Annotated in this window: 55 protein-coding genes and 1 other RNA gene (2 of these 56 running past the window's edge); 25 read left to right on the top strand and 31 right to left on the bottom strand. The window is 62.0% G+C overall.

All coding sequences use genetic code 11. The annotated features are described in order from the left end of the window. A protein-coding gene (gene dnaE / locus B8991_RS10890; RefSeq protein WP_084353046.1) for a DNA polymerase III subunit alpha crosses the window boundary here: on the bottom strand, positions 1 to 883 show its 5' portion. Its footprint begins 2708 nt before the window's first position; the window shows 883 of its 3591 coding nt (coding positions 1-883); it begins with the start codon at positions 881 to 883; its stop codon lies beyond the left edge, outside the window. 373 nt (positions 884 to 1256) lie between these two features. Here dnaE and xdhA point away from each other — a divergent pair, with 373 nt between their 5' ends. From xdhA to B8991_RS10830, 12 genes are all read left to right on the top strand, one after another. After that, on the top strand, positions 1257 to 2678 hold the full coding sequence (gene xdhA / locus B8991_RS10885) for a xanthine dehydrogenase small subunit (RefSeq protein ID WP_084353011.1): 1422 nt from the start codon (positions 1257 to 1259) through the stop codon (positions 2676 to 2678). Continuing rightward, positions 2675 to 5101, top strand: a complete 2427-nt coding sequence (gene xdhB, locus B8991_RS10880) for a xanthine dehydrogenase molybdopterin binding subunit (protein ID WP_084353010.1) — start codon at positions 2675 to 2677, stop codon at positions 5099 to 5101. Before xdhA ends, xdhB begins: the two co-directional genes overlap by 4 nt. Then, positions 5091 to 6035, top strand: coding sequence for a xanthine dehydrogenase accessory protein XdhC (gene xdhC / locus B8991_RS10875; RefSeq protein WP_084353009.1), 945 nt, complete (start codon positions 5091 to 5093; stop codon positions 6033 to 6035). The genes xdhB and xdhC overlap by 11 nt, the downstream gene beginning before the upstream one ends. Then, on the top strand, positions 6032 to 7555 hold the full coding sequence (locus B8991_RS10870; RefSeq protein WP_084353008.1) for an ABC transporter ATP-binding protein: 1524 nt from the start codon (positions 6032 to 6034) through the stop codon (positions 7553 to 7555). The genes xdhC and B8991_RS10870 overlap by 4 nt, the downstream gene beginning before the upstream one ends. Positions 7556 to 7606: 51 nt before the next feature. Next, the gene (locus B8991_RS10865; protein WP_084353007.1) at positions 7607 to 8692 is read left to right on the top strand and encodes an ABC transporter permease; all 1086 of its coding nucleotides are present in this window, start codon (positions 7607 to 7609) and stop codon (positions 8690 to 8692) included. Further along, a complete protein-coding gene (locus B8991_RS10860; protein WP_179141468.1) occupies positions 8692 to 9615 on the top strand; it encodes an ABC transporter permease in 924 nt (307 codons plus the stop codon). Before B8991_RS10865 ends, B8991_RS10860 begins: the two co-directional genes overlap by 1 nt. Before the next feature lie 33 nt (positions 9616 to 9648). Beyond that, a complete protein-coding gene (locus tag B8991_RS10855) occupies positions 9649 to 10725 on the top strand; it encodes a BMP family ABC transporter substrate-binding protein (protein ID WP_084353006.1) in 1077 nt (358 codons plus the stop codon). Positions 10726 to 10884: 159 nt separating this feature from the next. After that, positions 10885 to 11820 carry an aldo/keto reductase gene (locus B8991_RS10850; protein ID WP_084353005.1) on the top strand — a complete coding sequence of 312 codons (936 nt, stop codon included), beginning with the start codon at positions 10885 to 10887 and terminating at the stop codon, positions 11818 to 11820. Next, complete coding sequence (locus B8991_RS10845) at positions 11817 to 12893, top strand: NAD(P)/FAD-dependent oxidoreductase (protein ID WP_084353004.1); 1077 nt, start codon at positions 11817 to 11819, stop codon at positions 12891 to 12893. Before B8991_RS10850 ends, B8991_RS10845 begins: the two co-directional genes overlap by 4 nt. A gap of 213 nt (positions 12894 to 13106) precedes the next feature. Then, positions 13107 to 15530, top strand: coding sequence for a ligase-associated DNA damage response DEXH box helicase (locus B8991_RS10840; protein ID WP_084353003.1), 2424 nt, complete (start codon positions 13107 to 13109; stop codon positions 15528 to 15530). Positions 15531 to 15657: 127 nt separating this feature from the next. Next, complete coding sequence (gene pdeM / locus B8991_RS10835) at positions 15658 to 16317, top strand: ligase-associated DNA damage response endonuclease PdeM (RefSeq protein ID WP_084353002.1); 660 nt, start codon at positions 15658 to 15660, stop codon at positions 16315 to 16317. 83 nt (positions 16318 to 16400) lie between these two features. Beyond that, on the top strand, positions 16401 to 16817 hold the full coding sequence (locus tag B8991_RS10830) for a PaaI family thioesterase (RefSeq protein WP_084353044.1): 417 nt from the start codon (positions 16401 to 16403) through the stop codon (positions 16815 to 16817). Between the two features lie 299 nt (positions 16818 to 17116). On the opposite strand, the gene B8991_RS10825 is transcribed toward B8991_RS10830, so the two are convergent. The 14 genes from B8991_RS10825 to ruvC all read right to left on the bottom strand — a co-directional run bounded on the left by B8991_RS10825 (position 17117) and on the right by ruvC (position 29948). Further along, complete coding sequence (locus tag B8991_RS10825; protein WP_084353001.1) at positions 17117 to 17905, bottom strand: methyltransferase domain-containing protein; 789 nt, start codon at positions 17903 to 17905, stop codon at positions 17117 to 17119. Beyond that, positions 17902 to 19818, bottom strand: coding sequence for an ATP-dependent zinc metalloprotease FtsH (ftsH, locus tag B8991_RS10820; protein ID WP_084353000.1), 1917 nt, complete (start codon positions 19816 to 19818; stop codon positions 17902 to 17904). Before ftsH ends, B8991_RS10825 begins: the two co-directional genes overlap by 4 nt. A gap of 79 nt (positions 19819 to 19897) precedes the next feature. After that, positions 19898 to 21217 (bottom strand): tRNA lysidine(34) synthetase TilS, encoded by a 1320-nt coding sequence (tilS, locus tag B8991_RS10815; RefSeq protein WP_084353043.1) that lies wholly within the window; start codon positions 21215 to 21217, stop codon positions 19898 to 19900. A gap of 38 nt (positions 21218 to 21255) precedes the next feature. Next, on the bottom strand, positions 21256 to 22092 hold the full coding sequence (ybgF, locus tag B8991_RS10810; protein WP_084352999.1) for a tol-pal system protein YbgF: 837 nt from the start codon (positions 22090 to 22092) through the stop codon (positions 21256 to 21258). 24 nt (positions 22093 to 22116) lie between these two features. Continuing rightward, positions 22117 to 22644 (bottom strand): peptidoglycan-associated lipoprotein Pal, encoded by a 528-nt coding sequence (pal, locus tag B8991_RS10805; protein ID WP_084352998.1) that lies wholly within the window; start codon positions 22642 to 22644, stop codon positions 22117 to 22119. Positions 22645 to 22714: 70 nt separating this feature from the next. After that, positions 22715 to 24034, bottom strand: coding sequence for a Tol-Pal system beta propeller repeat protein TolB (gene tolB / locus B8991_RS10800; RefSeq protein WP_084353042.1), 1320 nt, complete (start codon positions 24032 to 24034; stop codon positions 22715 to 22717). Beyond that, positions 24034 to 25179, bottom strand: a complete 1146-nt coding sequence (locus tag B8991_RS10795; protein WP_084352997.1) for a cell envelope biogenesis protein TolA — start codon at positions 25177 to 25179, stop codon at positions 24034 to 24036. The genes tolB and B8991_RS10795 overlap by 1 nt, the downstream gene beginning before the upstream one ends. A gap of 8 nt (positions 25180 to 25187) precedes the next feature. Continuing rightward, a complete protein-coding gene (gene tolR / locus B8991_RS10790; protein ID WP_084352996.1) occupies positions 25188 to 25667 on the bottom strand; it encodes a protein TolR in 480 nt (159 codons plus the stop codon). Positions 25668 to 25670: 3 nt separating this feature from the next. Next, complete coding sequence (tolQ, locus tag B8991_RS10785) at positions 25671 to 26366, bottom strand: protein TolQ (protein WP_084352995.1); 696 nt, start codon at positions 26364 to 26366, stop codon at positions 25671 to 25673. A 126-nt stretch (positions 26367 to 26492) separates the two neighbouring features. Beyond that, entirely contained in the window at positions 26493 to 26882 is a 390-nt protein-coding gene (ybgC, locus tag B8991_RS10780; protein WP_084352994.1) for a tol-pal system-associated acyl-CoA thioesterase, read from the bottom strand. A 78-nt stretch (positions 26883 to 26960) separates the two neighbouring features. Next, positions 26961 to 27599 (bottom strand): hypothetical protein, encoded by a 639-nt coding sequence (locus tag B8991_RS10775; protein WP_084352993.1) that lies wholly within the window; start codon positions 27597 to 27599, stop codon positions 26961 to 26963. 154 nt (positions 27600 to 27753) lie between these two features. Beyond that, the gene (gene ruvB / locus B8991_RS10770; RefSeq protein WP_084352992.1) at positions 27754 to 28779 is read right to left on the bottom strand and encodes a Holliday junction branch migration DNA helicase RuvB; all 1026 of its coding nucleotides are present in this window, start codon (positions 28777 to 28779) and stop codon (positions 27754 to 27756) included. A 9-nt stretch (positions 28780 to 28788) separates the two neighbouring features. After that, entirely contained in the window at positions 28789 to 29463 is a 675-nt protein-coding gene (gene ruvA / locus B8991_RS10765) for a Holliday junction branch migration protein RuvA (protein ID WP_084352991.1), read from the bottom strand. After that, complete coding sequence (ruvC, locus tag B8991_RS10760; RefSeq protein WP_179141467.1) at positions 29460 to 29948, bottom strand: crossover junction endodeoxyribonuclease RuvC; 489 nt, start codon at positions 29946 to 29948, stop codon at positions 29460 to 29462. Before ruvC ends, ruvA begins: the two co-directional genes overlap by 4 nt. A gap of 345 nt (positions 29949 to 30293) precedes the next feature. Between ruvC and B8991_RS10755 the strand changes: the two genes are divergently transcribed. Next, positions 30294 to 30503 (top strand): DUF1127 domain-containing protein, encoded by a 210-nt coding sequence (locus B8991_RS10755; RefSeq protein ID WP_084352989.1) that lies wholly within the window; start codon positions 30294 to 30296, stop codon positions 30501 to 30503. A 126-nt stretch (positions 30504 to 30629) separates the two neighbouring features. Here B8991_RS10755 and B8991_RS10750 read toward each other — a convergent pair whose 3' ends face one another. From B8991_RS10750 to hemE, 4 genes are all read right to left on the bottom strand, one after another. Further along, complete coding sequence (locus B8991_RS10750) at positions 30630 to 31508, bottom strand: 50S ribosomal protein L11 methyltransferase (protein ID WP_084352988.1); 879 nt, start codon at positions 31506 to 31508, stop codon at positions 30630 to 30632. A 70-nt stretch (positions 31509 to 31578) separates the two neighbouring features. Beyond that, positions 31579 to 32340, bottom strand: coding sequence for an ABC transporter permease (locus tag B8991_RS10745; protein ID WP_084352987.1), 762 nt, complete (start codon positions 32338 to 32340; stop codon positions 31579 to 31581). After that, on the bottom strand, positions 32337 to 33266 hold the full coding sequence (locus tag B8991_RS10740) for an ABC transporter ATP-binding protein (RefSeq protein ID WP_084352986.1): 930 nt from the start codon (positions 33264 to 33266) through the stop codon (positions 32337 to 32339). Before B8991_RS10740 ends, B8991_RS10745 begins: the two co-directional genes overlap by 4 nt. Before the next feature lie 188 nt (positions 33267 to 33454). Beyond that, a complete protein-coding gene (hemE, locus tag B8991_RS10735; RefSeq protein WP_084352985.1) occupies positions 33455 to 34489 on the bottom strand; it encodes a uroporphyrinogen decarboxylase in 1035 nt (344 codons plus the stop codon). 100 nt (positions 34490 to 34589) lie between these two features. Here hemE and hemC point away from each other — a divergent pair, with 100 nt between their 5' ends. Continuing rightward, positions 34590 to 35549, top strand: coding sequence for a hydroxymethylbilane synthase (hemC, locus tag B8991_RS10730; RefSeq protein WP_084353041.1), 960 nt, complete (start codon positions 34590 to 34592; stop codon positions 35547 to 35549). Positions 35550 to 35604: 55 nt separating this feature from the next. Here hemC and B8991_RS10725 read toward each other — a convergent pair whose 3' ends face one another. The 3 genes from B8991_RS10725 to nudC form a co-directional block, all read right to left on the bottom strand. After that, positions 35605 to 36402 carry a DUF4198 domain-containing protein gene (locus B8991_RS10725; RefSeq protein WP_084352984.1) on the bottom strand — a complete coding sequence of 266 codons (798 nt, stop codon included), beginning with the start codon at positions 36400 to 36402 and terminating at the stop codon, positions 35605 to 35607. Between the two features lie 178 nt (positions 36403 to 36580). Continuing rightward, positions 36581 to 37048, bottom strand: coding sequence for an SRPBCC family protein (locus B8991_RS10720; protein WP_084353040.1), 468 nt, complete (start codon positions 37046 to 37048; stop codon positions 36581 to 36583). 61 nt (positions 37049 to 37109) lie between these two features. Next, on the bottom strand, positions 37110 to 38081 hold the full coding sequence (gene nudC, locus B8991_RS10715; RefSeq protein ID WP_084352983.1) for an NAD(+) diphosphatase: 972 nt from the start codon (positions 38079 to 38081) through the stop codon (positions 37110 to 37112). Positions 38082 to 38271: 190 nt separating this feature from the next. Between nudC and B8991_RS10710 the strand changes: the two genes are divergently transcribed. The 3 genes from B8991_RS10710 (at position 38272) to ffs (ending at position 41251) form a co-directional block, all read left to right on the top strand. Beyond that, positions 38272 to 40251 carry a bifunctional 2',3'-cyclic-nucleotide 2'-phosphodiesterase/3'-nucleotidase gene (locus tag B8991_RS10710; RefSeq protein WP_084352982.1) on the top strand — a complete coding sequence of 660 codons (1980 nt, stop codon included), beginning with the start codon at positions 38272 to 38274 and terminating at the stop codon, positions 40249 to 40251. A 223-nt stretch (positions 40252 to 40474) separates the two neighbouring features. Further along, positions 40475 to 41131 carry an HAD family hydrolase gene (locus B8991_RS10705; RefSeq protein WP_179141466.1) on the top strand — a complete coding sequence of 219 codons (657 nt, stop codon included), beginning with the start codon at positions 40475 to 40477 and terminating at the stop codon, positions 41129 to 41131. A 21-nt stretch (positions 41132 to 41152) separates the two neighbouring features. After that, positions 41153 to 41251: signal recognition particle sRNA small type (gene ffs / locus B8991_RS10700), an RNA gene on the top strand. A gap of 105 nt (positions 41252 to 41356) precedes the next feature. Here ffs and ypfJ read toward each other — a convergent pair. Further along, entirely contained in the window at positions 41357 to 42187 is an 831-nt protein-coding gene (gene ypfJ / locus B8991_RS10695) for a KPN_02809 family neutral zinc metallopeptidase (RefSeq protein WP_084352980.1), read from the bottom strand. Between the two features lie 333 nt (positions 42188 to 42520). Between ypfJ and B8991_RS10690 the strand changes: the two genes are divergently transcribed. From B8991_RS10690 to recR, 3 genes are all read left to right on the top strand, one after another. Then, positions 42521 to 44284, top strand: coding sequence for a DNA polymerase III subunit gamma/tau (locus B8991_RS10690; RefSeq protein WP_084352979.1), 1764 nt, complete (start codon positions 42521 to 42523; stop codon positions 44282 to 44284). A gap of 72 nt (positions 44285 to 44356) precedes the next feature. Further along, positions 44357 to 44701, top strand: coding sequence for a YbaB/EbfC family nucleoid-associated protein (locus tag B8991_RS10685; protein WP_084352978.1), 345 nt, complete (start codon positions 44357 to 44359; stop codon positions 44699 to 44701). 58 nt (positions 44702 to 44759) lie between these two features. Continuing rightward, complete coding sequence (gene recR, locus B8991_RS10680) at positions 44760 to 45353, top strand: recombination mediator RecR (protein ID WP_084352977.1); 594 nt, start codon at positions 44760 to 44762, stop codon at positions 45351 to 45353. A 172-nt stretch (positions 45354 to 45525) separates the two neighbouring features. Here the strand turns inward: recR and B8991_RS10675 are convergent, their stop codons facing one another. Beyond that, positions 45526 to 46299 carry a DUF1013 domain-containing protein gene (locus tag B8991_RS10675; protein ID WP_084352976.1) on the bottom strand — a complete coding sequence of 258 codons (774 nt, stop codon included), beginning with the start codon at positions 46297 to 46299 and terminating at the stop codon, positions 45526 to 45528. A 124-nt stretch (positions 46300 to 46423) separates the two neighbouring features. On the opposite strand from B8991_RS10675, the gene B8991_RS10670 reads away from it, so the two are divergent. Together B8991_RS10670 and B8991_RS10665 are read left to right on the top strand one after the other, a co-directional pair. Then, a complete protein-coding gene (locus tag B8991_RS10670) occupies positions 46424 to 47056 on the top strand; it encodes a ribonuclease T2 family protein (RefSeq protein WP_084352975.1) in 633 nt (210 codons plus the stop codon). 66 nt (positions 47057 to 47122) lie between these two features. After that, positions 47123 to 48121 (top strand): hypothetical protein, encoded by a 999-nt coding sequence (locus B8991_RS10665; RefSeq protein ID WP_084352974.1) that lies wholly within the window; start codon positions 47123 to 47125, stop codon positions 48119 to 48121. A 33-nt stretch (positions 48122 to 48154) separates the two neighbouring features. Here the strand turns inward: B8991_RS10665 and B8991_RS10660 are convergent, their stop codons facing one another. After that, entirely contained in the window at positions 48155 to 49138 is a 984-nt protein-coding gene (locus B8991_RS10660) for an NAD(P)H-quinone oxidoreductase (RefSeq protein WP_084352973.1), read from the bottom strand. A 94-nt stretch (positions 49139 to 49232) separates the two neighbouring features. Next, positions 49233 to 49934 (bottom strand): COQ9 family protein, encoded by a 702-nt coding sequence (locus B8991_RS10655; RefSeq protein WP_084352972.1) that lies wholly within the window; start codon positions 49932 to 49934, stop codon positions 49233 to 49235. A gap of 109 nt (positions 49935 to 50043) precedes the next feature. Here B8991_RS10655 and rpsU point away from each other — a divergent pair, with 109 nt between their 5' ends. Next, positions 50044 to 50250, top strand: coding sequence for a 30S ribosomal protein S21 (gene rpsU, locus B8991_RS10650; protein ID WP_084352971.1), 207 nt, complete (start codon positions 50044 to 50046; stop codon positions 50248 to 50250). A gap of 201 nt (positions 50251 to 50451) precedes the next feature. Here the strand turns inward: rpsU and B8991_RS10645 are convergent, their stop codons facing one another. Next, on the bottom strand, positions 50452 to 50910 hold the full coding sequence (locus B8991_RS10645; protein WP_084352970.1) for an Lrp/AsnC family transcriptional regulator: 459 nt from the start codon (positions 50908 to 50910) through the stop codon (positions 50452 to 50454). A gap of 138 nt (positions 50911 to 51048) precedes the next feature. Here B8991_RS10645 and ald point away from each other — a divergent pair, with 138 nt between their 5' ends. Continuing rightward, entirely contained in the window at positions 51049 to 52173 is a 1125-nt protein-coding gene (ald, locus tag B8991_RS10640) for an alanine dehydrogenase (protein ID WP_084352969.1), read from the top strand. Positions 52174 to 52227: 54 nt separating this feature from the next. Here the strand turns inward: ald and B8991_RS10635 are convergent, their stop codons facing one another. Then, positions 52228 to 53115 carry a cation diffusion facilitator family transporter gene (locus tag B8991_RS10635; RefSeq protein WP_084353039.1) on the bottom strand — a complete coding sequence of 296 codons (888 nt, stop codon included), beginning with the start codon at positions 53113 to 53115 and terminating at the stop codon, positions 52228 to 52230. 165 nt (positions 53116 to 53280) lie between these two features. Next, positions 53281 to 53715: a large conductance mechanosensitive channel protein MscL gene (gene mscL / locus B8991_RS10630; protein ID WP_084352968.1), complete on the bottom strand. Its 435-nt coding sequence runs from the start codon at positions 53713 to 53715 to the stop codon at positions 53281 to 53283. A 141-nt stretch (positions 53716 to 53856) separates the two neighbouring features. On the opposite strand from mscL, the gene B8991_RS10625 reads away from it, so the two are divergent. Next, positions 53857 to 54558, top strand: a complete 702-nt coding sequence (locus tag B8991_RS10625) for a glutathione S-transferase family protein (RefSeq protein WP_084352967.1) — start codon at positions 53857 to 53859, stop codon at positions 54556 to 54558. Between the two features lie 60 nt (positions 54559 to 54618). Here B8991_RS10625 and B8991_RS10620 read toward each other — a convergent pair whose 3' ends face one another. After that, the gene (locus B8991_RS10620; protein WP_084353038.1) at positions 54619 to 55065 is read right to left on the bottom strand and encodes a YtoQ family protein; all 447 of its coding nucleotides are present in this window, start codon (positions 55063 to 55065) and stop codon (positions 54619 to 54621) included. 31 nt (positions 55066 to 55096) lie between these two features. Next, a protein-coding gene (gene pheT, locus B8991_RS10615; protein WP_084352966.1) for a phenylalanine--tRNA ligase subunit beta crosses the window boundary here: on the bottom strand, positions 55097 to 57191 show its 3' portion. Its footprint extends 299 nt past the window's final position; the window shows 2095 of its 2394 coding nt (coding positions 300-2394); its start codon lies off the right edge, out of view; its stop codon occupies positions 55097 to 55099.

Genomic DNA, 57191 nt, shown 5'->3' with positions numbered 1-57191 from the left:
CGTCATCGGCAAATTTCGGCAGGATCGGGTCGCGCCTGTAAGCCATGAAGGCGCAGCGCTTCGCGATTTCGACGGTGTTTTCAATTGCCTCAGGCAGATCCGCGAACAGCGTGACCATCTCTTGCTGCGATTTGAAATAATGCTGCGCGGTCAGGCGGCGGCGCGGTGCCTGCTGATCGACGTAAGAGCCTTCGGCAATGCAGATCAGCGCGTCATGCGCCTCGTACATTTCGGGTTTGGGGAAATGCACGTCATTGGTGGCAACCAGCGGGATATTCATCGCATAGGCCATCTCGACATGGCCGCGTTCGGTCAGGCGCTCTTTTTCGGGCAGGCCGCCTTCGCCGGGATGGCGCTGCAACTCCACATACAGCCCGTCGGCAAAGATCTTGTGCAGCCGTTGCATCAGTTCTTGCGCCGCGGGGCGATGCCCCTGTTGCAGCAGCAAACCCACCGGTCCATCCGGCCCGCCTGACAGGCAGATCAGCCCTTCGGCATGGCGGTCCAGATCCTCCAGCGTGACATGCGGCAGCGCCCCGTCGCCGCGCAGGTAGAGGCAACTGTTGAGCTTCATCAGGTTTTCGTAACCACGTTCGTTCTGCGCCAGCAGCACCAGAGGCGCCGGGTCTCGCATCCGCTCGCCCGGCGCGGGTGTCGCGAATTGCAGATCTACCTGACAGCCGATGATCGGCTGGATGCCTGCCCCGCTGGCCGTGACCGAAAATTCAAGCGCCGCGAACAGGTTGTTTCTGTCCGTCACCGCGACGGCGGGCATGCCTGCCGCTTTGCACAGCTCCGGCAGTTTTTTTAGCCGAACCGCGCCCTCCAGAAGCGAGTATTCGGTATGGACGCGAAGGTGGATGAATCGGGGATCATTGCTCATGGGGGCACGATATGGGGCGGCGCGCGTGGCGGAAACCCCAAATCCCAGACCCGCTGTCATTGTGATAAAGCCAAGCGACAGGTTTTCCGTTTCGTTAAGCTAACTGAATCCTATGCAATTTCTGCATAGGATTGCGGCCAAGACTTGATCTTTGTAATGACTCCTCTCCAAACACCTCTGCATTTTCTGAACGGCGACCTCATACAAACATGGTAGTTGTCCGGCTTCTCCGCAGTTGTCGCCACTTTTTCCTTGCCAAGCCGATTTCCTCCTGACTAGCCTGTATAATGAAACAATCAGGCCCACGCACCTTCTACGCCGCATCGAGGGCGCGCTTCATGGGGGCATCAGGGTAAGGCGGCAGGTTTTCAAAATGAACATCACGTTTCTTCTGAACGGAGAGACCGTGTCCGCCCCGGCGGTGCCCGCGACGGCCACATTCCTGGATTGGCTGCGCGAGAGCCAGCATCTCACCGGCACAAAGGAAGGCTGCAACGAAGGCGATTGCGGTGCCTGCACCGTCATGGTCACGGATGATCGGGGCACGCATGCGCTCAATGCCTGCATCCTTCTTTTGCCGCAATTGCATGGCAAGGCTGTGCGCACGGTCGAAGGGCTGGCCACGGATGGCGTGCTGCACCCGGTGCAACAATCGATGGTCGACCATCACGGCAGCCAGTGCGGCTTCTGTACGCCGGGCTTTGTGGTCGCAATGGCGACCAGCCATGCCAATGAAGAGACCGATCACGCAACCGCGCTTGCAGGCAACCTGTGTCGCTGCACCGGCTATGCCCCCATCCTGCGCGCCGCAAAAGCGGCCGAGGCTCAGGCAAAACCCGCATGGCTCAAGACAGATCGGGACTACGCGCTGGCCGATACTGGGTCCGACACATCCTCCCCCGCGCCGGAGGGCGATCAGCCCGACGCGAGCGCGGAGGCGGCCGCGGCTCTGCCGGGGTCCTCCGACGCGCTCGCCGCCCTTTTGCTGGAACATCCCGAAACCACGCTGATCGCTGGTGCCACAGATGTCGGTCTCTGGGTCACGAAACAGCTGCGCGAACTGCCGCGCACGGCCTTCCTGCATCTTTGCCGCGATCTGCAAGACATCGACATCACCGATGACACCCTCCGCATCGGCGCCGCCGTCACCATGGACCGCGTTCTGACGTTAATGGAGGACCACCACCCCTCCTATGCCGCGATGATCCGCCGCTACGGCTCTGCCCAGGTCCGGGCGGCAGCGACCATCGGCGGCAATATCGCCAATGGCTCGCCCATCGGGGACAACCCGCCGGCGCTGATCGCGCTTGACGCGACGCTGCATCTTCGCCGGGGCGACACGCGCCGCGACCTGCCCATCGAGGCGTTCTTTCTGGATTACGGCAAACAGGACCGCGCCGAGTCCGAATTTGTCGAGGCCGTCAGCATTCCGCGCCAACCCGACCGGCTGAAATGCTACAAACTGTCGAAACGGTTCGATCAGGACATCTCGGCTGTCTGTGGCTGTTTCAGCCTCACCATAGAGGACCAGACCGTCACCGACGCGCGTATTGCTTTCGGGGGCATGGCCGGCACTCCGAAACGGGCCGCTGCGCTGGAAACCGCCCTTATCGGACAACCTTGGACCCGCGAGGCGGTTGTCGACGCAATGCCGGAACTGGACAATGATTTCGAGCCGATGTCCGACATGCGCGCCAGCGCCGCCTACAGGCTGGATGCCGCGCGCAACATGATCCTGCGATATTTTCTGGAGGATGCATCCGGCCTTTGCACAATCTCTGAGGTGACGCCATGAGTGTGACCAAACCTCTGCCCCACGATTCCGCCGCGCTGCATGTTCAGGGCACGGCGCGCTATATAGACGACATTCCCAGCCCGGTCGGCACGCTGCACCTTGCTTTTGGCCTGTCGGAAATTGCCTCTGGCCGCATTACCGCGATTGATCTTGCCGCGGTGCGCAGCGCCTCCGGCGTGGTGGCGGTGCTCGAAGCAGGCGATCTGCCCTTTGACAACGATGTGTCTCCCTCTATCCATGACGAGCCGCTGCTTTCCGGCAAATCGGTGCATTACGTCGGCCAGCCGATCTTCATGGTCGTGGCGACCAGCCATCTTGCAGCCCGCAAGGCCGCTCGTTTGGCTCAAATCGACTATCAGGAACGAGACGCCATCCTGACCATCGAAGACGCTTTGGACGCCGATGCGCGTTTCGAGGAAGGTCCGCGGATCTGGGAAAAGGGCGACGCCGAAGAGGCAATCGATAGCGCCCCGCACCGCGTCGAGGGCCGGATCGAGATGGGCGGGCAAGAGCATTTCTACCTTGAAGGTCAGGCCGCCATGGCCTGGCCGCAGGAAAGCGGCGACATGCTGGTGATGAGTTCCACCCAGCATCCGACCGAAATCCAGCACAAGGTGGCCGAGGCCATCGGAAAGCCCATGCATGCCGTACGGGTGGAAACCCGCCGTATGGGCGGCGGATTTGGCGGCAAGGAAAGCCAGGGCAACGCGCTCGCCGTTGCCTGCGCCGTGGCCGCGCGCCTGACCGGCAAGCCCTGCAAGATGCGCTATGACCGCGATGACGACATGACCATCACCGGCAAGCGTCACGATTTCCGCATCGACTATCGCGCGGGCTTTGACGAGGACGGCGTTCTGACCGGTGTGGAGTTCCTGCAATACACCCGCTGTGGCTGGGCGCAGGACTTGTCATTGCCCGTCGCTGACCGGGCGATGCTGCATGCCGACAACGCCTATAATCTGCCCGCCGCCCGGATCGAAAGCCACCGTTTGCGCACCAATACCCAATCCGCCACCGCCTTTCGCGGCTTTGGGGGGCCGCAGGGCATGGTGGGGATAGAGCGTGTCATGGATCACGTCTCGCATGATCTGGGACTCGACCCGGCGCAGATCCGTCAACGGAACTACTATGCAGCGAATTCCGACGCGGGTAAGACCGGCCCGACTGAGCCAGAGACAAGCCCCCCTGAAAACCTCCCCAAACCGGAAAACGCGGATGTGGATGTCGCATCCCGCGGCGCTGTCGGGGCAGTCGCACAAAACGGCGTGGCCCCAGATCCGGGGGGGCATCAAACCACCCCATATGGCCAACCGGTCGAGGATTTCATTCTGCATAAGATGACCGACGCGCTGCTGGAAAGCTCTGACTATAACCAGCGGCGGGCGCGTGTCGCGGAATGGAACGCCCAGAATGACGTACTGAAGCGTGGCATCGCAATGACGCCGGTGAAGTTCGGGATTTCCTTCACGCTCACGCATCTCAATCAAGCGGGCGCGTTGGTGCATGTCTATCAGGACGGCTCTGTTCATCTGAACCATGGCGGCACAGAGATGGGCCAGGGGCTGTTCCAGAAGGTGGCGCAGGTCGCCGCCGCACGATTTGGCATCCCGCTGGAAGCGGTGAAGATCACCGCGACCGATACCGGCAAGGTCCCCAATACCTCGGCCACTGCGGCCTCGTCCGGGTCTGATCTGAACGGCATGGCGGTCAAGGCCGCCTGTGACGAAATTGCCGGGCGCATCGCGGCCCATCTGGGCGGATTGCATCAGGTGCCCGTCGAAAAGGTGCGCTTTGCCGATGGGCGCGTGTTCGTTGCAGAGGAATCCTATGCCTTCGAAGACGCCGTCATGCTGTCCTATGAGGCACGGATCAGCCTGTCCGCCACGGGGTTCTACAAGACGCCCAAGGTGCAATGGGACCGGATCAAAGGTCAGGGGCGCCCGTTCTTCTACTTTGCCTATGGGGTGGCGGTCAGCGAGGTGGTGATCGACACTTTCACTGGCGAATACCGCATCCTGCGCGCCGATATTTTGCACGATTGCGGTGCCTCGCTGAACCCGGCCATCGACATAGGCCAGATCGAGGGCGGCTATGTGCAGGGCGCAGGATGGCTGACCACGGAAGAGCTGGTCTGGGATGACAAGGGCCGACTGCGCACCCATGCGCCATCGACCTACAAGATCCCGGCAGCGGGCGATTTGCCCGAGGTTTTCAACGTAGCACTTTGGGACGGCGACAACCGCGAGGACACGATCTACCGCTCCAAGGCCGTGGGCGAGCCCCCCTTGATGCTGGGAATTTCCGCTCTGATGGCGCTTTCAGACGCGGTGGCAGCCTGCGGAACGGCCTATCCGGCGCTGGACGCACCAGCAACACCCGAACGGGTGCTTGCGGCGGTGCAAAGGGTCCGTGATGGCGTTTGACCTGCACGGATTGCGAAACGCGGTAACGTCGCATGGCAGCGTCGCGCGGGTGGTCGTGGCCGATACTGCCGGATCGACGCCCCGCGAACAGGGCGCGGCGATGCTTGTCTGGACTGATGGGCAATCCGGGACCATCGGCGGCGGAGAGTTGGAATACCGCGCCGCAAAAGAAGCCCGCGCGATGCTGGAAACGGGCGGCGACAATGAGGTGCGTCACGCGCTTGGCCCATCGCTTGGACAATGCTGCGGCGGCGCAACCGTTCTGCGGACCGAGATTTACGATATGGTCCGCGTGGACACGCTTAGCGACGATGTCATTGCACGCGGTCCCGGCGAGATACCCCTCTCGGTCCGACACCTGCTGGCAGCGGCCCGCAGCCAAGGACGCCAACCAGAGGTGCAACGCCTTGACGGTTGGCTGATCGAGCCGGTTGTCCGGCCACAAATCCGGCTGTGGATCTGGGGCGCAGGCCATGTTGGCCGCGCGCTGACGCAGGTTCTGGCCCCTCTGCCCGGCATGGCGATCACCTGGGTGGACACAGGACCGGAACGCTTTCCCGATAACGTGCCCGCCAGTGTCGAAATATTGCCCGCCGCAAAACCTGAACTGCTGGTGCCCCACGCCCCGAAAGACGCCCATCACCTGATTCTGACCTTCTCGCACGCGCTGGACCTGGAACTGTGCCACCGTCTGCTTGGCCACGGATTCGCCAGCGCGGGGCTGATCGGCTCTGCCACGAAATGGGCGCGGTTTCGCAGCCGTCTGGCGGCATTGGGCCATGCAAAAGCCTCAATTTCGCGCATAGATTGCCCGATTGGCGACACGACGTTGGGGAAACATCCGCAGGCGATTGCGGTCGGCGTCGCAGCGGCCATACTGGCGCGCGACACAGCAACAGCGTGCCGCAGCGGCGTAAAGGACAATTGTGCATGAATGACGTGCTTCTCGGGCTAGAAGGTCTGACAAAGGCCTATCCCGGCGTGGTGGCCAATGACGATGTGTCCTTCGACATCCGCGAAGGCGAGATCCATGCGCTGCTGGGTGAAAACGGCGCGGGCAAGTCGACGCTGGTCAAGATGATCTACGGGCTGGTCAAACCCGACAGCGGCACGATGACGCTGCGCGGCGCGGCGTTTGAACCGGCAGAGCCGCGCGCCGCGCGGGCCGCAGGCGTGGCGATGGTTTTTCAGCATTTTTCGCTGTTCGATGCGCTCAGCGTTGCCGAAAACGTGGCGCTAGGTATGGAAAACCCGCCAAAACCGCGTGATCTGGCACGGCAGATCCGCGAGGTTTCGGAAACCTACGGCTTGCCGCTGGACCCCGGACGCACCGTCGGTACGCTGTCCGCCGGAGAACGCCAGCGGGTCGAGATCATTCGCTGCCTGCTACAGGATCCCAAACTGCTGATCATGGACGAGCCGACGTCTGTCCTGACGCCGCAAGAGGTGGAGATCCTGTTCGAAACCCTCCGAAAACTGGCCTCCGAGGGCACGGCAATCCTGTATATCAGCCACAAGCTGGAAGAGATCCGCAGCCTGTGCGACCACGCCACCATCCTGCGGCTCGGCAAAAAGGTGGCGACCTGCACCCCGGCCGAGGCTTCGGCGCGTGAGCTGGCCGAGATGATGGTGGGTGCCAGTTTCGAGACGCCGCAAAAAGCCGACAGGCCATTGGGCGAGGTGATGCTGGATGTGCGCGGTCTGTCCCTGCCCGCCCCCGGTGCCTTTGGCACGCCGCTGCGCGAAATAAGCTTTCAGGTCCGCGCGGGCGAGGTGCTGGGCCTTGGCGGGGTGGCGGGCAACGGTCAGGATGAATTGCTGGCGGCCCTGTCGGGCGAACGCACCACCGGGGCCGATGTCATCCGGCTGCGCGATCAACCGATTGGCAATATGGGACCGACGGAACGCCGCGCGCTTGGCGTGCTCAGCGGCCCCGAAGAACGGCTGGGCCACGCCGCCGCCCCGGATATGAGCCTGGTCGAGAACGCCGTTCTGACCGGCGCGGACCGCATGGGGCTGCTGTCTGGCGGCTTTATCAACTGGCCCAAGTCCAAGGGTTTTGCCGAAGACGTCATTCGCACCTTCGACGTCCGCACCCCCGGATCGGGCACAGCGGCGCGGGCACTATCGGGCGGCAATTTGCAGAAGTTCGTCATTGGCCGCGAGGTACTGCAATCGCCTGAGGTGCTGATCGTGAACCAACCTACATGGGGCGTCGATGCCGCCGCCGCTGCGGCCATCCGGCAGGCGCTTTTGAACCTTGCCGCCAACGGGGCCGCACTGGTGGTCATCAGCCAGGATCTGGACGAGCTGATGGAGGTCAGCGACCGCTTTGGCGCGCTTAACGAAGGCCGCCTGTCGGACTTGCGCCCGGTTGACGGGCTGACGGTGGAAGAGATCGGGCTGATGATGGGCGGCGCGCATGATATGGAGGTGGCCCATGTTGACGCGTAACCATCCGCAAACCGGCATGAGGGAGTCCACGCGAATGCGCACAGGCCACAGATGCTGAGGCTGGAGAAGCGACCACAGCCATCGCAGCTTTGGATGGTGCTGTCGCCAATCATTGCCGTGTTCCTGACGATGATCGTCGGTGGCATCATGTTTGCGATCCTTGGAAAGCCACCGTTCGAGGCGATCAAGGTGATTTTCTGGGACCCCCTGTTCAACGACCAGTTCGCGGCCTATTCGCGACCGCAATTGCTGGTCAAGGCGGGTCCGCTGATCCTGATCGCCATTGGCCTGTCGATCGGCTTCAAGGCGGGCATCTGGAATATCGGCGCCGAAGGCCAATACATCATGGGCGCAATCTGTGGCGCGGGGGCGGGATTGGCCTTCTACCCATCTGAAAGCTTTCTGATATTTCCAGCAATGGTTCTGGCCGGTGGGCTTGGCGGCTGGGCCTGGGCGATGGTCCCTGCTGTGCTGAAAACCCGCTTTGGCACCAATGAAATCCTCGTCTCGCTGATGCTGACATATGTGGCGCAAAGCATTCTGATCTCGGTCTCGTCGGGCCTGTTGCGGAACCCCGAGGGCATGGGTTTTCCCGGCTCGCGCAATTTCAAGCAGTGGGACGCGGCCTTCAATGCCGAGCTGATTGCCAATACCGGCCTGCATTGGGGCGTCGTCACGGCGCTGATCGCCGTGATCGGGGCCTATCTGCTGATGAGCCGCCATATCATGGGGTTCAACATCCGCCTGACCGGCGAGGCCCCGCGCGCCGCGCGTTTTTCGGGCGTCAAGCCGGCGCGGGTGGTGTTCTTCTGCCTTGGCATCGCCGGACTGCTGGCCGGTGCGGCGGGCCTGTTCGAGGTCACCGGCCCTGCCGGACAGCTTACCGGATCATTCAACGCAGGCTACGGGTTTACCGCGATCATCGTCGCCTTTCTGGGGCGTCTGCACCCCGTGGGCATCCTGCTGGCCGGGTTGTTGATGGCGCTGACCTATATCGGTGGCGAGCTGGCACAGCTGATGCTGGGCCTGCCCGGCGCGGCGATCCAGCTGTTTCAGGGCATGATGCTGTTTTTCCTGCTCGCGGCGGATGTGTTCACCAACTTCCGGCTACGCTTTGGCAAGAAAGGTGTTGCCTGATGGATCTGTCCTCTATCAATCCGGTCCTGCTGATCGCCTCTATCATGGTGTCGGCGACACCGATCCTGCTGGCCGCCATCGGCGAATTGGTGGTCGAGAAATCCGGCGTTTTGAATCTGGGCGTCGAAGGGATGATGATCACCGGCGCCGTCGTGGGCTTTGCCGTTGCCGTCAGCAATACGTCACCGGGATTGGGGTTTGTCGGGGCGGCCCTGGCGGGCGCGCTGCTCAGCTTGCCATTTGCGCTGCTCACGCAGTATCTGATGTCAAATCAGGTCGCCACCGGGCTGGGTCTGATGATGGTGGGGCTGGGCCTGTCCAGCCTGATCGGCAAGCCCTATGAGGGGATGAAGGCCCCCCCCTTCCCGAAGGTTGAGATCCCGCTTCTGTCGGACCTGCCGATCTTTGGCAGAATGCTGTTTTCGCATGACATCATGGTCTATTTCAGCGTGGCCCTCGTGGTCGCAGTCTGGGCGTTTCTGAAATACACCCGCGCCGGTCTGATCCTGCGCGCGGTGGGCGAGGCGCATGACAGCGCCCATGCGCTTGGCTACAAGGTCCGGCATATCCGCATTCTGGCCATCCTGTTCGGCGGTGCCTGTGCCGGGCTTGGCGGCGCATACCTGTCACTGGTGCGCGTGCCGCAATGGACCGAAGGCATGACCGCAGGCGCGGGCTGGATCGCGCTGGCTATCGTGGTCTTTGCCTCCTGGCGTCCGGGTCGTGTCGCGGTGGGTGCTTACCTGTTTGGCGGCGTCAGTGTCCTGCAACTCAACCTGCAAGCCGCCGGCGCGGACGTGCCTGTCGCGCTCTTGTCGGCATCGCCCTATCTGATTACCATCCTTGTGCTGGTGATCATCTCGGCCCGGGGCGCGCATGCGGCGCCTGCCTCCCTTGGCCGTCCTTTCCATGCCTCTCACTAGAGGTCGCATTTACCACCAACGGGGAAACCTTACATGAACAGAAGAACTCTACTGACCTCAGCCGCGCTTGCGCTGGCCCTTGCTACGACCGCATTCGCGCAGGACGAAGAGATCACCGCCGGTTTTATCTATATCGGCCCTCCGGGTGACGGCGGCTGGACTTACGAGCACGATCAGGCCCGCCAGAAGATGGAGGCACATTTCGACGGCAAGGTGAAAACCATCTACCAGGAAAACGTGCCGGAATCCGCGGATGCGGAACGGGCAATCACCCAGATGGCACTGACCGGGGCGGACATCATCTTTACCACCTCTTTCGGCTACATGGACCCGACGATCGCGGTGGCCCAGAAATTCCCGGATGTGAAGTTCGAACATGCCACCGGGTACAAACGCGCTGACAACGTGTCGACCTACTCGGCGCGCTTTTATGAAGGCCGCGCGGTTCAAGGCCATATTGCGGGCAAGATGACCAAGACCAACAAGATCGGCTACATCGCCTCCGTGCCGATCCCCGAGGTTATTCGCGGCATCAACTCTGCCTATATCCACGCCAAGAAAGTGAACCCGGATGTCGAGTTTTCGGTGATCTGGCTTTACACATGGTTCGACCCGGCAAAAGAGGCGGACGCCGCCCGCGCGCTGATTGAAAACGGGGCTGACGTGGTGCTGCAACACACCGACTCCACCGCACCGCAAGCCGCCGCGCAGGAGGCGGGCAATGTCATTACCTTCGGTCAGGCATCCGACATGGCGGAATATGCACCCATGCCGCGCGTCTCGTCGATCATCGACGACTGGGCCCCCTATTATATCGCCCGCGTACAGGCCGTGCTGGACGGAACGTGGGAATCCACCGACACATGGGACGGTATCGGCGCGGGCATGGTCGGCATCGGCGAGATCACTGACGCGGTTCCAGCAGATGTGAAAGCCGAAGCACTGGCCCTGAAAGAGGCTCTGGCTTCGGGCGAATACCATGCCTTCACCGGACCGCTGAAAAAGCAGGATGGCAGCGATTGGCTGGCAGAGGGCGAAGTGGCCGATGATGGCACGCTGGCGGGCATGGATTTCTATGTTGAAGGTCTGACCGCAGAAATCCCGAACTAAGCCACCCTTCGCAATACGCAGTATTCAGGCGTCCTGACCTGCCGGTTGGGGCGCCTGCTTACGTCTGGGCGTTCTGCTAACGGCTTTGGAACAATGCGCGGCCTGATCCATCTTAGATCGGGTCTTTTCTTTGCCTGCGCGCCGTGCCACCGTCCCCCTATGACCCAGCATATCACAAGCCCCGATGGCACCCATGGTCCGCAATTCGCCTTTGGCGCAATGCAATGGGGCGGTCGCGCGGACGAAACGCAATCGCGTGCCATGTATGAGGCCTGCCGCGAGGCCGGGATCGTGCATTTCGACACCGCCCATGTCTACACAGACGGCCGATCCGAAGAGCTGTTGGGCAAGTTTGCCGGACCGGATCGCGACCGGCTGATTATCGCGACCAAGGCCAATTTTCCGGGCGGCGGCACGCGGGACAACATCCTGAACAGCTTCGACACCAGCAGGAAACGGCTGGGCATGGATATGGTCGACATCTATTACATGCATCGCTGGGATAACGACACGCCCTTGGAGGAAACCTTCGACGCGCTTGCGCAACTGAAACAACGCGGCGCGATCCGCTATATCGGCGTGTCCAACTACGCCGCGTGGCAAGTGATGAAAGCACAGGCTGTTGCCGCCGGGTTCGATCTGCGCATCGACGTGCTGCAACCAATGTATAATCTGGTCAAGCGTCAGGCCGAGGTTGAACTCCTGCCGATGTGCGCCTCCGAAGGCATTCTTGCGGCCACCTATTCGCCGCTTGGCGGTGGGTTGCTGACGGGCAAATACGCGCGCGGCGACAGTGGGCGACTTGACAGCGATGCGCGCTATACCAAGCGTTACGGCCCCGCCGCGATGCACAAGGCCGCGTCCGGACTGGCTGAACTGGCGGAAGAGCTGCGCACGGACCCGGCCACGCTGGCGGCGGCCTGGGTGGCGCGGCATCCGTCCGGGCCGGTGCCGTTGCTGTCAGCGCGGACGCCGGAACAGTTGGCCCCCTCGCTGGACGCCATGCAGCTACAGATGGACGACGCGCTCTATGCCCGGATCTCGGCGCTTTATCCTGCACCGCCCCCCGCCACTGACCGGCTGGAGGAAGCGTGACCGACTTTCTGATTATCGGCGGCGGCATTGCCGGGGTGTCTGCTGCGGCGCGTCTGTCCGAATTGGGCAGCGTCACCCTGTTAGAGGCCGAGGATGCGTTGAGCTATCACGCCAGCGGACGTTCAGCGGCAGCCTTTCTGGAAAACTATGGCAACGACGTGGTGCGCGCCCTCAATCGGGCCAGTGCCGACCATCTGCACAATGCAAACGGTGGCGTTCTGTCGCCGCGTGGACAGTTGCTGGTCGGAGGGCCGGATGAGGCCGACAGTTTTTCCGCACAGGCGGTGGATTTCGGGCTGACCGAAATCTCGGCCACAGATGCCCGCGCAAAAGTGCCCATTCTCAACCCGGCAACTGCCACGCGCGCCGCCTGGCGTCCGGATGTCTTTGACCTCGACACCGATCTGCTGTTGCAGAATTTCCTGCGCGAAGCACGCGGCAATGGTGCCGAGGTTGTAACCCGCGCCCGTATCTCTGCGATCAGTCGCAAGAATGGCCGCTGGCGCGTCTCTGACGGCGCGCGCGAGTGGACGGGTACGCATCTGGTGAACGCGGCGGGTGCCTGGGCCGATCAGATCGCCGCTCTGGCCGGGATCGTGCCCCTGGGCATCCAGCCCTATCGGCGGTCCATGGCGCGTCTGCCTGCACCGGGGGGCCACGATGTGCAGGATTGGCCCTTTTTCGCCGCTGTTGACGACCGCTGGTATGCCAAACCCGATGCGGGCGCGTTGCTGGTCTCGCCGTCCGAGGCAGACCCGATGGAGCCGCATGACGCATGGGCCGACGATATGGTACTGGCCGAAGGGCTTGCCCGCTACGAGGAAATGGTGACGGCACCCGTGACCCGCGTGTTGTCCAACTGGGCCGGGCTTCGCAGCTTTGCCCCCGACCACGCGCTGGTGGTCGGGGCAGATCCGGCGGAGCCGGAGTTCATCTGGGTCGCCGGTCAGGGGGGCTACGGCTTTCAGACCTGCGCCGCAGTCGCCGATCTGGTGGCACAGTTGCTAAACGGAACCCCGCCTGTGCTCGACGCGACCACGGTGGCGGCCCTGTCACCTGCCCGGTTCCGCTGACATCTCAACCGCGCCAACGCGAGATTTCCTCCAACAGCGCGCTTTCGGTACGAAAGCACTTGGCCGACGCATCGGGACAGGGCCACCGGCACCAATGCCAATGGCCCAAGACACGGGCAGTTCAAGCTTCACTTCCCGCTTCTTGTGGACCCGTATACTGGGACGGCCACAGCCAAGGCTGACAATCGGCGCGCACGGGACTACATGCCAAGGATGACATCGCTTCCTGTCCCTCTTCAGCGCTGGTTCGACACGCGCGGCTGGCAGATCCACCCGCACCAGCAGGCAATGCTGGACAGGGCCAACGCCCCGGCGCTGCTGTTGATCGCGCCCACCGGTGGCGGCAAGACGCTGGCTGGGTTCCTGCCAACGCTGGCAGAGCTTGGTGCCGACCCCGCGCCGGGCCTGCACACGCTTTACGTCAGCCCGCTCAAGGCGCTGGCGGCCGATATCCGGCGCAACCTGCGCACCCCGGTGGACGAGGCAGGCATGGCCATCCGCATCGAGGACCGCACCGGCGACACCACCGCCACGCAAAAGAAACGCCAGCGTGCCGATCCGCCGCATATCCTGCTGACCACGCCCGAAAGCCTTGCGCTGCTGACCTCTTACGAGGACGCGCCGCGCATGTTCGCCGGGCTGCAACGCGTCATCGTGGACGAAATTCACGCACTGGCCGAAAGCAAACGCGGCGATCAACTTATGCTGGCGCTGGCCCGGTTGCAGACGCTTTGCCCGGATATGCGCCGCGTCGGTCTGTCCGCGACGGTCGAAGACCCGCAAGCCATTGCCCGGCTTCTGGCGCGCCATCCCGACCCCTGCGAGATCATCCTCGCCGATCCCGGCCCCGATCCGGACATCGCGATGCTGACCACCGACGCGGCCCCTCCATGGTCCGGCGGCGGGGCTGCCTATGCCATACCCGCCGTTCTGGAACAGGTCCGCCAGCACAGGACCACGCTGATCTTTCACAACACCCGCGCGCAGGCCGAGATATTCTTTCACAACTTGTGGCTTGCGAATGACGAGGGCCTGCCGATCGGCATTCACCACGGTTCTCTCGATCGCACCCAACGCGAACGCGTCGAGGCCGCGATGGTGCGCGGCGACTTGCGCGCCATCGTCTGCACCGGATCACTAGACCTGGGCATCGACTGGGGCGATGTGGATCTGGTCATTCAGGTCGGTGCGCCGAAAAACGTGAAACGGCTGGTGCAGCGCATCGGGCGCGCCAATCATCGCTACAACGCGCCGTCAAAGGCGCTGCTTGTGCCCGCCAACCGGTTCGAGGTCGTGGAATGCGTGGCCGCCCTTGAGGCCGCGAAGGAACATGATCTGGACGGCGAGACCCGAGGCCCCGGCCCCCGCGACGTCCTGTGCCAGCATATCCTGATCGCGGCCTGTTCTGGGCCGATCAATGCGGATGCGCTCTATGCTGAAATGACCAGCGCCGGGGCCTATGCGACGCTGACCCGAGCCGCGTTTGACGACTGCCTCGATTTCTGCGCCACCGGTGGCTATGCCTTGCGCGCCTATGACAAGTGGCAACGCTTGATGCAGCGCGCCGATGGTCTGTGGCAATTGCGCGACCCGCGCAGCGCGCAGCGGATCCGCATGAATATCGGCACGATACAGGATACGGACACGCTCAAGGTACGGTTTCGCGGTCGCGGCGGCAAGCCCCTGGGCGAAATCGAGGAGAGCTTTGCCGCGTCGCTTAGCCAGGGCGACACGTTCCTGATTGGCGGCAAGATCGTGCGCTACGAGGGCCTGCGCGACATGACCGTAGAGGTCACGCGCGATCCCGGTCGCAAGCCCAAGATCGCCAATTTCATGGGCACGAAATTCGCCACATCCACGCAGTTGAGCCAGCGCATTCTGCGAATGTTTCAACAGGACGACTGGCCGGACCTGCCCGATCACACTGCGCAGTTGCTGGGCCTGCAACGCGAAGTCAGCCGCCTGCCGCAGCCCGGCCGATTGCTGATAGAAAGCTTCCCCCATGATGGGCGCGAACATCTGTGCGTCTATGGCTTTGCCGGGCGCAACGCGCAGCAGACCCTGGGCCTGTTGCTGACGAAACGGATGGAGGAGATGGGTCTGGCACCGCTTGGCTTTGTCGCGACCGATTACGCGACGCTGATCTGGGGGCTGGACGCCGTTCTGGACCCGGTGCCGCTGTTCGACCCGGCCGCGCTGGAGGACGGGCTGGAAGGCTGGCTGGCGGGCAATGCGGTGATGAAACGCACCTTTCGCGCCTCTGCCACCATTGCCGGGCTGATAGAGCGCAACTTCGCCGGGCAGCGCAAGACCGGACGGCAGGCGACAATGTCCTCGGATATCCTGTATGACACATTGCTGAAATACGACCCCGATCACCTGCTGATGCGCATCACCCGCGAAGAGGCTTTGCGCGGGCTGGTCGATTTCAGCCGCATCCGCGAGATGCTGGACCGGGTCGGCGGCCGGATCGACACGCTGCGCCTGTCACGCGTCACGCCGCTGGCCGCGCCGCTGTTCCTTGAGGTCGGCAGAGTGCCCGTCGCGGGCGATGCCGACGAACGCCTGCTGGCGGAAGAGGCGCAGCGGCTGATGGATGAAAGCGGTCTGGCGCAAATAGACATTGGTGCCGACTGAACATTTTATCGGCAAGGACAGATCTTTGGACTGAGCTGGATTTGAGACAGCGAACCGTTTGCACAAGGAGGCCGGTCCCCATACATCCGACTCTTGCCCCCAAGCGGTCCAAATGCAAGAACAAGCCATGAACACGCTACCGTTTCACTTTGCGGGTGCTGACCTGCGGGCGCTCGGGTCCGGCGCGCTTTGGTGGCAGACGCGGGGGGTGCTCTGTGTCTCGGACCTTCATTTGGGGAAATCCGCACGCGCCGCCCGTAGCGGCGGGATGGAACTGCCACCCTACGAGGTTGCAGACACGCTGCAACGTCTGGACCGCGACCTGCAATTCACGCGCGCGCGGATGGTGATCTGCCTCGGTGACAGCTTCGACGATGCAGACGCCGCGCAACGGTTGTCAGAGGATGCCTGCCTGCATATCGCCCGTCTTCAGGCCGGGCGTGAATGGCTCTGGATCGAAGGCAATCACGATCCCGGCCCTGTCGGGCTTGGCGGCAGTCATCAAAGCGAGGTAAGGATTGGCCCGCTGACCTTTCGTCACATATGCAGTGAGAGCACTGCCGAAGTCTCGGGCCATTATCACCCCAAGGCGTTGATCCGTACGCGTTCGCGGAGCCTGTCGCGCCCGTGTTTTCTGTCTGATACCCGACGTTTGATCCTGCCCGCCTATGGCACCTATACCGGCGGGCTGCGGTGCGACCGCGCGCCTCTGACCACAATGATGGGACCAGAAGCGCAGGCGATACTGACAGGTCCGACCCTGCGGCGTATCCCGATGCCGCGCTAGGCAGATCCTCTCTATGGGTCCCGTCAACGCGGCAACCATAACGCCCATTGCCAAAGGCCGCGCGACATGGCTTCATCCGCGACATGGATCAGATCACACAGCGCATTCACGACAGCTTTGCCCGGCAAAGCCTGATGGCCACGTTCGGCGCATCGCTGGCATCCGTCACGCAAGGTGCCGTTACTATCCGCGCGCCAATCCTCCCGCTGGCGCTTCAGCAAGCGGGGTTCGGTCACGGAGGGCTGGTGTTTTCGCTGGGCGACAGCGCTGCGGGCTATTCTGCCCTGTCGATGCTGCCGCCGGATCAGGAAGTCGTGACCGCCGAGATGAAGATCAACTTCCTTGGCCCCGCCAAAGGGGACGAACTGATCGCCCGCGGAAAGATCATTCGCAACGGTAGGCGTCTGGTCGTGGTGACAGCAGAGGTCAGCGCCCGAACCGGCGAGATCGAGACGCTGATCGCGATCGCCCAAGGCACCATGGTGCCCGCCCCCACCTGAGCATGTGACCCGTTATACGTCTGCTTCAGGTCGCCAGTCGCACGACACCGGATTGGGCAGAATACGCGCGATCATCATCGCCCGGCATAGCCGGCCGTCAGGGCGCAAGTCACAAATGACCAGCAAACGTTACGCGGCCAGCGGCTCTGGCGGGTTCAATCTATAAAGCTCTCTTGAACCTCATCGAGATGCATCCAAGACGACAGGTGCAAGATATACAGCCCCACCTGCCCCCGATGACGATTTTGCCTTCGCATTGAAACACATTGCGGCCAGAAGACGACTGATGCGATCCGCCGTCAGGCAGAGGCAGGCCGTGTCAACAGCAGAAACAGCCGTCGCATCGGGAACAGCACTTGCCCGTCGCCACCGCGCGGATAAGCCTTTTCCATGACCGTTTCGTAGAAGGCGATCAGCCGGTCGGCTTCGGACGGCGCGAGCCGGTCCAGCAACGGGCGGGCATATGTGCTCTCGGTAAACTTGCGCACCGGATGGGCATCTTTTTCGGCGGCAAGCACCTGATAGTAATCGGTCTCCCACATATCAAACGCCCCCAGCGGCGACAGCAAGTGGAAATACTCGGCCGGCAACATTACAGATGGACCAGCCTGCCAGTCTACCCGGCCGGGAAAATGTTCATCCATCAACGACCGCCAGACCCGGTGCGACGGCGCATTGTTCTGATGCGGCACCTGAATTGCAAGTGTTCCGCCCGGCGCGAGCAGCCCCGCAAGTCGGGGCAAAAGGTGCGAATGATCTGGCAGCCATTGCAGGGCGGCATTGGAAAAGATCAGCGCCGGCGCGCCGGCGGGCACCCAACCGGCAATATCCGTCTTGAGCAATTCTGCATAGGTCTCGGTCTTGCGGGCCTCTTCCAGCATCTTGTCGGAACTGTCGACGCCGATGAGAGGCCGACCAAGTGTTGCAAGTGCCTGTCCCACTGCGCCGTTGCCACATCCAAGATCAACCACCCCGCCAGATGGCAAAGACGGCACGGCCTTCAGCAGATCCAGCGCCGGGCGCAAACGCAAACCCCGGAACCTTGCATAGGCCCCGGGGTTCCAATCGGTATGCGCGGATGCGCTCATGCGGTGGGCTCGGGTTCCAGCCCCGAATCGTCAGGTTTGGCCTTGGCCTTAGTCTTGGGAATCGCTGTGACGCTTGGCTTGTCTTCTGCCTCGGGCGTTCCGCTGTCATCATCGTTCGATTGCGGAGGCTCGCCCCGAATGACGCGTTTGATTTCGTCACCGGTCAGGGTTTCGTATTCCAAGAGCCCTTGCGCCAGACGGTCCCATTCTTCTTTTTTGTCGGTCAGGATTTTGTAGGCACAATCGTAGGCCTCTCCGATGAAGCGCTTGACCTCTTCCTCGATCAACTCCTTGGTGTTGGCCGACACCGACAGGCCAGCGGTATTGCCGCTATAGCCCTCGTGCGCTTCGGAATAGTCGATATTGCCGATCTTGTCGGACATTCCCCAACGCAACACCATCGCGCGCGCCAAGGCCGAGGCTTGCTGAATGTCGCCGGCCGGGCCGTTCGACACGTTGCCTTCACCGTATTTGATGATTTCCGCGGCCTTGCCGGCCATCGTCATCGCGAGCTTTTCCTCGCATTCGGATTTGTGCCAGTTCAGCCGGTCAATTTCTGGCAGGCTGACCACCATCCCCAGCGCCCCGCCGCGCGGGATGATCGTTGCCTTGTAGACCGGATCACATTGCGGAAGGCTGATACCGACGATGGCATGACCGGCCTCGTGATAAGCGGTCTTTTCCTTCTGCTCGGGCGTCAGGACCATGGAACGCCGTTCAGCGCCCATCATCACCTTGTCCTTGGCATTCTCGAAATCTTCCATCGTCACGAAACGTCTGCCGACGCGGGCCGCCATCAGGGCCGCTTCGTTCACCAGATTGGCCAGATCCGCGCCGGAGAAGCCCGGCGAACCACGCGCGATGATGCGCAGGTCCACATCCGGCCCCAAAGGCGTCTTGCGCGCATGAACGGCCAGGATCTTTTCGCGGCCCTTGATGTCTGGGTTGGGGACCGTCACCTGCCGGTCAAAACGTCCCGGCCGCAGAAGTGCGGGATCCAGAACATCGCGACGGTTGGTCGCGGCAAGGATGATCACGCCCTCATTGGTCTCAAAGCCGTCCATTTCGACCAGAAGCTGGTTCAACGTCTGTTCACGCTCGTCGTTGCCACCGCCATGGCCGGCACCACGGTTTCGGCCCACGGCGTCGATCTCGTCGATAAAAACGATACAGGGCGCGTTCTTCTTGGCCTGCTCGAACATATCCCGGACACGCGACGCACCAACACCGACGAACATCTCGACAAAATCAGAGCCTGAAATGGTGAAGAACGGCACACCCGCCTCGCCCGCGATCGCGCGGGCCAGCAGGGTTTTACCCGTCCCCGGTGGGCCAACAAGCAGCGCGCCTTTGGGGATCTTGCCACCAAGACGGCTGAATTTCTGCGGATTGCGCAGGAATTCGACAATCTCTTCCAGCTCTTCCTTGGCCTCGTCAATGCCCGCGACATCGTCAAACGTCACCCGGCCATGCTTTTCGGTTAGCAGCTTGGCGCGCGACTTGCCAAAGCCCATCGCCCCGCCTTTGCCGCCGCCCTGCATGCGGTTCATGAAGTAGATCCACACGCCGATCAGCAGAAGGAAGGGCAGTAGTGACAGGATGAAGGTCTGGAAACCGGACTGTTCCTGGCTTTCGGCCCGGATCGTCACACCATTGTTCATCAGCAATTCTGTCGCTGCGGCATCTTCGGGTTTGATGGTCACGTAATCGTTGCCGTCATTTCCGCGAAAGCGGATCTGCTCACCGTCCAGCGTGGCCGAAGAGACCGTTTTGGATTCGACCGACTCCACAAAGTCGGAATAGCTGATCTCGCGGCTCTGGAGCGTGTTGCCGCCACCCGAGAACAGATTGAACAGTGCAAGGATAAGCAGGAACAGAACCACCCAGAAGGCGATGTTGCGCAGATTGCCCAAGGAAACTTCTCCCAAAATTCGGTTGGCCCGTCCGTAGCACAGGGCGCTTGGAACTAAAATAGAGATCGCGGGCGCGTATTCAATGCAGAACGAATGACGCAGCAAAGGAAGATCCGGGATCCAGCCTCTGGATATCGATCTTTTCACCATACCCCAGATGCGGGCAAGCGACCAGAACTTCGGCGCGAAACGCGGCCGGGAATGCGTATAGCATCTTCGCAACAGGTGCGCCCCGCGGCCGCCCGCCCGCCTGTTTCAGCCCGTCCGGCCCCAAAGCGCGCAGATAGCTGCCATTCGGCACATCACCGCAGATCTGCCAGCAGCCGTCCCAGATCTTGCCGGGTTGCGCGGGCGCGCTGACGGCAGAGAATTCGCGGCCCACCCGAATTTGCGCGTCGACACAGCGCACGTCGCAACCGTGCAACGTCCCCATTCCGCCCGCCATCAACCGCTCTGCCAACTGTTCGAGGGACTGCAATCTTGGGCGATATTCGGCCGATGCAACCCAGCGAAGCGCTTGCGCAAGGATGCGCAGCCGGGTGTCGTCCTCGGCCTCGGCAAAGCCGTCGCGGTCAATCAGCACGGCACCGGTGCGCAGGCCGTTCAGAGTTTCTTCCTCGGCGATCCGCCCCGCCACGTCACGGGCACGGGCGTTCAGCGCATTCCGCGCGCGCGTCAAGCGATGCGCCGTGGCGCTCAGCGTCTCGCGGTCCAATCCTTCAGCGTCTAACACGTCCAGTAGCTTTCGCATGCGCACCCGGTCATAGGTGGTGTCATCATTTGTGGGATCATCGAACCAACGGCCCTGTAATGTGCGCAGGTAGTGGCGCAACTCGGCGCGGCTCATGTCGAGGCAGGGTCGCAGAACACGGAAGCCCCGCGATTGTTTGTGGCCGTCAACAGATGCCGGCGGCGGTGCCGTCCAACAGACATCTCGGGCCGGCAAAGCGGGCTTGGCCCCCGGATGCGGGCACGCATTGGCAGAGGCCTGCATCGCGGCCAGCCCTTCGACGCCAGAGCCGCGCTTCAGCCGCATCAGAAAAGTTTCGGCCACGTCGTCCTGCGTATGCGCCATCAGCACATGTTCAAGCCCGGCGCGCCAGCGGTCAATCAACGACAGGCGCGCGCGGCGGGCCGCATCCATCAGGTTGCCCTGCCCGTCCCAATGCCAGCGCAGCGTTGTATGAGGCTGGCCCAGCACCGTGCATTCCTCAGCGACCATCGCGGCCTCGGCGGCGCTTTCGGCGCGCAAACCGTGATCCACCGTCACCACCCAAAGGCGCACGCCCCACACACGCGCCCAGTTATGCGCAAGTGTCAGCATCGCCATGCTGTCCCCGCCGCCAGAAACAGCCAGCGCAATATCGTTGGGAAAATCGGGGCCTAACAGCTGCCCCATATTGTCGGCAAATCGCTGGTCCAGCGATGGCTGCCCACTCACTGGCAGGACAGGCCCGCCATCGCCTGTTGCGCTTCGACGACCTGAGCCGAAGAGGGAAAGCGCTGTTCCACCTCTGCCAGCGTCAGACAGGCTTCAATGGTCTTGCCCAGCTTGCCAAGCGCCTCGCCCAGCTTGAACAGCGCCACATCCGCGACCTTGCTTTGCGGATACCCGGAATAGCTGTCAAGATATGCCCGCGCTGCCTCTCGCATGTCGCCCGCGCCTTCCAGCGCCCGGCCCCGCCCCAGCAGGGCGTCAGGTTCTAGCGGTCCGCCGGGATAGGTCTGGCGAAAGGTCTCAAACTGGTCCGCGGCGCTTTGAAAGTCACCATTGGCGAGCGCCTCCGACGCCCGCCGAAAGTCTGTCTCTTCGCCCACGGCCAGTTGTGACTCGCCACCGGACGCGGATGAAGCCTCCGGTTTCGCCGGCTGCACAGCACCCGAAGACACCGCAGGTGCCGCGCCGCCACCAAGCGTCGACGTTTCGCCCAGCTTCGAGACATCGCCGCCTTCCAGTTCGACCAACCGAAACTCCAGATCGCCGATCCGGTTGGTGCCGTCTTCGATCACCTTGTCGATGCGGAACTCCAACTCTTCGGTCTTGGACGTCAGACGCTGCAATTCAGCCTCGATGGAGTTGACCCGTTCCAGCGTATCACCTGCCACGTTGACCTGCGCGGCCCCGGTCGTCGACAGCTCCGTCCGGAGCCGTTTTACCTCGATGCTCAGCAAGGTCAGGTCCTGCCGAATATCGGCCAGGGATTGCGCGCGGTCCTGCGCCAGCAATGTGCCGGGCAGCGCAAGGGAAAGGATCAGAAGCGTGGCTCTGAACATGGGCTGGGTTCCTTCAGGTCGGTCTTAGCTGGTCAGCCCGGCAGAGATAATCGTGACCGCGCGGCGGTTCTTGGCATAACATGCCTCTTCCGAACAGATCGCGATCGGACGCTCCTTGCCGTAGCTTACGAATTTCAGCCGCGATGGCGAGATCCCCTTGGAGATCAGGTATTGCTGCACGGCACTCGCGCGGCGCGCGCCAAGAGCCAAGTTGTATTCGCGTGTGCCCTGTTCGTCGGCATGGCCTTCGATCACCGCGAGATAGTCTGAATTGGTTTGCAGCCATTGTGCCTGCCCATCCAGCGTGGCGCGCCCTTCAGGTGTCAGCGTGGACTGGTCAATCAAGAACAGCACACGGTCACCGACGGTCTGCTGGAAATACGCCGGAGAGCGTGGGTCCTGCGCACTGCCCGGCACCGGGGCATTCGACAAAGACCCGTTATTCAGGCCTGCATTGCTGCCATCGCCCATGCCGTTGAACCGGTCGGCATTGGCACAGGCCGATACGGCAAGCGCCGCGCTCAGCATCAAGGCGGTGGAAATTCTACTCATGGCTACTGTCCTGCTCATATTTTCTTGGGTTTCTAACATATTTTCGGGCGTCTGGAAACGCCCACACGCTTTATGGCTGAAGTGGCCCCCAGCTTGGATCAGATGCGCCGCCGGGTGTGCGCACTTTCTTGAGGTTCCGGCCCGAAATATCGACCGAATACAGCGACGCCTCGCCGGCTTCGCCCTGGGTTTCGCGGGTGAACATGATGACCCTTCCATTGGGTGCCCATGTCGGCCCCTCGTCAAGGAAGGACGCGGTCAGCAAACGCTCTTCGCTGCCATCGGTGCGCATGACGCCGATATGAAAACGTCCCGCATTCTGTTTGGTAAAGGCGATCAGATCACCACGCGGCGACCACACGGGCGTGCCGTAACGACCGGGGCCAAAGCTGATCCGTTGCGCCTCTCCACCGCCGGTGGGCATGATATAGAGCTGCTGCGTTCCGGACCGGTCGCTTTCGAAAACAATCCGGTTGCCATCCGGCGAATAGCTGGGCGCGGTTTCGATCGACGGCGCGGAGGTCAGCTGCGATGTCTGCCGGGAATTCACGTCCATCGAGAAAATATCGGTATTTGCCCCTTGGGTCAGCGAATAGATCACCGTTTCACCGTTGGGCGCAAAGCGCGGCGCAAAACTCATATCGCCCTCGCGGTTTTCAAGGATGGTGCTTTGCACGTTGCCCACATTGATGATGTGGATACGGGGAAAGCCGGTCTCATAGCTGGTATAAAGCACGCGGTCGCCGGTTGGCGAAAAGCGCGGTGCCAGAACGATGGATGAACTGTCGGTCAGGTACTGCACATTCGCGCCGTCGTAATCCATGATCCCCAAACGCTTGCGGCGGTCGTCCTTCGGGCCGGTTTCGGATACGAAAACTACACGGCTGTCGAAATAGCCGCCCTCGCCGGTGATCCGACTGTAAACCGCGTCGGACACTTTATGCGCCATGCGACGCCAGCCATCGGTTGTGCCGGCAAATTGCAGCCCTGATCCAAGCTCGGTTCCGGCAAAGACATCATAGACCCGGAACTTGACCACAAGCTGATCGCCATTGACGGTGACGGCCCCGGTGATCAGCGCCTGTGCGTTGATTGCTTTCCAATCGGCAAATTGCACCGGGCTGGCAAAGCTGGTGATCTGGCTGATGAAAGCGTCGCGCGGGATTTCGCGGAACAGCCCGGTGCCGGTCAGGTCGTCCGCCACCACCCTTGCAAGCTGGGCCGCCATCTCGGACCCGCCCGCGCTTTCAGAAACGAAATCGGGCACGGCATAGGGCAAAGGTTCAACCACGCCTTCGGTGATCTCGATCCGTAGCGGACCATCCTGCGCCAGCGCCGGAAGCGACAGCATGAACAGGGCGGAAATCAGGGCCAGCAGGCGTGTCATCATCATCTCAGCCTCATTTTCTCGGGGTTGAACGTCATCTCTATATCGCGCCATTGCTCATATTTCTCGGCCGGCAGGTCGTAGCCATCTTTCTGGCAACGCAGCACGGCCCGGCGTGCGGCCTGAAACGCGACATCCACAGAAGATCCGCTGCCCCCTTCAGAGCCGATCATGCGCATCTCGCCGACCACCTTGCCGCTGCGATCCAGCGACATCGCAAGCGTCACGGTGATATTCGCGGCTTCGCTGCCAACATCGACAACCCAGCAATCCTGCACGGCGACGCGCAATGCCTCGCGTTCGCCACTGGTCAGAGGCGGCCCGGATGGTGCCGACGGTTCCGGATCTGCCGCGCCGCCAAGCGCTTCGGCCAATGCCGCCTGCACTGCGTCCTCGGACACGCTTGGCTGTGGCGCAGGCGCGTCGGGCGTGGTTGCGGGCGGTTGCGTCTCGGCTTGTGTCTCCGGCTCGGTCGCAGCCACGCGTTCAGGCCGGGTTCTTGGCCGCACAGACCGTGTCGGTGCCAACGCTGCCGGTTCCTCGGCCTCGGTCACGATCTCTGTCGCGGCCTCTGCTTCGGCGGTGGTTTCTTCGGCATCTGGGGGCGTGTCGGTCGTGGCCTCCGGGTCCGGTGCCGTCTGGGTCTGATCTGCGATGGTCACATCCGGTTCCGGCGGGGCCACGGGTTCGGGGGCGACGCGCGGTGCCGGACGAGGTTGCGGACGCAGCGCGGCCGTCGGCACGTCAAAATCCGGCTCCGGATCTGGTGCGGGCGGCTCTGGCTGCGGGCTGGGTTCTGAAACGTCCGGCGACGGCAGAGGCGCGGGTTCGGGCACATCCGGAACAGCATCGGCGGGCTCCTCTGGCGCTGGCGCTTGTGGCTCGGCGACCTGTTCGGGGGCCGGGGCATCTGCCGGAACGTCGGGGGCCGTGTCTTCGGGAATATCCGGCTGCTGCGGAACCGTCGGTTCGGGCACGCTTTGCGGCGCATTCGATGCCTCGGTCAACGCGGCGAATTCCTCTGACGAGATCACCGAGACGTCAGTCACCTGCATCTCTGGCGGATCGGCAGAAAACACCGGCCCCAGAAGAAGCCAGACGATCAGGCCCAGATGACCTGCTCCTGAAATATATTGCCCCGTATGCACGTCTGGCCTCAGCCATCGCTCTGGTCGAGAGCGGGTCCACCGATATCCGTCACCAACCCGATCGACGAAAAGCCGCCCGCATTGAGCGCGCCCATGACCTGCGCCACGGTCTCATACGACACGATGCCATCCGCGCGCAGGAACACCCGGTCATCCGAGCGTTCAGCGGCAATCGCGCGCAGTTTGGCGACCAGTTGATCGCGCGGGGTTTCGGTGTTCTGGATCAGGATGCCGCCCTCGGCTGTGATGGTGATGGTCAGCGGCTCTTCGGTCTCGTTGGGCAAGGCACCCGCAGCCGTCTTTGGCAACTCCACCGGCACGCCAACCGTCAGCAGCGGCGCGGCAACCATGAAGATGATGAGCAGCACCAGCATGACGTCCACAAACGGCGTGACGTTGATCTCGGACATCGGCCGCGCGCGGCGTCCGCCGCCACGCCTGCGCCTGCGGCCACCGCCGCCCGAGGAATTGAGAAGCCCCGCCGCCATCGCTCAGCTATCCAACTGACGGCTGAGGATGGTCGAGAATTCGTCCGCGAATGCCTCGTAGCCTGCAATGATACGGTCGCTGTCGGCGCTCAGCTTGTTGTAGAAGATCACCGCCGGAATGGCGGCCAGAAGACCCAGTGCGGTGGCCAGCAGCGCCTCGGCAATACCGGGGGCCACGACGACGAGCGAGGTGTTCTGCTGCGCTGCAATCTCGATAAAGGCGTTCATGATGCCGAAAACCGTGCCGAACAGTCCCACGAAAGGCGCGGTAGAGCCAACCGTGGCCAGCACCGGCAGACCGCCTTGCAACTCTTCGGCCTCTTTCTGGATCGACACATCCATGCTGCGATCAATCCGCGCCTGAGCGCCTGCAATCAGCGCGCCATCCTCGCGGTGGCTGCGTTGCCATTCGACCATACCGGCCGCAAACACCCGCTCTGCCCGTCCGGAAGGGTCGACACCGATCTGCCCGAACAACTCGTCCAGCGGCTCGCCCGACCAGAAAGCGCGATCAAAGATCGCCGCCTCGCGCCGGGCCTGCCTGTAGGAAATCAGTTTCTGAATGATGATCGACCATGACCAGAAAGAGGCAACGATCAGCAGGATCATCACCAGTTTCACGGTTATCGTGGCCCGCGCAAAAAGCCCCCACATGGAGAAATCAATCTCCTGCGCCAGGGCAAGGGTTTCAGCTTCCATTTACCTGCTCACTCGGTTCCGCCGCCGGTGCGTTATCGCCCGGACCGTTCTCATTGTCAGTGATTCTAGCGGAAAACACAGGGGAAACCAACAACTGCCGCATCACGAGCGCGACAGCACCGATCTTCAGTGCAAAATCAGGCGGATATTTGCCGGAAGCCGGGCTGGCTGGCCGCTTTCCTGCAAGGCAACCAGCGTCACGATGGCTGAAAATAGCCGTTCGCCATCGCGCAGCACGTCCTGTTTCAGCACGATCCGCGCGCCTTTGACCTGCTCGACCGTGGTGTCCACCTCCAACGCATCGTCGAACCGGGCAGGCATCAGATAGTCGGCCTCGACCCGGCGCACGGCAAAGACGATCCCCTCGGCCTCTTTTAGTCTGGATTGGTCGATACCCAGCCCGCGCACCCATTCGGTCCGGGCGCGCTCGATGAACTTCAAGTAATTGGCGTAATAGACGATGCCCGCGAGGTCGGTATCCTCGTAATAGACATGCACGGGAAAACGGTGGTTCATGCACTGGCCCTTGTTTCAAGCATCGGGTGCGACCCTAGGGGCAGGCAGGCGGCCGCACAAGTCCGGGACGCGCTTGCGTTATTCTGGCGGCGTCAGGCGGGCATAGAGACGCAGCGCATGGCTGGCATCCTGCGCGACGGCGGGCAGAACGGGTGTGTATGCCGCGCGGATCAGCCCGGCAATCTCTGGCCGCAGGATCACTTGTCCATCCTCCAGACGCCCTAGGGGCGAGCGACTGGCAAACGCCTCTTCCGACCACAGCAGGATCGCCTGCACCGCCTGTCCCAGGGCCAGAGTCTCGGCGGGTTGCTCTGTCATCTCCCCCGACATACGGATGAAGATGAAACAGGCCCGGATCGCGCCCGCCTCGTCGAAACGAAACACCCGGTACTGGCTTGCATCCGCCTTGGTCAACCGTGCGACAAGCGGTTCCAGATCCGGCACCAGCCTGTCAAGATTGGGCACGCCGGGCAGTTCCTGCCAATCGCGAAAGAAAAAGATCATCAGGTTGGCACCAAGTTCCGGGTCGGTCTCGACAACTTCATGGCCCGCCAGCTTTGCCACTGCCTCGGTCGCGCCTTTGAGGACGGGCAGGGTCTCTTCCTCGATCCCGAAGGCGACCGGCGCAAGAGGCCGTCCCCAGCGCGCGAAATGGTACTGGCCATCGGCGCGTGTGAAATGGGCTGCGATTTCTTCGGGGGTCATCAGGGCGGTCATGGGATCCTCTGGTCGCGCGATTCGATGCGGTGTTGCACTAAATGCGCGCGTTGCGGATTTCTAGCCCCGGACGCGAAAAACCGCAAGGCCCCGGCTCGGGGGCCGGGGCGGGACCGGGCTTGTAGCCGCGCCTGGACCCGACAAACCGCAGGGATCAGTCGAACAAATCGACCTGCCCCAGTGCGCGCGGAACTGCCAGACCAAGATGCGTCCAGCCCTTTTGCGCCAGCATCCGGCCACGGGGCGTTCGCTGGATCAGCCCCTGTTGCAGCAGAAACGGCTCGATCACCTCTTCCAGCGCATCGCGGCTTTCGGACAGGGCGGCGCTGATCGTCTCGATCCCGACCGGGCCGCCGCCGTAGTTTTCCGCAATGAGCCTCAGATAGCGACGGTCCGCGCCATCAAGGCCCAGCTCGTCGACGCCAAGACGGGTCAGCGCATTGTCGGCAAGCTTGCGCGTCAGGTGTCCGCCCCCTTCGACCACGGCGAAATCCACCACGCGGCGCAACAAGCGGCCGGCGATCCGCGGCGTGCCACGGGCACGGCGGGCGATTTCCAACGCCCCATCGGATTCCGCCTGCACCCCAAGCTTTTCAGCGTTGCGGGTGACGATCATGTGCAATTCCTCGACCGTGTAGAATTCCAGCCGGGTCGGGATACCGAACCGGTCCCGCAAAGGCGTGGTCAGCAGGCCCAGCCGGGTGGTGGCCCCGACCAGCGTGAAGGGTTGAAGCTCTATTCGGACCGTGCGCGCGGCGGGGCCTTCGCCGATCACCAGATCAAGCTCGAAATCCTCAAGCGCCGGGTAAAGCACCTCTTCGACCACGGGGCTGAGGCGGTGAATCTCGTCGATGAACAGGACATCGCGCGCCTCAAGATTGGTCAGGATCGCGGCCAGATCGCCCGCCTTGGCAAGCACAGGGCCAGAGGTCATGCGGAACCCCACGCCCAATTCGCGCGCCATGATCTGCGCCAAGGTGGTCTTGCCAAGACCGGGGGGGCCGTGAAACAGCGTGTGATCCATGGCCTCGCCGCGTTGGCGCGCGGATTGGATAAAGATCCGCAGGTTGGCGCGCGCCTCGGCCTGTCCGACGAAGTCGCCCAGCATTTGCGGGCGCAAGGCGCGGTCGTGATCCTCTGGCAGTGCTTCGGGTCGCAATGTCGGGTCTGGTTCGGTCATGTCGGCCCCTTACCCCTTTGGCGCGAGCAGTTTCAGCGCCGCGCGGATCAGGCCGGATGTGTCTGCCTCCGGCGTCTCGGCAGCGGCGGTGGCCACGGCAGACGCCGCCTCGCCCGGCGCGTAGCCAAGGTTCGAGAGGGCCGAGAGCGCCTCTGCCTGTGCGGCGGCAGACGGTGCAGGCGCAGGTGCGGCGCGCGCAGCCGGTGCCGCAACGGGCGTTTCGATCACCTCGTCCAGCGTGGCAGGGCTGGCGGCCCCGCCTCGCCCCCCCATCGCCATGACCGCCGGTGCCTTGTCTTTCAGCTCGTTCACCACGCGCTGTGCGGTCTTGGGGCCGATGCCCTTGGCCGCTTTTACGGAATTCCAGTCGCCCATCGAGATCGCCCGGCTGACGCCATCCGGCCCCAACGCCCCGAGGATCGCCAGCGACGCCTTTGCGCCGACCCCCTGAACACTCATCAACAGGCGATGCCACTCTTTCTCGATCAGGGTCGGAAAGCCGAAGAGTTGCAGAATATCCTGACGCACCAACAGATCGGTATACAGCGCCACGGCCTCGCCCACGCCGGGCAGCGACATCAGCACCCGGTCCGAGCAATAGACGACATAGCCCACACCGCGCACGTCGATCAGAACATGGTCATCCCCGAGATAGTCGATACGTCCGGAAATCTTGCCGATCATGCGCGCACCCTCAGGCCGGGGGCGCGAGCGTGATGCGCGTGACAGATCGCGATCGCAAGCGCATCGGCCGCGTCCGCACCGGCAAAAGTCACACCGGGAAGCTGCATCTTCACCATATGCTGTACCTGAGACTTGTCGGCATGTCCGACCCCCACAACCGTCTTCTTGATGGTGTTCGGAAAATACTCGCCCACGTCGATACCGTATTGCGCGGGCACCAGCATCGCAATACCGCGCGCCTGCCCCAGCTTCAGCGTGCCCGCCCCGTCCTTGTTGACGAAGGTCTGCTCCACCGCCGCCTGGTCGGGTTGATACCGCATCAGCACATCGGTCAACTGGCTATGCAGCGCCAGCAGTCGCAGTGACAGGACTTTGCCTTCGGAAACACAATGCCCGTTCGCGACATGGCTGATTCGACTGCCATCGACGTCGATCACGCCCCATCCGAGGGTCCGCAACCCCGGATCGATCCCCAGAACACGCATCACTGCTCACCCGTTGTTGTTTTTTTGACCCACTAGCACGAAACGCGAACAAACGCCAAGCAGAATGAAAACGACTCGCTTTATGTCCAAAAGCGACTTCGACGCGACCAAAGCGACAGGGTGGTGCTGGTCGAGGCTCAAAAACGCCTCTTTTCAGCCAAGCGCGACGCGGATAAATGGCGTAATTTACTTATTTTTTTCGGTATGCGCCTAATCTCAAAGCATTGCGAAAACTGCATATGACCTATGCGCTTTCGGTCCTTGCCGAAATTCGCCCCCCCGCCTAACTCGGCATCAGAATGAAACCTTCGGGCAGGACGCCCGCCAACCGCTTGAGTATGTGACATGCCCGTAATCGACACCACCCGCACCCACTTTCACACCGTGCTTCTGGCCGACCGCGTTGGTCAGGTTCTTGCCAATGCCTATGCAGGCATCAAAGGCTGGAACGAAGAGCGTCAGACCCGCAAGGTTCTGTCCAGCCTTAGCGACACCGAGCTGGCCGATATCGGCCTGACACGCGGCGAGATCAACTCTGTCGCGCGAGGACGCTAAGCCAATTTCGGCTTTGCACGGCAGGCCAACGGCCGCACCATTAGGTGCGGCCGTTTTACTTTGTAATACTTGGGATTGAGACGCCGCAGTCCCGCGCAGTTCAGCGCCGCGCAAGCAGGATCTTCGTCATTCAGCGGTGTTCTTCGTCAGGCTAAGTGTCGACCAATCACCGATCTGTTCGTGATGCGACAAGGTCATGCCGTGGCCAGCATAGACCTCGATCACCTCTTGCGCCTGTTCGTTCAACAGCCCTGACAGGATAGCCCAGCCTCCGGGGCACAGATGTGCAGCCATATCCGGCGCAAGGTCAATCAACGGGGCCTTGAGGATGTTGGCAAAGACAAGATCGAAGGGCGCTTTGGCTGCAAGGTCGGGATGGTCGAACCCCATTGCCTCTAGGCAAGCCACGCGCCCTTCCAGTTCGTTTGCAGCGACATTCGCCTTCGCCACGTCCACTGCGACCTCGTCAATATCGGACGCCACCACGGGATCGGTCCAGATCCGCGCGGCCGCCATTGCCAGAACCGCCGTGCCGCAGCCGATATCGGCGACATTGCGCCCGACAAATCCATTGTTGGCAATTCGGTCCAGTGCGCGCAGGCAGCCCAGTGTCGTGCCGTGATGGCCGGTGCCAAAGGCCATTGCGGCCTCGATCAACAGCGGTTCGGACCCTTCGGGAACCTTGTCGGCATCGTGGCTGCCATAGACGAAAAAGCGGCCCGCCTCGACCGGGGCAAGATCGCGGCGCACCTTGGCGACCCAATCGACATCCGGCAATTCGCTGACCACGAATTCGCGCGCGCCATGTGCTGCGGTCAACAGGCTCAGCGCAACATCGTCCGGGGTTTCGGTGAAATAGCCACCCACTTCCCACAGGCCGGATCCATCCTCCATCTCGAACACGCCGATGCCGGTTGGCTCGGGGATCATGTTCTCCATCGCGGCGCCAAGCGCCTCGGCCGGGGCCTTGCCGGTCAGGGTGGTGAAAGCGGTGAATGTCGGCATTGCGGAGTCTCCGGGGCATGGTGGTGCGATCCGGGTAGGCGCGAAGGGGTCCGCCGTCAAGCCGCGCCCGTCAGCTTCGCAAACGCCACCCGGTGCGGAAGATGACCCACACCACCGCCATGCACAGCGCGCAGAACCCCGCAATGGCCAGCAGGCTCAGCCCGACCGGCACATCCGCCGTCCCGAAGAAAGCCCAACGGAATCCGGAAATCAGGTAGACGACCGGATTGAACAGCGTGATCGTCTGCCAGATCGGCGGCAGCATGGAGATCGAGTAGAAAGATCCGCCCAAAAACACCAAAGGCGTGACGATCAGCAGCGGAATCAGTTGCAACTGTTCGAAATTCTTCGCCCAGATCCCGATGATGAACCCGAAAAGCGCGAAACTGATGCAGGTCAGGATAAGAAAGCCCGCCATGGCCAGCGGATGCTGAATGCTCAGATCCACGAAGAAGGCCGATGTGCCAAGGATCACCAGCCCGATGAACAGCGCCTTGGTGGCCGCCGCCCCGGCATAGCCCAGCACGATTTCCAGAAAGTTGACCGGCGCGGAAAGCTGTTCATAGATCGTGCCGATGAATTTCGGAAAATAGATCCCGAAACTGGCGTTCGAGATGCCCTGCGTCATCACCGTCAGCATGATCAGCCCCGGCACGATGAAGGCACCATAGCTGACGCCCTCGACCTGATCGATACGGCTGCCGATAGCGGTGCCAAAAACCACGAAATACAGCGACGTGGAGATGACCGGCGAGATGAAACTTTGCAGAAATGTGCGAAAGAAGCGCGCCATTTCAAAATAATAGATCGAACGGACCGCTTGCAGGTTCATGCTGCATCCTCCTTCACCAAGCCAACAAAAATATCCTCCAGACTGGACTGATGGGTGCGGATGTCGCGCAACGTCAGGCCCGCCGCGGCGATCTCTGCCAGCAGGTTCGTGATGCCCGTGCGGTCGGCGGTAGTGTCATAGGTATAGACCAGCGCCCGCCCGTCCTCGATCAAACGCAGATCGTAGGCCGCAAGCGCCTCCGGTATCTCCGCCACGGGTTCTTGCAGATCGACGATCAACTCCTTGCGGCCCATCCGCGCCATAAGAGCGGCCTTTTCCTCGACCAGCAACAATTCGCCCTTGGCAATCACGCCCACCCGATCGGCGATGGCCTCTGCCTCTTCGATATAATGCGTGGTCAGGATGATCGTCACGCCGTCGGCCTTCAGCTGCGCAACAGTGTCCCACATATCGCGCCGAAGCTCGACATCGACGCCGGCGGTGGGCTCGTCCAGAAACAACACGCGCGGTTCGTGGGACAAGGCCTTGGCGATCAAAACGCGCCGCTTCATCCCGCCCGAAAGCTCATTCACCTTGGCGTTTCGCTTGTCCCACAGCGACAGTTGGCGCAGGATCCGTTCCAGCAGCGCGTCGTCGCGCTTGCATCCGAACAGCCCGCGCGAAAACCGCACCGCATCCATGACCTTCTGAAACGGCTCCAGATTGATTTCCTGAGGCACAAGCCCGATCAGTTGCCGCGCCGCGCGATAATCGGTGATCGTGTCATGCCCGCCCACGCTTATCGTGCCCGAGGTCGGGACCGCGATGCCGCAAACGGCGGAAATCAACGTGGTCTTGCCTGCCCCGTTGGGTCCAAGCAGCGCCAGAATCTCGCCTTCGCGGATCTCCAGCGAAACACCTTTCAACGCCTCGAACCCGCCATCGTAGATTTTACGAAGGTCCGAAATCTTTACCATAGCCGTCATATGCGTCTCCTGTATGCGACGCGAAAACTAAACCTGTCTGTTCAGAATGCAACCTGCGTCAGCGCAGGTCGGTCTGTGCGAAATCGCCCTCGACGCGAATCCGGGCTGCCTCCGGGCTGCCCCTCGGCAGGGCGCAGCAACATCGCCACGAATCCAGAAGCACATGCCAGCCTTGCCGTTCGTCCGGCCTAGCCGTTGCGCACGGTATCAATCATCAACTGCACGTTGTCGGGATCTGCGTCCGGCGTAATCCCGTGACCGAGGTTGAAAATATGTGGACCACCGCGAAGCGCATCCACCACTCGCCGCGTCTCGTCCACCAGATCCTGTCCGCCGGTGACCATGTGTTTCGACGCCAGGTTGCCCTGCACACATCCATCCACCTGCACATGGCTGGCGGCCCAGTCCGGGCTGACAGAGTTGTCGATGGCCACACAATCAGCACCCGTTGCTTTGGCAAACCCGACATAGCGGTCCCCGGCCTCTCGCGGAAAGGCGATGATCGGCGTATCGGGGTGTTTGGCCTTCAGCGCCGAGATGATGCGCTGTGCCGGTTTCAGGCAAAAATCGTCGAAATCCGCGCCTTTCAGCGACCCCGCCCAACTGTCGAAAAGTTTGACGACTTCTGCACCGGCCTCGATCTGGCAGGAAAGGTAGTCGATGGTCGCTTCTGTCAGCCTGTCCATCAGCGCCTCGAACAGCGCGCGGTTTTCGGCCTTGAGCGCATGGGCAGGCCCCTGATCCGGCGTGCCCTTCCCGGCGATCATATAGGTTGCCACGGTCCAGGGTGCCCCGGCAAAGCCGATCAGCGTGGTCTCGGGTGGCAATTCCCCCTTCAGGATGCGGATCGTCTCATAGATCGGCGACAGGGTTTCGTGGATCATCTCGCCCTGCCCCAGCCGGTCGAAATCCGCCTGCGCGGTCACGGTAGACAAACGCGGGCCTTCGCCGGTGACAAACCACAGATCCGCGCCCAGCGCCTGTGGGACCAGCAAAATATCGGCAAACAGGATCGCCCCGTCAAAGCCATAGCGCCGGATCGGCTGCATCGTCACCTCTGCGGCCAGTTCCGGATTGTAGCACAGCGACAGGAAGTCCCCGGCCTTTGCCCGTGTTGCGCGGTATTCGGGCAGGTAGCGGCCCGCCTGTCGCATCATCCAGATCGGCGGGACAGGCTGTGCCTCTCCGGCCAGTGCGCGCAGAATGGTCTTGCTCATCGCCATGTCGTCCTTCTCGTCAATCGACCCGTGGTCCCTTGCGGGCGGCGATATGTCAAGCCATCGCGACTTGCCGGGGCAGGATGACGCGACTAAAGCTGGGCGCATGACGTATATCTTGCCCTCCCCCGATACCCCGCTGAAGATCGGCACCCGTGCTTCGCCGCTGGCGCTGGCCCAGGCCCACGAGACCCGAGACAGACTGGCCGCCGCCTTTGCGCTCGACCCTGCGGCCTTTGAGATTGTTCCGATCAAGACCACCGGCGATGACCGTGCGCTGATCGCCGCTGACCGTCCGCTGAAGGAGATCGGCGGCAAGGGCCTGTTCACCAAGGAAATCGAAGAGCAGCTTCTGTCCGGCGGCATCGACATTGCCGTGCATTCGATGAAAGACATGCCGGTGCTGCAACCCGCCGGGCTGGTGCTGGACTGCTACCTGCCGCGCGAGGATGTGCGCGACGCGTTTGTCTCCAATGCCTTCACCGGCATCTTCGAACTGCCGCATGCCTCAACCGTGGGCACGTCGTCGCTGCGTCGCCGCGCGCAATTGCTGCACCGACGCCCGGATCTGACTGTCGTCGAGTTTCGCGGCAATGTGCAGACCCGGCTGCGCAAACTGTCCGACGGCGTCGCGGACGCCACGTTCCTTGCCATGGCCGGGTTGAACCGGCTGGCGATGGCGGACGTGCCCCGTACCGCAATTGCCCCCGAGGACATGCTGCCCGCCATTGCCCAGGGTGCCATCGGGATCGAACGCCGCGCCGATGATGCCCGCACAGCCCATATGCTGGCGGCGATCCACGATGCGCTGACCGGCAAGCAACTGGCGGCAGAGCGCGCCTTTCTGGCCACGCTTGACGGGTCTTGCGAAACCCCCATCGGCGGGCTGGCGGAACTGGACGGCGGCACCTTGCGGCTGCGCGGGGAAATCCTGCGCCCAGACGGCTCGGATGCCGTGTCCGACGATGCCAGCGCACCGGTCGAGGACGGGGCCGCGTTGGGCCATGAAATGGCGCGCAAGCTTCTGGCGCAGGGCGGACCGGGCTTCTTTGACTGGCGCGACTGAAGGCGTTCACGCCCTCTGGGCCAAATGATCTCGGTCCGGCGGCACGTGGCGCGGTTCAGTCGTCCGGCACACGGAACGTCAGCGATGCCCAAAGCGATTCCCAAACCGGGTCATCCTCCGCCTCTGGGTCCAACGGGCGCATGACCACGGAATCGACAAGATAGGTATGGCCGGGGCTGACCGGGAAGATCGCCAACCCCTCCTCGTCGGTGCGGTAAAGCGAAGATGTAACGGTGCCATCGGGTGCCTTGTCGAACAGTTCAACCTGCGTGTCCGTGCGCAGCGCCCCCTCATATAGCACCTTCACCGGAAACCCTCTGGACAGATCATCGGTATAGGGATTCGCCTGTGCCACAATCTCTGTCAACAATCCGACTTCGCGGTCTTGGCCGACACCCCGGCCCACCGCGATCAGGCTTTTTCCATACCGGCTGTAGCGCTCGCGAAATCCGGCTTCCGGCAGACCGCGTTCGCGGTGCCGATCCATCGCCCAGGCAAAATCCTTGTGAGTCGTGAAGGATTCGAATTTCGCCCACTCCTTATAGGTCAGCAGGTAATCGGTTGTTTCATGGATCACCACGGCCAGCCCCTCCTGCGGTGCGGGCATGGTCATCGCGGGCCTGTCCCCGGCACGACCGGGGACCTCTGCCAGGTCATCGCCCATCGCCAGGTCAAAACGACGAAACCGCATCGGCAGATAGGAGAATGCCGAGCCTTCGAAATTTTCGCCGACGCGGATATCTGCAACCAACGGGGCATCCACCGCGATCTGGTATTCCAAGGGCGAAATCCAGAATTCATGGGCAGAGGCCGCGACGGGAAAGAGTGCGGCAATCAAGGCAAGCGCACGCATCGGCAAACTCCTTACGGTTGGTCGGCAGTAGCGCCGAACTGTAGCGGCGCTGCACAGGGTTTCAATCCACAGATACGTGAGGGTGGCAGGCGCGGCCCTTGTCTCACGAGACAAAAGACAGAAATGATTCAGCGACGTGACCTGCAAGCGCTCGGATCAAAGGACCTGCGTCATCGCTTCACGCGTTACGTTTGGCGCGATCTTCAATATCCTTGGCGTAATCGGCAATCCGCACCCGGAACCGCTTGCCAATATTGCCCTTTGCCAACTTCATCGACTGCATCAACAGCCGCGCAGACAGCGTCCGGGGGCGCGGCACCACCTTCATCGTCAGCCGGGTGCGCGACCGGGAGAGTGCGACCAATTCTATCGACACGCCGACATCCAGTCCGCCTGACGTCCCTGCGAAGGTCAAGGACTCCGGTTGTTCGTATTGCGTCACTTCGATGGTTGCCGTGCGCGTCTTGCCGCGAAACGCGAAAGTCGTGGCCCAGGTCATGCCCGGACCGGGTTCGAACATTTGGTCCGTCCGCCGCACATCTATCCCTCGACGCAGGGCAGAGCGTTCGAGAACATCAAAATCCGTTACCGTCGCGAAAACCGCGTCCAAAGGCGCCTCGATGTCTTCGGTCGTCGTCAATTCCATCGTTTGATCGCCCTGCTCTGCCGTGGTTCTGTCCGGGATCTGACAGACCGCCAGTTTTGCGTCATTCGCCCCTGTCCGCAAGCCAGTTGCTCAGCAGGAACTGCGCGATTGCGCCCTTTCGGGCGGGCAGTATGTCGGTTCTTCTACCGGCGAAGACCTCCATCAATTCCTCGCGGGTGATCCACAAAGCGTCCTCCAATTCCACCGGGTCCAGGGTGATCTCATGCGTCAGCGCCTCTCCTGTACAACCCAGCATCAAAGAGGATGGAAACGCCCAGGGCTGGCTGGCGAGGTATCTGACATGCCCGATGCGAATGCCCGCCTCTTCATAGACCTCACGGCGCACGGCGGCCTCCATGGTTTCTCCCGGCTCGATAAAGCCTGCAAGCAGAGAATACATACCGTCCGGCCAATGTGGCGAGCGCCCCAGCAGAACAGAATTTCCTCGGGTGACAAGCATGATCACAACCGGATCCGTGCGCGGAAAATGATGCGTTTTGCAGACCGGGCAAATACGCTGCCAACCCGCCATGAAAATATCCGATTTGACACCGCAGGCGGCACAGAACCCGTGCGTGGCATGCCAGCCGAGGATTGCCTTGCCGGTCGCGGCCAGTTCAGCATCGCGTGCATCCACCCGGGTCATAACGGCGCGCAGCTCTGCAAAATGCTGCCCCTCGGTCAATGCCGGATGGGTCTGTTCGGATTGATCGAGAAATTCCTGAAGCGCCGCCTCGTCTAGCCCCTCCGGCACCCAGCCCCGCAGCTCATAGGCAAAATATCCGGTGCCTTCACTTTCGCGCCCCAGAAAGACAGGGTCGGCCAAACCCGTCAGGATCGGGTGTCTCATCGACAGCTTTGCCAAAGTAAGACCATCGTCAGACGCGGCCACCAGCGGCTTGCCGCGCCAGAACAGCACCGCGCGTGACGCGTCAGAATCGGTCAGCGCCTTCAATTTCGGCGCATCTCCGCGCATTTCTGCTGCCCGGTCGAGCGAAGATCCGCCGAAGGTCACGGTTTCAGAAAGTTGCATGCAAATGCTCCCATTTATGTCACACTTTCCATGTCATGCCCCTGATCCGGTGGCAAACACCTTGAGTTTGACCAAGCGGCTGCGCAACCAAGAGTTGACCCTCTTTTTAGCAACCTGCTCCAGTTGTCTTGTCATCGGATTGTAGTCTTCGCATGCTCTTGTCACGTCAATGCCTTAACGGAGCCGAACAATGCCCAAGACCGTATTCCCGACCCTTTCCCGACGTGCGTTCCTTGCCGGTACGGCAGCGGGGGCGTCGATGATCACTTTGCATCCTTTCTCTGCCCGCGCAGCCGAAGGTCAGGTCCATTTGCGGATCATGGAAACCACAGACCTGCATGTGCATGTCTTCCCGTATGACTATTATTCCGACCGCCCGGTGGACACCGTGGGCCTGTCGCGCACCGCGTCGATCATCGGCGACATCCGCGCCGAGGCGACCAACTCGATGCTGGTCGACAACGGCGACTTTCTTCAGGGCAACCCGATGGGCGACTATATCGCCTATGAACGCGGCATGAAGGAAGGTGACATGCATCCCGTCATCACCGCCATGAACACCGTGGGCTTTGACGCGGGCACGATCGGCAACCACGAATTCAACTACGGGTTGGATTTCCTGATGAAATCCGCCGCTGGGGCCGAATTCCCCATCGTGCTGGCCAATCTGGCCACCGAAAAGGGCGCGGCTCCGCGTGACGACACCACGCTGTTCAAACCCTATGTGATCCTTGACCGCACCGTGACCGATGGTGCGGGTGCCAGCCATGACATCAAGGTCGGCATCATCGGCTTTACCCCGCCGCAAGTGATGAACTGGGACAGCAAGCACCTGCAAGGCAATGTCGAGGCCCGCGATATCGTCGAAACCGCCCGCGCCTATATCCCCGAGATGAAAGAGGCGGGCGCCGACATCATCATCGCGCTTTCGCATTCCGGTATTGGCGCGGCCAAGGAAACGGACGGCATGGAAAATGCCAGCGTGCCGCTTGCCTCGGTTGACGCGGTGGACGCGGTGATGACCGGCCACAGCCACCTCGTCTTTCCATCGCCCACCTATGCCGATTATGCCGCTGTCGATGTGGACAAGGGCACGATCCACGGCAAGCCTGCCGCGATGGGCGGCTTCTGGGGCAGCCATCTGGGCGTGATCGACCTGATGCTGGAACGCGAGGCCGGCGAATGGCGCGTCGTGTCCACCGCGTCAGAGGCGCGCCCGATCAGCAAACGCAACGAGGATCGGTCCGTCACGGCGCTGGTCGAGGATGATCCGGCCGTGTTGGACAGCGTGCGCCAGCAGCACGAGGAAACGCTCGCCTATGTGCGCCGCGCCGTCGGCAAGACCTCTGCGCCGCTGCACAGCTATTTCGCGCTGGTGGCCGATGATCCGTCTGTCCAGATCGTCTCGATCGCGCAGAAATGGTATATCGAGCAGATGATGGAAGGCACTGAATACGAGGGCCTGCCAATCCTGTCCGCCGCCGCCCCCTTCAAGGCCGGTGGCCGGGGTGGTCCGGAATACTACACGGATGTGCCTGCCGGGGACGTGGCGATCAAGAACGTGGCCGACCTGTACCTTTATCCCAATACGGCGCGGGCGGTGAAGGTGAACGGTCAGCAACTCAAGGACTGGCTGGAACGCTCTGCCGGGATGTTCAATCAGGTAGAGGTGGGCAAGGCCGACCAGGTGCTGCTCAATACCGAATTTCCAAGCTACAACTTCGACGTGATCGACGGTGTGACCTATCAGATCGATCTGTCACAGCCGTCGAAATACGGCCCCAAGGGCGAGCCGCTGAACCCGGATGCCAACCGCATCGTGGATCTGGCCTATGACGGCCAGCCGGTGACTCCCGACATGGAGTTCATCATCGCCACCAACAACTACCGCGCCAGCGGCGGCGGCAGTTTTCCGGGCGCGATGGGCGATACCATCATCTTCGAGGCACCGGACACCAACCGCGACGTCATCGTGCGCTATATTGTCGAGCAGGGCACGATCAATCCCTCGGCCGATGCCAACTGGTCTTTCGCACCACTGGAAAACACCAGCGTGTTGTTCGAAACCGGCCCGAAGGCGCGTGACTACATGTCTGACGTCAAGGGCGTGACGATCGAGGATGCGGGCGACGGTGCCGACGGGTTCGCGCAATTCCGCATCATGCTCTGACACACAGACGCGGCAAGTTACCGCTAACGATAACGACGCGGGCGGCTCGACAGGGCCGCCCGTCTGGTGTTTATAGCGTCTCGCATCAGGTCTGGTTCATGCAGTCCTTCGGCACGGTGGCCCGTTCTGTGCGTGATACATGTCTGAGTAATTTCGATGTGATGCAATACGATTGATGCCCGCGAAACGCGCGCTGGAGACTAAAGGCGCTACAGGAGAAACCATGACCTTCGCTGCTGTAATCTTCGATCTTGATGGCACCCTGATCGACACGGAAACCCTGTCGATGAATTCGTCCCGGATCGCGTTTGAGGCGCATGGGCTGCCTGTGACGGACAGGCTGCTGCACAGCCTCATCGGCAAAGACAAGGTCGCGGGATCGTCGATCCTGCGGGCAGAGTTTGGCGATATCGACCTGCCGGCACTTTTCGAGACCTGGGTCGAGGTCGCGCGCGAGCATTTCGAGACGGAAATTCCCCTGAAGCCCGGCGTCGAAGAGCTGCTGACCTGGCTCGCAGAGCGTGACCTGCCCCGCGCGATCTGCACCTCGTCCAGTCAGGCAGAGACGGACCAGAAATTGCGCATCACCGGGCTTGGGCGTTGGATAAAAACCGTTGTGACCGTGGATTGCATCACCAACGCCAAACCACACCCCGAACCCTATCTGGAAGCCGCGCGCCGCCTGCGCGCCAGCCCGGAAACCTGCCTGGCCTTCGAGGATAGCGAAACCGGCGCGCAAGCGGCCTTTGCCGCCGGAATGCATGTGATTCAGGTGCCCGACATCATTCCGGCCTCGGGAAAATTCGCCCATATCGTCGCGGACAGCCTGCTGTTGGGCGCGCATCAGGCCGGGTTGTTACCGGCACCTTGCGAATCTTGATCCGACGTCCTAGATAGGGGGTGAGAGGTTGGCGCGGGCGAGCGCCTCGCCAACCCGGTCAGATCCGGAAGGAAGCAGCCGTAACGAGCCCCGCTTGGGTCGTTGTCCAGCCTCTCACCTTTCCCCGCATCATGCGAGATCCGCGAATGGTTGCCTTGGCGGCGACTGTTCAGCGCCCGTCAGGGTCCGCGCACCACGGGCGCGCCGACCCACTGTCCGATCGCTTTACAACTGTTCCGCGCTGAATGTATCGCAATCGGCCATCCGCCCGCTGTCATAGCCGCGCGCGAACCAGCCAGAACGCTGTTCGCTGGTGCCATGGGTAAAGGTATGCGGCTGAGGCACTTTGCCGGCACGTTTTTGCAGGTAATCGTCGCCGATCCTGCGCGCGGCGTTCAGTGCCTCTTCCAGATCGCCCGGCTCCAGCAGCCCATCGACAGAGCGCGCCCAGACGCCCGACAGGCAGTCGGCCTGCAACTCCAGGCGCACAGTCAGTGCGTTGGCCTGCGTCTCACTCGACTGCCGCCGGGCCTGATCGACTTGGCCGAGGATGCCCAACTCGTTCTGAACATGGTGGGCCACCTCATGCGCGATCACATAGGCGGCGGCGAAATCGCCGGACGCGCCCAGTTGTTGCGACAGGGTCGAGAAGAATTCGGTGTCCAGATAGGCCTTGCGATCCGCCGGGCAATAGAACGGCCCCGTGGCACCAGAGGCCGACCCGCAGGGCGATTGCGTCACCCCGGAATACAGGACCATGACAGGCGGCGTATAATCCTCGCCGACCTGCGCGGGGTAGACTTGGCTCCAGACCTGCTCTGTCGTGCCCAACACCTGTGCTGCAAAGCTGCCTGCGGCCTCTTCCTGCGCACTCAACTCACGAGGGGCGCTGGACTGCGTTCCGGCCCCTTGAAGCAGCGGCGTCACGTCGATACCGGCGAAATACCCCACTGCCAGAACCACCAAAAGGCCCACGCCGCCAATGCCCGCGCCTTTCGCGCCAGAGCGGCGGCGATCCTCTACATTACGGCTTGCCCGCACGCCTCTCAGTCGCATTCTGTCCCCTTTCAATCGCCGATCCAACCGCGCATATCATACACGCAGCGCCGCCATGTCGAAGCAGAAAAAGACCGCGTTGTTGCGTCTGGCAAATTGCCGCCACATCTGCCCCGGACGCTTGCTCGGCTGCCCTCAATCCCGCACAACCGATTGACTTTGGTGTGTTCTACGCCTCCCGCGCGCAAGCTCACCACCAGCAGAAAGGAATACCCCCAAAATCAACGCCATGTTTCCGGTACGCGTCCCGAGACACGAAAACCCCGCCGCTGGACCTTTGGCCGGGGTGTTTGTACGCTCTGCCGGACGCAGCCAAAGCCCAGCAAGGACCGCATGACCGATTCTCCCGCCTATCAGGTGCTCGCCCGGAAATACCGCCCGGAAACCTTTGCCGATCTTGTCGGTCAGGACGCGATGGTGCGCACGCTGAAGAACGCGTTCAAGGCCGACCGCATCGCGCAGGCCTTCATCATGACGGGCATCCGTGGGACCGGCAAAACCACCACCGCGCGGATCATCGCCAAGGGGATGAACTGCATCGGCACGGACGGGAATGGCGGCCCGACGACGGAACCCTGCGGAAAATGCGAACATTGCGTGGCCATCATGGAAGGCCGCCATGTCGATGTGATGGAGATGGACGCGGCATCGAATACCGGCGTCGCCAATATCCGCGAGATCATCGATTCGGTGCATTACCGGGCGGCCTCGGCGCGCTACAAGGTCTATATCATCGACGAAGTTCACATGCTGTCCACGGGCGCATTCAACGCACTTCTGAAGACGCTGGAAGAGCCGCCAGAGCACGTCAAATTCATCTTCGCCACGACCGAGATCCGCAAGGTGCCCGTCACCGTGCTGTCACGCTGCCAACGCTTTGATTTGCGCCGGATCGAACCCGAAACGCAGATCGCATTGCTGCGCAAGATCGCGACCTCCGAAGGCGCAGAGATCACCGACGAGGCGCTGGCCCTGATCACCCGCGCTGCCGAAGGCTCGGCCCGCGATGCCACCTCGCTGCTGGATCAGGCGATCAGCCATGGCGCTGGCGAAACCACCGCCGAGCAGGTGCGCGCCATGTTGGGGCTGGCTGATCGTGGCCGGGTGCTGGACCTTTATGACATGATCATGCGCGGCGATGCGGCAGGCGCGCTGACCGAGCTTTCCGGCCAATATGCCGATGGTGCCGATCCGATGGCGGTGCTGCGCGATCTGGCCGAGATCACGCATTGGATTTCCGTCGTCAAGATCACACCCGAGGCTGCCGAAGATCCCACGATCTCGCCCGACGAACGCAGCCGCGGCATGCAGATGGCCGAGGCGTTGCCGATGCGTGCGATGACGCGGATGTGGCAGATGCTGCTGAAAGCGCTGGACGAGGTTGCCAGCGCCCCCAACGCGATGATGGCCGCCGAAATGGCGATCATCCGCCTGACCCATGTGGCCGAACTGCCCTCGCCCGAAGAATTGCTGCGCAAGTTGCAGGACACGCCACCGCCCCCCCCTTCCAATGGACCAGCGGGTGGCCGCGCACCAACAGGTGGCACCACAGCTTCGACCGTACAAGCAACTGCCCAACACGTACGCGGACCAGCACCCTCTTCCGGCGCAACCGCGCAGGGTGGCGCGCCCGCACAGGCCATCGCGCAGGATCACGCACTCGCGCGGTTCCCCACGTTCGAACATGTGCTGGACCTGATCCGCGCCAATCGCGACGTCAAGCTGCTGGTCGAGGTGGAAACCGGCCTGCGCCTCGCCGCCTACCAACCCGGCCGGATCGAATTCACACCGACAGAAAATGCCCCCGCGAACCTTGCCCAGAATCTGGGCAGCGCCCTGCAACGCTGGACGGGCAACCGCTGGGCGGTGTCGGTCGTGAACGGTGCCACAGCTGAAACCATCGCCGAGAAACGCGATGCGGCGGCCCTCGCCCTGAAGGCCCGCGCGATGGAACACCCGATGTGGCAAGCCGTCATCGCCGCCTTCCCAAAGGCACGTATCACCACGATCCGCACCCCCGAAGACATCGCCGCCGAAGCCGGGGCCGAAGCCCTGCCAGAGGTCGAGGATGAATGGGATCCGTTCGAAGACGGCTGACCCCTCGCCACTTGTGACGCGGTCCCGCAATGCGTATTTCAGCGACCAAACCGACAACAAAAGGATTTTCAGATGTTCAAAGGCCTCGGAAATCTCGGCGACATGGCCGGGATGATGAAGAAAGCGCAGGAAATGCAGGGCAAGATGGCCCAGCTTCAGGAAGATATGCAGAATATCACCGTCACCGGCGAATCCGGGGCGGGTCTGGTCAAGGCAACCTGTTCGGCCAAGGGCGACCTGCGGGCGCTGGATATCGACCCGTCGATCTTCAATCCGGATGAAAAGGAAGTGGTCGAGGACCTGATCCTGGCCGCGATCAAGGACGCGCAGGCCAAGGCCAGCGAGAAAGCCCAGGACGAGATGGCCAAGCTGACCGAAGGCATGGGCCTGCCCAAGGACATGAAACTGCCCTTCTGATCCGGCAACCGGCGGTGCTTCTCCGGACGCGCCGCCCTACCTGCAAGGGAAACCCCGCTTGTCCAGCACCCGCGATATCGACGCGCTGATCGACCTGATGGCCAAGCTGCCAGGCCTCGGCCCCCGCTCGGCCCGCCGCGCGGTGCTGCACCTTATCCGTAAGCGCGCCTTGCAAATGACGCCGCTCGCCGACCTCATGCAAAACGTCGCCGCCTCCGCACGGGAATGCGTGAACTGCGGCAATATCGGCACCGCCGACCTCTGTGACATCTGCACCTCCAACAAGCGCGCCAATGGCCAGATCTGCGTGGTCGAGGATGTGGCCGACCTTTGGGCAATGGAACGATCTGGCGTCTTTAAAGGCCGCTACCACGTCCTGGGCGGCACGCTGTCCGCGCTTGATGCGGTCGGCCCCGAAGACCTGCGCATCCCCCGCCTCGCGGACCGGATCGGTGACGAGGACATCACCGAAATCATCCTCGCCCTCAACGCCACGGTCGACGGCCAGACCACCGCACATTACATTGCCGATCAGCTGGAAGACAGGGTCACGCTGACCTCCCTGGCGCAGGGGGTCCCGATCGGCGGCGAACTGGACTACCTCGACGACGGCACGATCTCAGCCGCCCTGAACGCCCGCAAACCGATCTGATCATCCCTCTTCTTGCGCCTTCTTCTTGGCAAAAATACTCCGGGGAGCGCGAGGGGCTGGCCCCTCGCTCCCGCCCTGCCCATGCTACGCGCCATCAAGCAACCAGCCTCAACAAAAAAAGGACCCGCGGGCGCTGGCCAACGGGTCCCTGGAAATCGCGTCAAAAACCGTGTTACGGCTGCTCGTCGTCCTCGCCGCTTTCCGGCAGGTTGAAGAAGCTGTCCGCGTCAAGATATTCGCGGGAATCGCGCTTGTCCGCTTCGTCCTCATCCTCGTCCTCGTCACCCCGCGGGTCGGACAGGCTGAAAGTTTCCAATCCTTCGATCGCCGTCGGGATCCGCGGCTCAGCGGGCTGGCCAAGGCTTTGTTCGGTGGACAGCAACTTGCGACGATCATCGTCCGACAGTGCGGCTCCCTCGGCCTGTTTCTTGGCCGAGGCTTTCTGCACCGCGGCATCCAGCTCGGACTGTTTACACAGCCCCAGCGCGACCGGGTCGATGGGCTGAATGTTCGCGATATTCCAATGCGTCCGTTCACGGATCGCCTGAATTGTCGGCTTCGTGGTGCCCACCAGCTTGGAAATCTGGCCATCCGACAGTTCGGGGTGGAATTTCACCAGCCACAGGATCGAGGCCGGACGATCCTGACGCTTTGACAGAGGTGTATAGCGCGGGCCACGGCGTTTTTCCTCATCGCGGGCGGCGGCGTTGAACTTCAGCTTCAGCCGGTTCAACGGGTTTTTCTCAGCGTTGTCGATATCGTCCTGGGTCAGCTGATTGTTGGCGATGGGATCGAACCCCTTGACGCCTGTGGCCACGTCACCATCGGCAATGCCCTGAACCTCAAGCTCGTGCATGCCGACAAAATCGGCAATCTGTTTAAAGGTCAGGGTGGTGTTGTCCACCAGCCAGACGGCGGTCGCCTTGGGATGCAGCAGTTTTGCCATCGGGTATCTCCTTACAAATCTTCCCCGATGCCTGCCTAGAGGCTGATCCGAGATCCGGACCGGTTACCATTGTCGGGGAACTTCGGGCCTATATAGTGGCGCAAGACGGAAGAGGAAAGAGAAAATGCGCTTGTTGGTATTGCTGTTTGTGATGAGTGCCGGGCTGGCCAAGGCAGAGGGCGAGCCATCGGGCAAATTCAACTATTACGTCCTGTCGCTCAGCTGGTCCCCGACCTGGTGTGCGCTCGAAGGCGATGCGCGCAACTCTCAGCAATGCGATGCTGGCCGCGATTTCGGCTGGGTTCTGCACGGGCTTTGGCCGCAAAATCACCGTGGCTGGCCGTCCTACTGCCGGACGCAGGAACGCGCGCCGTCGCGTCAACAGACAGCAGCGATGGCCGACATCATGGGGACAAGCGGGCTGGCCTGGCACCAGTGGAAAAAGCATGGCACCTGTTCCGGCCTCTCCGCGAAGGCCTATTTCGCCCTCTCCCGCAAGGCCTATGGCAGCATCACGCGGCCTGCCGTGTTTCGCAAGCTCGATCAGCCCGTGAAAATACCGGCCTTGGTCGTCGAAGAAGCGTTCCTGAAGGCCAACCCGACATTCGCGCCCGACATGGTCACCATCACCTGCCAGAGCGCGCGCATTCAGGAGGTGCGGATTTGTCTGTCGAAAGACCTTGAGCCGGTGCCCTGTGGCAGCGACGTCCTGCGTGATTGCCGGATGACGGATGCTCTGCTGGACCCCGTGCGCTAGGAGGCTGGCGCAACATCGGCTGCGGTGCTAACAGACCCCCGCAAACCGACCCGTTACGAGGCCCGAATGTCCAAGCTGATCCTTCACGTTGGCACCCATAAGACCGCCACAACCTCGATACAGAACATCCTGGCCCTCAACCGAAAAATGCTTGCCAAGCATGGGTTTATTTTTCCAAAACTGGGAACGGAAAGCGGCCAGCACGGGCTGGTGACCGACTGGATCACCTTGCCGCCGCAATACCAGTACGAAGAAGGCTCGGTCAGCGCGTGGAAGACTCTGGTGCGCGACTATGCCAACACGGACAAGACGGTTTTCGTGTCCTCGGAAGAGTTTTCCCGCGGCGATCCGAAACAGCGCATCAACCTTGCCGACATCCGCGAGCTGTGCTCGGAATTTGACGAGTTTCAGGTCATCTGCTGCATCCGCAACCAAGTGTCCTTTCTGCAATCCATCTACCTTCAGGTTGCCAAGTCAACCGTCGCGGTGCCGTGGGTCAGACTGTATGAACGCGCGCTGTCGCATCGAATGGCAACCGGAGTCCTGATGGATTTCAATTGGCTATACGGCCATCTGAAACGTGGTTTCGCCCCTGAAGAGATAAGTTTCTTCGTTTACGATCAAGCCATAAGGCGGCCTGACGGGATCATTGGCGAAATCATGGATCTGGCGGGATATGGGCATCTGACGTCGCAGCTGTCGGCCCTCAGCGCCGGCGACAGCAACGTGTCGCAAGACCCGTTGACGGCCTGGGCTTCGGCGCAGATATCGATCAAGCAGTCGTCCAGCCGGAAACTTCTTAACGTCACCCGCAGCGTGCTGGAGCAACATTTCCGCGAAGGCGTCAAGACCACCGTCTATTCCGAGGCAGAGGTCGCGCGGATGATCAGTTTTTTCGAACCGCTCAACACTGCGTTCGAAGAAGACATTCACAAGACCGGCCATGATCTGAAAATCACATGGCCAAACAAAGACCCCAATCTGGTGCACCGGAACCGGGTGCCACCCGCCTTCTGGATAAAGCTTGCGCGCAGGATGTATGACGAGAACCCGAAACTGCACTAGTTTCGGAGAACCCGCAAATCGCGGCGGATTGCCTTAGCCGACTTTCAGGACGATCTTGCCGATATGGGTGCTGCCCTCCATGCGCGCATGGGCACCGGCGGCCTGTTCCAGCGGGAATTCGGAATCCATCACCGGGGCGACTTTGCTAGCGTCCAGCAAAGGCCAGACCTGTTCGCGCAGCGCATCCGCGATCCGCGCCTTCGCCAGATCCGACTGTGGCCGCAAGGTAGACCCGGTAATCGTCAATCTTCGCGTCATCACCTGCGCAAAGTTCAGCGCAACCTTAGGCCCGCTCAGAAAGGCGATCTGGACCAGCCGCCCGTCATCCGCCAAAGCCTTGATATTGCGCGGGATGTAATCGCCTCCTACCATGTCGAGGATCAGGTTGGCCCCGCCCTCGGCGCGCAAAATCTCGACGAAATCCTCCTCGCGGTAGTTGATCGCCCGCTCCGCGCCCAAATCCGTACAGGCGGCGCATTTGTCGGCAGATCCGGCGGTGGCAAAGACACGGGCACCAAACTGCCGCGCCAGTTGGATCGCCGTCGTCCCGATGCCGCTGGATCCGCCATGGATCAGGAATCGCTCGCCCGCTTGCAGCCCGCCCCGCATGAACACGTTGGACCAGACGGTGAAGAAGGTTTCGGGCAGACAGGCGGCTTGCTTGAGATCCATCCCTTGCGGGACGGGCAGGCAATGCGCGGCAGGAGTCGCGACATATTCCGCATAGCCGCCACCGGGCAACAGCGCGCATACCTCGTCGCCCACAGATGGCCAATCGACACCCGGCCCCACGGCGACAACCTCGCCAGCCGCTTCCAGCCCCGGCAGGTCACTGGCACCGGGGGGCGGCGCATAGGCCCCCGCGCGCTGCAAGGCATCCGGCCGGTTCACCCCTGCATAGGCGAGCTTCAGGACAACCTGCCCATGCGCCGCCTCGGGCCGTGGCCGTTCGACCAGCGTCAGCACCTCCGGCCCGCCGGGTTGTGAAATCTCGACTGCGCGCATTGTCTGTGTCATTTGCTCTGAACCTTCCCGATAACTGCCACAGCGCAGACTAGCCTCTCTGTGCCGGTCAGCAAGCCCCGACGTTTCGCACTGACCCGCAACGGATCTAGGGTTTCCCGGACCCCGACCAATGCCCCGGCAAATCACTGTCATGCCTGCGTACTGGTGCCTTGATCTGGCCCAACAACCAGTTTGGCCCTGCAAGCACCCCGCTGAGAAACTTGTTGCCGCGCACCTGCGCCTTGACCTTCTCGATCTGCATGACATCGTCGATCCGCCGATCCAGAAACGCCCATGTCGCCTGATGGTCGGGCGAATCGTCGCCCAGCCAGAACAGCACGGCAGAGCCGTAAACCCCCGACAATGTCGCGCGCTTGGTGTACCAGTTCACATCGTCAGAGATGTCGCCAAGCGTGTTCCAGATCAGATCGGCGGTGCCCCAGATCGCCTTGGCCCCGTCAGCAGCATGCATCGGCAGCGCGAACAGGGTTGTGCCACGGCGCACCGCCTCGCGGTCCTCGGCCGCTTCCAGACGATACCGCACAGCAGCGGCGATTCGATCTCGAAACCGCATCGCGGACAGGTCCGCCGCCTTCAGCCGCGCCACCATTTGCGCATCGCCGCGACGGTGAAAGGCCAGTGCCAGATCCACCGCGCCCCGCGGATAAAGCGCACGCGCCATCACCGGGTCCATTCCGGTATCCGCGACCGCCGCGCGGAACGTCGTTTCTGTCCAGCCGTCAAACGCGACATGCGTCAGGGCCGCATCCAATAGCTGCTCTTGCGGGGAGCGTTCACTGTCGGTCATCGGTGCCTCCGTTCGGTCATCGGTAGTGTAGACAAGCTAGGGTGGCTTTGCTATAGGGCCACCTCCTGCAATCCATGCAACTCGAACTTAGAAAGGTGGTGAAAACCACATGCAGGTTAGTGTTCGCGAGAACAACGTTGATCAGGCGCTTCGTGCCCTGAAAAAGAAGCTGCAACGCGAAGGCGTTTTTCGTGAAATGAAGCTCAAGCAACATTTCGAAAAACCGTCCGTCAAAAAAGCGCGTGAGCAAGCTGAAGCGATCCGGCGGGCCCGCAAACTGGCACGCAAAAAAGCACAGCGCGAAGGGATGATGTAAATCACCTTGCCCGGGGGTCATTGATGACCTTCAAGCTTACGAACAGAATGACGACCCCCGCGGCACCTGCCCGGGGGTTTGTCGTTTTCGGGAGGTATTCCGGCGATCGGGCCACGACATTCCTTCAACGCCAACGGGTTTCCGGAACACTCCGCTGTCAGCGGGCTGGCGATGCCCGACGTTCCGCCCGGCGCAAGACGCCTAGATCGGCAGCGCGCTGGTCTTGAACACGGTGCGCAGGGCAAAGGAAGATTGCATCTGCGCCACCCCCGGCAGACGCGCCAGATGCTGCCGGTGGATGCGGGCGAAATCATCCGTGTCGTCCGCCACGATCTTGAGGATATAATCCGCCGTCCCCGCCATAAGGTGACATTCCTGCACATCCGGAATGCGGCTGACAGCCTTCTCGAATGCGTCAAGAATCTCATCCGACTGGCTTTGCAGGGTGATTTCCACAAAAACGGTTGTCGAGATGCCCAGCTTGCGCGGTTCCAGCAGCGCCACATACTCGTGGATAATGCCGCAGGCTTCCAATCGCTGCACCCGTCTGTGACACGCTGACGCCGACAGGTTTATCTCTTCCGACAGATCCGCATTGGAGATTCTGCCCCTGCGCTGAAGTACCCTGAGGATCCGTCGGTCCGTCTCATCCAATGTCATTATTCACGATATCTTTCAGAAGGCAGCAGATTGCCCAAGGTTATTCGATACAATAGTGGTTTTACGAGCTATTTCTAAAAGCAGTTGCGGCAGGTCTGCGCGATCCTCCGCGATAATGGACCAGGAGGAGAGATCGTCGTGAAAATCGGATGCCCAACAGAGATCAAGCCACAGGAATTTCGGGTTGGCGTCACGCCCAACGCCGCACATGAGGCCGTGCAGCACGGGCACGAGATGCTGATACAGGCGGGTGCGGGCACCGGCGCGGGCTTTACCGACGAGGATTACATCGCCGCCGGAGCGCGGATCATCGAAACCGCCGAAGAGGTCTACGCCAGCGCCGACATGATCGTGAAGGTGAAGGAACCGCAAGCGGCAGAGCGCAAGATGCTGCGCGAAGGCCAGGTGCTGTTCGCCTATCTGCATCTTGCACCCGACCCCGAACAGACGAAGGATCTGATGGCATCCGGCGCGACCTGTATCGCCTATGAAACCGTGACCGACAGCCGTGGCGGCCTTCCCCTGCTGGCACCGATGTCCGAGGTTGCCGGACGGCTGGCCCCGCAAAGCGGCGCATGGGCGCTGCAAAAGGCCAATGGCGGCAGCGGTGTGCTGTTGGGCGGCGTTCCCGGTGTGCGCCCGGCCAATGTGGTGATCGTGGGCGGCGGCGTCGTGGGGACGGCCGCGGCGCGCGTGGCGGCTGGCATGGGCGCGAATGTCACCGTGCTCGACCGGTCCATTCCGCGCCTGTCCTATCTTGACGATGTGTTCATGGGACGCCTGACCACGCAATATTCCGACCAGCATTCGCTGGCGACGCTTCTGCCGCGCGCCGACATGGTCATCGGTGCCGTGTTGATCCCCGGTGCCGCAGCACCCAAACTGATCTCGCGCGAGCAGCTCTCGCTGATGCAGCCGGGTTCGGTGCTGGTCGATGTGGCTATTGATCAGGGGGGGTGTTTTGAAAAGTCGAAGGCGACCACCCATCAGGACCCGATCTATGATGTCGATGGCATCATTCATTATTGCGTCGCCAATATGCCGGGCGCGGTTGCCCGCACCTCGACCATCGCTTTGGGCAATGCCACGATGCCCTTCATGCTGGCACTTGCCGACAAGGGCTGGCAGAAAGCCTGCGCCGACGATCCGCATCTGCTTGACGGGTTGAACGTGCATGCGGGCAAGCTGACCTACTATGCCGTGGGCCGCGCGCTTGGGATCGACGTGACAGCACCGCAAGTCATCCTCAAACAGGTCGGCTGAAGACTGCCTGGAACTGCGTTCGCGTCTCGCGGGTGCGGGCGCAGTTCTGGCACCTCAAAGCACGACGATACCGCTATGTTTGGCCTTGTGTTCAGGCTCGACATGGATGGTGACGACACAATCGGGTACACGCTCCAGCAAGCCCGCTTCGATCCGGTCACAGATGACATGTGCATCGTCCACCGACATTGCGCCATCCACAACCAGATGAAACTCGATAAACGTCGCCGTCCCGGCCTGACGGGTGCGCAGGTCATGCGCCTCGACAGCCCCCTCGGCCTGATCCGAGATCACCTCGCGCAGCTCCACCAGAATGTCCTCAGGCAGGCTTTCGTCCAGCAATCCGCTGAGCGAGGCGGCGATGACATGCCAGCCGGACCACAGAATGTTCAGCGCCACCAGCGCCGCCATCGCTGGGTCGATCCACGGCAGACCGGTCATGATCGCTATCAGCACACCGAAGGTCACCCCGACCGAGCTGACAACATCCGACAGCAGATGCTTGCCGTCGGCTGCCAACGCGGGCGAGCGTTCCGTCCGTGCCGTGCGCAGCAGAATCCAGCACCACACGCCATTGATGACACTGGCCACAAGGTTCACCGCCAGCCCCGACAACGGCGCGTCAAGGGGCCGCGGATTGGCAAAGCTTTGCCACGCCTCATGCAGGATCAGGAGCGCCGCGATGACGATCATCACGCCTTCCAGAACGGCGCTGAAATACTCGGCCTTGTGATGCCCGTAGGGATGCGTGGCGTCGGCAGGCTGCGCCGCCACACGGATTGCCATCAGCGCGGCGATTGCCGTAGCCACGTTGACGATGCTTTCCATCGCATCGGAATACAGCGCGACAGAATCGGTCATCCACCAGGCCAGCGCCTTGATGCCCAACACCAGGATGCCCACGAACAGGCTGCCCCAGGCGATCTTCATCGTCTTTGTCACGAATGCACCCCCGGCCTTGCGTGCTGCCTGATAGCCTGTGCACATCGGGGCGGCAAGCTTTGCAGCGCAATTGATAATGTCTCGCATTTTCAATTACTTCAGATCGCGCAACGAAAAAGACCCGCCGCTGCTGCGACGGGCCTCTGGCTGTCAAGTCCGATCAGTTCAGGCGGATTTCTTCAGAGAATCGCGGATCTCGATGAGGATATCCAACTCGGACGGGCCGGTTTCGACCTCGGGGGCCACATCATCGGGCTTTTCTGCAATCGCCTTGGCCCGGTTGACCATCTTGACCAGCATGAACACGACCCAGGCAATGATCAGGAAGTTGATGACGGCCATGATGAAAGACCCATAGGCAAAGACCGATGCCCCGGCTTCGCGGGCGGCTTCAAGGCTTGCACCTGCGGGCACTTCGCCTGACAGCACGGCATATTTGTTGGTGAAATCGATGCCTCCCGAGAACAGGCCGATGATCGGGTTGATCAGATCGCCAACCAGCGATGACACGATCGCGGTGAAGGCTGCGCCGATGATGATACCGACGGCCATGTCCATGACATTGCCCTTGGCGATGAAATCCTTGAATTCTTGTACCATTCCGGTCCCTCCAGACAACTACTCACACCCGTTAGGTGCGTTAAAAAACATAGTGGTTCCGGATTCGCACAAAACTGCGCCTTTGCATACGGGGAAAAAGAGTTACGTTCCGACCTCAGAGGACAAACACGAAAGAACATCATGGCCGACCTGTCGAATCATCTCATCAGCCGCCGCTGGCCTGCGAAACACCCCGAGCGTATCCAGCTATATTCCTTTCCCACGCCCAACGGGGTCAAGATCTCGATCGCCTTGGAGGAAATGGGCCTGCCCTATGAAGCGCACAAAGTCACCCTCGCGGACGCGGATGTCAAAAGCCCGGAATTCCTTTCGGTGAACCCGAACAACAAGATCCCGGCGATCATTGATCCCGATGGGCCGGACGGCACGCCTTTGGCTCTGTTCGAAAGCGGGGCGATCCTGATCTATCTGGCCGAGAAAACGTCAAAGTTTTTTGGCCGCAATGCCGCCGAGCGCGCCAAGATCGTACAATGGCTGATGTGGCAAATGGGTGGGCTTGGCCCGATGTTCGGCCAGATGGGCCATTTCCATTCCGGTCCGGGCAAGGAGGTCAAAGATCCCTACCCTGCCAAACGCTATCTTGATGAAGCGCGCCGGCTGATGGCCGTGTTCGAAAAGCACATGTCGGACGGGCGCGACTGGGTGGCGGGGGATTATTCCATCGCGGATATGGCCATTGGCCCCTGGCTGCGTGCGCCGGACTTTTATGGCACGCAAGACCTTTTGGCATGGGACGACCACCCAAATCTAAAGGCCTATCTGGAGCGGTTCACAGCGCGCCCTGCCGTTCAGGTCGGCTTGGTGACACCGGCCCGCGACTGACAGGCTCTGCCTTCCGGCGCGTTCCTGGCACCGGAAGGCGTATTGCAGTACGTCATCCGCTCAGGCGGGCAGCTTGCCCGTCAGGACGTAGCGCAGGATCTGCGCCACTTCGGCAGGCGTGCGGGCAACGGCCAGCGCGGCGGCATCCACCTCTTTCAAGGCGTGATCGTGGTCGGGCTGTTGCAGGACGATCAGCGATTTGCCAAGCGCCGAGGCGACACCTGCATCAAACGCCGCGTTCCACTGCTTGTACTTCTCGCCAAAGCGCACAACAACAACGTCAGCCTCTTCGATCCCCTTGCGGGTGCGGATCGCGTTGACCATCGCGCCCTTGCGGTCGTGCCAGAACTTGTTCGGCTCCGCCCCAAGGATGGCCACGCCGCAATCATCCGAAGCTGCGTGATCCGTCACCGGGGCGTCGAACGCAATGTCCAGCCCATCGCAGGCCTCAATGATCTCTTCGCGCCAGCTGGTGTGGATTTCACCGGATAGATACACTCTCAACATCATCTTCTCCTTCATATCGCGCAGAGGTGGCTTAGCCGCGCAGGCTGCCACCCGTGGCTTTGGTGACTTTCTCGACGATCTTCGCGCTGACGGCCTCGATGTCTTTTTCCTTGAGCGTGGCACCGCTGGGTTGCAGGCGCACCGTGATGGCCAACGATTTCTTGCCCTCGCCCAGACTGCCGCCAATGAACTGATCGAAGACGCGCACATCCTGAATAAGCGCCTTGTCGGCACCGGCGGCGGCATTGACCAAGGCCAGCGCATCGACCTCTGCATCGACGACGAAGGCAAAGTCACGCTCGACCGATTGCAGATCGTTCAACACCAGCGCCGCGCGGGTCGAAACCTGCTTGCGCGGCAACGGAATTTCCGCAGGCCAAAGCGTGAAGCCCACCGCAGGTCCTTTGACATCCATCTCGCGCAGCACGCGGGGATGGATCTCGCCAAAGATGCCCATCACCTTTTTCGGGCCCAGACAGATCTTGCCATGCCGCCCCGGATGCCACCAGTCAGAGGCACCGCGCAGGATCTGCACCTTGGCAGGCGCGCCCATCGCGGTCAGCACCGCCTCTGCATCAGCCTTGGCGTCATACAGGTCCACGGGCCGCGATGCGCCATGCACATCCTTCGGCCCCGTCCGTCCGACCAGCAGGCCCGAGACCAGCATATGCTGCTCGCCCGGCTCGCCGCCGTGAAAGGCCGCGCCCACTTCGAACAGGGCCAGATCGGCCTGCCCGCGCGCCTGATTGCGCGCCGCCGCCTGCAACAGCCCGGGCAAAAGCGCCGGCCGCATATGGCTAAGTTCCGAACTGATCGGATTGGCCAGCATCGTCGCATCATCGCCGCCCGCAAACAGCGCCGCCGTCTTGGCGTCGATGAAGCTGTAAGTCACGCATTCATTATACCCCAGCGCCGCCGTCGTGCGCCGTGCGGCCTGTTCGCGTTTCTGCATCGGTGACAGAACCGGTTTCGGCACGCCGGGTACGCGCGGCAAGGGCTTGCCCTGCAACTTGGTCAGCGACGCGATGCGCGCCACTTCCTCGACCAGATCGGCCTCGCCCATCACATCGGGGCGCCAGCTTGGCACATGGGCCATATTGCCCTCCAGCCGGAACCCCAGCGCCGTCAGCGTCTGACGCTGCTCGCTTTCGGGGATGTCCATGCCGACCAAAGACCGCACCCGCGCCGGGTCCAGCTTGAAGGCGCGTTTCCAGTCCGGCATATGCCCGGCCACCACGACCTTCGATGCCTCGCCCCCGGCATGATCCAGTATCATCCGTGTCGCGTGTTCAATGCCTTCGGGCGTCCATTCGGGATCAATCCCGCGCTCGAACCGGTAGCGCGCGTCGGAATTGATCTTCAGCGCGCGGCCGGTATAGGCGGTGCGGACCGGATCGAAATAGGCGGCCTCGAGGAAGACGTTCACCGTGTCCTCGGTCACGCCGGTCTGCGCGCCGCCCATGATCCCGCCAAGGCTTTGCGCACCCGCATCATCCGAGATTACCACCATCCCCGGCTCCAGCCGGTAGGTCTTGTCGTCCAGCGCCGCCAGTTCCTCGCCGCCCGCCGCAAGATGCACCCGCAGATTGCCCGAGACCTTGTCGGCGTCGAACACATGCAGGGGGCGGTTGCGGTCATAGGTGAAGAAATTCGTCACATCGACGAGGAAACTGATCGGCCGCAACCCGATGGCGCGCAGCAGATCCTGCAACCATTCCGGGCTTGGGCCGTTCTTGACCCCACGGATCATCCGCCCGAAAAACACCGGACAGCCCTCGCGCGCGTCCTCGTCAATCGAGACGGTGATGGGCGAGGCAAACTCGCCCTCGATCCCGTCGCAATCGCGCGGTTTCATCTTGCCCAGACCCCGCGCCGCCAGATCGCGCGCAATGCCGCGCACGCCCAAAGCGTCGGGCCGGTTGGGCGTGATCGCAATCTCGATCACCGGATCGACCCTGGCGGGGTCATTCGCGGCCAGCCAGTCGACGAACAACTCGCCCACCTCGCCCGAGGGCAGCTCGATGATGCCGTCGTGATCCTCGCCCAGCTGCAATTCGCGCATCGAGGCCATCATCCCGTGGCTTTCGACGCCGCGGATATTGCCGACGCTCAGCGTGGTGTCGATG

The organism is Primorskyibacter flagellatus, from assembly GCF_900176485.1.
GTDB lineage: Bacteria > Pseudomonadota > Alphaproteobacteria > Rhodobacterales > Rhodobacteraceae > Primorskyibacter > Primorskyibacter flagellatus.
This window is presented reverse-complemented; position numbering and strand designations above follow the sequence as displayed.

Bases quoted from the DNA above. Each gene is read 5' to 3' on its own strand.
- B8991_RS10775 (WP_084352993.1), bottom strand. From the start codon at position 27,599: ATGACCGCCCTGATGACCCCCGAAGAAATCGCAGCCCATTTCACACGC.
- B8991_RS10755 (WP_084352989.1), top strand. From the start codon at position 30,294: ATGCCCGTAATCGACACCACCCGCACCCACTTTCACACCGTGCTTCTG.
- ruvA (WP_084352991.1), bottom strand. From the start codon at position 29,463: ATGATCGGCAAGATTTCCGGACGTATCGACTATCTCGGGGATGACCAT.
- B8991_RS10660 (WP_084352973.1), bottom strand. From the start codon at position 49,138: ATGACACAGACAATGCGCGCAGTCGAGATTTCACAACCCGGCGGGCCG.
- B8991_RS10750 (WP_084352988.1), bottom strand. From the start codon at position 31,508: ATGCCGACATTCACCGCTTTCACCACCCTGACCGGCAAGGCCCCGGCC.
- ruvC (WP_179141467.1), bottom strand. From the start codon at position 29,948: ATGCGTGTTCTGGGGATCGATCCGGGGTTGCGGACCCTCGGATGGGGC.
- B8991_RS10720 (WP_084353040.1), bottom strand. From the start codon at position 37,048: ATGGAATTGACGACGACCGAAGACATCGAGGCGCCTTTGGACGCGGTT.
- B8991_RS10670 (WP_084352975.1), top strand. From the start codon at position 46,424: ATGCGCTTGTTGGTATTGCTGTTTGTGATGAGTGCCGGGCTGGCCAAG.
- B8991_RS10865 (WP_084353007.1), top strand. From the start codon at position 7,607: ATGCTGAGGCTGGAGAAGCGACCACAGCCATCGCAGCTTTGGATGGTG.
- ypfJ (WP_084352980.1), bottom strand. From the start codon at position 42,187: ATGCGACTGAGAGGCGTGCGGGCAAGCCGTAATGTAGAGGATCGCCGC.
- xdhA (WP_084353011.1), top strand. From the start codon at position 1,257: ATGAACATCACGTTTCTTCTGAACGGAGAGACCGTGTCCGCCCCGGCG.
- B8991_RS10725 (WP_084352984.1), bottom strand. From the start codon at position 36,402: ATGCGTGCGCTTGCCTTGATTGCCGCACTCTTTCCCGTCGCGGCCTCT.
- B8991_RS10710 (WP_084352982.1), top strand. From the start codon at position 38,272: ATGCCCAAGACCGTATTCCCGACCCTTTCCCGACGTGCGTTCCTTGCC.
- ruvB (WP_084352992.1), bottom strand. From the start codon at position 28,779: ATGACCGAACCAGACCCGACATTGCGACCCGAAGCACTGCCAGAGGAT.
- B8991_RS10705 (WP_179141466.1), top strand. From the start codon at position 40,475: ATGACCTTCGCTGCTGTAATCTTCGATCTTGATGGCACCCTGATCGAC.
- tolR (WP_084352996.1), bottom strand. From the start codon at position 25,667: ATGGCGGCGGGGCTTCTCAATTCCTCGGGCGGCGGTGGCCGCAGGCGC.
- B8991_RS10645 (WP_084352970.1), bottom strand. From the start codon at position 50,910: ATGACATTGGATGAGACGGACCGACGGATCCTCAGGGTACTTCAGCGC.
- tolQ (WP_084352995.1), bottom strand. From the start codon at position 26,366: ATGGAAGCTGAAACCCTTGCCCTGGCGCAGGAGATTGATTTCTCCATG.
- B8991_RS10655 (WP_084352972.1), bottom strand. From the start codon at position 49,934: ATGACCGACAGTGAACGCTCCCCGCAAGAGCAGCTATTGGATGCGGCC.
- B8991_RS10740 (WP_084352986.1), bottom strand. From the start codon at position 33,266: ATGACGGCTATGGTAAAGATTTCGGACCTTCGTAAAATCTACGATGGC.
- B8991_RS10840 (WP_084353003.1), top strand. From the start codon at position 13,107: ATGACATCGCTTCCTGTCCCTCTTCAGCGCTGGTTCGACACGCGCGGC.
- pdeM (WP_084353002.1), top strand. From the start codon at position 15,658: ATGAACACGCTACCGTTTCACTTTGCGGGTGCTGACCTGCGGGCGCTC.
- B8991_RS10860 (WP_179141468.1), top strand. From the start codon at position 8,692: ATGGATCTGTCCTCTATCAATCCGGTCCTGCTGATCGCCTCTATCATG.
- B8991_RS10625 (WP_084352967.1), top strand. From the start codon at position 53,857: ATGGCCGACCTGTCGAATCATCTCATCAGCCGCCGCTGGCCTGCGAAA.
- B8991_RS10830 (WP_084353044.1), top strand. From the start codon at position 16,401: ATGGATCAGATCACACAGCGCATTCACGACAGCTTTGCCCGGCAAAGC.
- B8991_RS10685 (WP_084352978.1), top strand. From the start codon at position 44,357: ATGTTCAAAGGCCTCGGAAATCTCGGCGACATGGCCGGGATGATGAAG.
- B8991_RS10745 (WP_084352987.1), bottom strand. From the start codon at position 32,340: ATGAACCTGCAAGCGGTCCGTTCGATCTATTATTTTGAAATGGCGCGC.
- B8991_RS10850 (WP_084353005.1), top strand. From the start codon at position 10,885: ATGACCCAGCATATCACAAGCCCCGATGGCACCCATGGTCCGCAATTC.
- mscL (WP_084352968.1), bottom strand. From the start codon at position 53,715: ATGGTACAAGAATTCAAGGATTTCATCGCCAAGGGCAATGTCATGGAC.
- nudC (WP_084352983.1), bottom strand. From the start codon at position 38,081: ATGCAACTTTCTGAAACCGTGACCTTCGGCGGATCTTCGCTCGACCGG.
- rpsU (WP_084352971.1), top strand. From the start codon at position 50,044: ATGCAGGTTAGTGTTCGCGAGAACAACGTTGATCAGGCGCTTCGTGCC.
- xdhB (WP_084353010.1), top strand. From the start codon at position 2,675: ATGAGTGTGACCAAACCTCTGCCCCACGATTCCGCCGCGCTGCATGTT.
- B8991_RS10825 (WP_084353001.1), bottom strand. From the start codon at position 17,905: ATGAGCGCATCCGCGCATACCGATTGGAACCCCGGGGCCTATGCAAGG.
- tolB (WP_084353042.1), bottom strand. From the start codon at position 24,034: ATGATGACACGCCTGCTGGCCCTGATTTCCGCCCTGTTCATGCTGTCG.
- hemC (WP_084353041.1), top strand. From the start codon at position 34,590: ATGACGTATATCTTGCCCTCCCCCGATACCCCGCTGAAGATCGGCACC.
- B8991_RS10665 (WP_084352974.1), top strand. From the start codon at position 47,123: ATGTCCAAGCTGATCCTTCACGTTGGCACCCATAAGACCGCCACAACC.
- xdhC (WP_084353009.1), top strand. From the start codon at position 5,091: ATGGCGTTTGACCTGCACGGATTGCGAAACGCGGTAACGTCGCATGGC.
- ybgF (WP_084352999.1), bottom strand. From the start codon at position 22,092: ATGTTCAGAGCCACGCTTCTGATCCTTTCCCTTGCGCTGCCCGGCACA.
- hemE (WP_084352985.1), bottom strand. From the start codon at position 34,489: ATGGCGATGAGCAAGACCATTCTGCGCGCACTGGCCGGAGAGGCACAG.
- B8991_RS10855 (WP_084353006.1), top strand. From the start codon at position 9,649: ATGAACAGAAGAACTCTACTGACCTCAGCCGCGCTTGCGCTGGCCCTT.
- B8991_RS10870 (WP_084353008.1), top strand. From the start codon at position 6,032: ATGAATGACGTGCTTCTCGGGCTAGAAGGTCTGACAAAGGCCTATCCC.
- B8991_RS10675 (WP_084352976.1), bottom strand. From the start codon at position 46,299: ATGGCAAAACTGCTGCATCCCAAGGCGACCGCCGTCTGGCTGGTGGAC.
- tilS (WP_084353043.1), bottom strand. From the start codon at position 21,217: ATGGGGCAGCTGTTAGGCCCCGATTTTCCCAACGATATTGCGCTGGCT.
- B8991_RS10620 (WP_084353038.1), bottom strand. From the start codon at position 55,065: ATGTTGAGAGTGTATCTATCCGGTGAAATCCACACCAGCTGGCGCGAA.
- B8991_RS10690 (WP_084352979.1), top strand. From the start codon at position 42,521: ATGACCGATTCTCCCGCCTATCAGGTGCTCGCCCGGAAATACCGCCCG.
- ybgC (WP_084352994.1), bottom strand. From the start codon at position 26,882: ATGAACCACCGTTTTCCCGTGCATGTCTATTACGAGGATACCGACCTC.
- pal (WP_084352998.1), bottom strand. From the start codon at position 22,644: ATGAGTAGAATTTCCACCGCCTTGATGCTGAGCGCGGCGCTTGCCGTA.